The sequence below is a fragment of the Streptomyces sp. SID5643 genome, from assembly GCF_009872555.1.
In the GTDB taxonomy this organism is placed as follows: Bacteria; Actinomycetota; Actinomycetes; order Streptomycetales; family Streptomycetaceae; genus Streptomyces; species Streptomyces iakyrus.
Window position 1 is genome coordinate 113,566 of record NZ_WWIC01000084.1, and the last position, 40,474, is coordinate 154,039.

The 40,474-nt window shown below is 71.9% G+C and carries 35 protein-coding genes and 2 tRNA genes (1 of these 37 cut by a window edge); 15 read left to right on the forward strand and 22 right to left on the reverse strand.

Going from position 1 to position 40,474, the window contains the following annotated elements; translation table 11 throughout:
- Together cydD and GTY56_RS10555 are read left to right on the forward strand one after the other, a co-directional pair.
- Positions 1-2,462 carry the 3' portion of a thiol reductant ABC exporter subunit CydD gene (gene cydD, locus GTY56_RS10550; protein WP_161364727.1) on the forward strand. 1,054 nt of this gene lie to the left of the window's left edge, so 2,462 of the gene's 3,516 nt are visible here — the last part of the coding sequence; the start codon falls outside the window, past its left edge; it ends in the stop codon at positions 2,460-2,462.
- 103 nt (positions 2,463-2,565) lie between these two features.
- On the forward strand, positions 2,566-3,633 hold the full coding sequence (locus GTY56_RS10555) for a M23 family metallopeptidase (RefSeq protein ID WP_161364729.1): 1,068 nt from the start codon (positions 2,566-2,568) through the stop codon (positions 3,631-3,633).
- 20 nt (positions 3,634-3,653) lie between these two features.
- Here GTY56_RS10555 and GTY56_RS10560 read toward each other — a convergent pair whose 3' ends face one another.
- The 4 genes from GTY56_RS10560 to GTY56_RS10575 all read right to left on the reverse strand — a co-directional run bounded on the left by GTY56_RS10560 (position 3,654) and on the right by GTY56_RS10575 (position 8,070).
- The gene (locus GTY56_RS10560; RefSeq protein WP_161364731.1) at positions 3,654-4,523 is read right to left on the reverse strand and encodes a Cof-type HAD-IIB family hydrolase; all 870 of its coding nucleotides are present in this window, start codon (positions 4,521-4,523) and stop codon (positions 3,654-3,656) included.
- Between the two features lie 111 nt (positions 4,524-4,634).
- Positions 4,635-5,537: an LLM class flavin-dependent oxidoreductase gene (locus GTY56_RS10565; RefSeq protein ID WP_161364733.1), complete on the reverse strand. Its 903-nt coding sequence runs from the start codon at positions 5,535-5,537 to the stop codon at positions 4,635-4,637.
- An 83-nt stretch (positions 5,538-5,620) separates the two neighbouring features.
- The gene (locus GTY56_RS10570; RefSeq protein WP_161364735.1) at positions 5,621-6,169 is read right to left on the reverse strand and encodes an RNA 2'-phosphotransferase; all 549 of its coding nucleotides are present in this window, start codon (positions 6,167-6,169) and stop codon (positions 5,621-5,623) included.
- A gap of 143 nt (positions 6,170-6,312) precedes the next feature.
- Positions 6,313-8,070 carry an SDR family oxidoreductase gene (locus GTY56_RS10575; RefSeq protein WP_161364737.1) on the reverse strand — a complete coding sequence of 586 codons (1,758 nt, stop codon included), beginning with the start codon at positions 8,068-8,070 and terminating at the stop codon, positions 6,313-6,315.
- A 168-nt stretch (positions 8,071-8,238) separates the two neighbouring features.
- On the opposite strand from GTY56_RS10575, the gene GTY56_RS10580 reads away from it, so the two are divergent.
- The 6 genes from GTY56_RS10580 to GTY56_RS10605 all read left to right on the forward strand — a co-directional run bounded on the left by GTY56_RS10580 (position 8,239) and on the right by GTY56_RS10605 (position 12,486).
- A complete protein-coding gene (locus tag GTY56_RS10580) occupies positions 8,239-9,207 on the forward strand; it encodes an ATP-binding cassette domain-containing protein (RefSeq protein ID WP_161364804.1) in 969 nt (322 codons plus the stop codon).
- Positions 9,197-10,114, forward strand: a complete 918-nt coding sequence (locus GTY56_RS10585; protein WP_161364739.1) for an ABC transporter permease — start codon at positions 9,197-9,199, stop codon at positions 10,112-10,114. Before GTY56_RS10580 ends, GTY56_RS10585 begins: the two co-directional genes overlap by 11 nt.
- Entirely contained in the window at positions 10,111-11,022 is a 912-nt protein-coding gene (locus GTY56_RS10590) for an ATP-binding cassette domain-containing protein (RefSeq protein ID WP_161364741.1), read from the forward strand. Before GTY56_RS10585 ends, GTY56_RS10590 begins: the two co-directional genes overlap by 4 nt.
- 9 nt (positions 11,023-11,031) lie before the next feature.
- Positions 11,032-11,751: an ABC transporter permease subunit gene (locus tag GTY56_RS10595; RefSeq protein ID WP_161364743.1), complete on the forward strand. Its 720-nt coding sequence runs from the start codon at positions 11,032-11,034 to the stop codon at positions 11,749-11,751.
- A gap of 100 nt (positions 11,752-11,851) precedes the next feature.
- On the forward strand, positions 11,852-12,115 hold the full coding sequence (locus tag GTY56_RS10600) for an SGM_3592 family protein (RefSeq protein WP_161364745.1): 264 nt from the start codon (positions 11,852-11,854) through the stop codon (positions 12,113-12,115).
- 284 nt (positions 12,116-12,399) lie between these two features.
- Positions 12,400-12,486: transfer RNA gene (locus tag GTY56_RS10605), tRNA-Ser, on the forward strand.
- Positions 12,487-12,507: 21 nt separating this feature from the next.
- On the opposite strand, the gene GTY56_RS10610 is transcribed toward GTY56_RS10605, so the two are convergent.
- The 9 genes from GTY56_RS10610 to GTY56_RS10650 all read right to left on the reverse strand — a co-directional run bounded on the left by GTY56_RS10610 (position 12,508) and on the right by GTY56_RS10650 (position 22,294).
- The gene (locus tag GTY56_RS10610) at positions 12,508-13,326 is read right to left on the reverse strand and encodes an HAD-IIB family hydrolase (protein WP_161364747.1); all 819 of its coding nucleotides are present in this window, start codon (positions 13,324-13,326) and stop codon (positions 12,508-12,510) included.
- Complete coding sequence (serS, locus tag GTY56_RS10615; protein ID WP_161364749.1) at positions 13,323-14,600, reverse strand: serine--tRNA ligase; 1,278 nt, start codon at positions 14,598-14,600, stop codon at positions 13,323-13,325. The genes GTY56_RS10610 and serS overlap by 4 nt, the downstream gene beginning before the upstream one ends.
- 517 nt (positions 14,601-15,117) lie before the next feature.
- Positions 15,118-16,050: a prephenate dehydratase gene (pheA, locus tag GTY56_RS10620; RefSeq protein WP_161364751.1), complete on the reverse strand. Its 933-nt coding sequence runs from the start codon at positions 16,048-16,050 to the stop codon at positions 15,118-15,120.
- A 62-nt stretch (positions 16,051-16,112) separates the two neighbouring features.
- Positions 16,113-17,402: an iron uptake transporter deferrochelatase/peroxidase subunit gene (efeB, locus tag GTY56_RS10625; RefSeq protein WP_161364753.1), complete on the reverse strand. Its 1,290-nt coding sequence runs from the start codon at positions 17,400-17,402 to the stop codon at positions 16,113-16,115.
- 6 nt (positions 17,403-17,408) lie between these two features.
- Positions 17,409-19,379, reverse strand: a complete 1,971-nt coding sequence (locus tag GTY56_RS10630) for a copper resistance protein CopC (protein ID WP_161364755.1) — start codon at positions 19,377-19,379, stop codon at positions 17,409-17,411.
- 13 nt (positions 19,380-19,392) lie between these two features.
- The gene (locus GTY56_RS10635) at positions 19,393-19,872 is read right to left on the reverse strand and encodes a copper chaperone PCu(A)C domain-containing protein (RefSeq protein ID WP_161364757.1); all 480 of its coding nucleotides are present in this window, start codon (positions 19,870-19,872) and stop codon (positions 19,393-19,395) included.
- Positions 19,869-20,522 carry an SCO family protein gene (locus GTY56_RS10640; RefSeq protein ID WP_161364759.1) on the reverse strand — a complete coding sequence of 218 codons (654 nt, stop codon included), beginning with the start codon at positions 20,520-20,522 and terminating at the stop codon, positions 19,869-19,871. Before GTY56_RS10640 ends, GTY56_RS10635 begins: the two co-directional genes overlap by 4 nt.
- A 90-nt stretch (positions 20,523-20,612) precedes the next feature.
- Positions 20,613-21,356 (reverse strand): YcnI family copper-binding membrane protein, encoded by a 744-nt coding sequence (locus GTY56_RS10645; protein ID WP_161364761.1) that lies wholly within the window; start codon positions 21,354-21,356, stop codon positions 20,613-20,615.
- Between the two features lie 119 nt (positions 21,357-21,475).
- The gene (locus GTY56_RS10650) at positions 21,476-22,294 is read right to left on the reverse strand and encodes a hypothetical protein (protein WP_161364763.1); all 819 of its coding nucleotides are present in this window, start codon (positions 22,292-22,294) and stop codon (positions 21,476-21,478) included.
- A gap of 244 nt (positions 22,295-22,538) precedes the next feature.
- Between GTY56_RS10650 and GTY56_RS10655 the strand changes: the two genes are divergently transcribed.
- Entirely contained in the window at positions 22,539-23,003 is a 465-nt protein-coding gene (locus tag GTY56_RS10655) for an ATP-binding protein (RefSeq protein ID WP_161364765.1), read from the forward strand.
- Between the two features lie 75 nt (positions 23,004-23,078).
- Here the strand turns inward: GTY56_RS10655 and GTY56_RS10660 are convergent, their stop codons facing one another.
- From GTY56_RS10660 to GTY56_RS10670, 3 genes are all read right to left on the reverse strand, one after another.
- Entirely contained in the window at positions 23,079-26,072 is a 2,994-nt protein-coding gene (locus GTY56_RS10660; RefSeq protein ID WP_161364767.1) for a glycine--tRNA ligase, read from the reverse strand.
- Between the two features lie 235 nt (positions 26,073-26,307).
- Positions 26,308-27,798, reverse strand: a complete 1,491-nt coding sequence (locus GTY56_RS10665) for an aminopeptidase P family protein (RefSeq protein WP_161364769.1) — start codon at positions 27,796-27,798, stop codon at positions 26,308-26,310.
- A 76-nt stretch (positions 27,799-27,874) separates the two neighbouring features.
- Positions 27,875-29,389 carry a PP2C family protein-serine/threonine phosphatase gene (locus tag GTY56_RS10670; RefSeq protein WP_161364771.1) on the reverse strand — a complete coding sequence of 505 codons (1,515 nt, stop codon included), beginning with the start codon at positions 29,387-29,389 and terminating at the stop codon, positions 27,875-27,877.
- 504 nt (positions 29,390-29,893) lie between these two features.
- Here GTY56_RS10670 and GTY56_RS10675 point away from each other — a divergent pair.
- Complete coding sequence (locus GTY56_RS10675) at positions 29,894-30,556, forward strand: bifunctional DNA primase/polymerase (RefSeq protein ID WP_161364773.1); 663 nt, start codon at positions 29,894-29,896, stop codon at positions 30,554-30,556.
- Between the two features lie 55 nt (positions 30,557-30,611).
- Positions 30,612-31,274 carry a TrbL/VirB6 family protein gene (locus GTY56_RS10680; RefSeq protein ID WP_161364774.1) on the forward strand — a complete coding sequence of 221 codons (663 nt, stop codon included), beginning with the start codon at positions 30,612-30,614 and terminating at the stop codon, positions 31,272-31,274.
- Between the two features lie 244 nt (positions 31,275-31,518).
- Here the strand turns inward: GTY56_RS10680 and GTY56_RS10685 are convergent, their stop codons facing one another.
- The 3 genes from GTY56_RS10685 to GTY56_RS10700 form a co-directional block, all read right to left on the reverse strand.
- Positions 31,519-32,508 carry a DUF5926 family protein gene (locus tag GTY56_RS10685; RefSeq protein ID WP_161364776.1) on the reverse strand — a complete coding sequence of 330 codons (990 nt, stop codon included), beginning with the start codon at positions 32,506-32,508 and terminating at the stop codon, positions 31,519-31,521.
- Positions 32,509-32,660: 152 nt separating this feature from the next.
- Entirely contained in the window at positions 32,661-33,299 is a 639-nt protein-coding gene (locus GTY56_RS10690) for an ATP-binding protein (protein WP_202509987.1), read from the reverse strand.
- Between the two features lie 180 nt (positions 33,300-33,479).
- Positions 33,480-34,307: a glycerophosphodiester phosphodiesterase family protein gene (locus GTY56_RS10700; RefSeq protein WP_161364780.1), complete on the reverse strand. Its 828-nt coding sequence runs from the start codon at positions 34,305-34,307 to the stop codon at positions 33,480-33,482.
- Between the two features lie 283 nt (positions 34,308-34,590).
- On the opposite strand from GTY56_RS10700, the gene GTY56_RS10705 reads away from it, so the two are divergent.
- The 3 genes from GTY56_RS10705 (at position 34,591) to GTY56_RS10715 (ending at position 37,554) form a co-directional block, all read left to right on the forward strand.
- Entirely contained in the window at positions 34,591-36,018 is a 1,428-nt protein-coding gene (locus GTY56_RS10705; protein ID WP_161364782.1) for a trypsin-like peptidase domain-containing protein, read from the forward strand.
- Positions 36,019-36,081: 63 nt separating this feature from the next.
- Positions 36,082-36,168 (forward strand) — tRNA-Ser (locus tag GTY56_RS10710).
- Between the two features lie 1,005 nt (positions 36,169-37,173).
- Positions 37,174-37,554 carry a hypothetical protein gene (locus GTY56_RS10715; RefSeq protein WP_161364784.1) on the forward strand — a complete coding sequence of 127 codons (381 nt, stop codon included), beginning with the start codon at positions 37,174-37,176 and terminating at the stop codon, positions 37,552-37,554.
- A 9-nt stretch (positions 37,555-37,563) separates the two neighbouring features.
- Here the strand turns inward: GTY56_RS10715 and GTY56_RS10720 are convergent, their stop codons facing one another.
- From GTY56_RS10720 to GTY56_RS10730, 3 genes are all read right to left on the reverse strand, one after another.
- Positions 37,564-38,316 carry a PIG-L deacetylase family protein gene (locus GTY56_RS10720; protein ID WP_161364786.1) on the reverse strand — a complete coding sequence of 251 codons (753 nt, stop codon included), beginning with the start codon at positions 38,314-38,316 and terminating at the stop codon, positions 37,564-37,566.
- Positions 38,317-38,325: 9 nt separating this feature from the next.
- Complete coding sequence (locus tag GTY56_RS10725; protein ID WP_161364788.1) at positions 38,326-38,559, reverse strand: ferredoxin; 234 nt, start codon at positions 38,557-38,559, stop codon at positions 38,326-38,328.
- Between the two features lie 88 nt (positions 38,560-38,647).
- Positions 38,648-39,115, reverse strand: coding sequence for a hypothetical protein (locus tag GTY56_RS10730; protein ID WP_346345459.1), 468 nt, complete (start codon positions 39,113-39,115; stop codon positions 38,648-38,650).
- Between the two features lie 390 nt (positions 39,116-39,505).
- Between GTY56_RS10730 and GTY56_RS10735 the strand changes: the two genes are divergently transcribed.
- Positions 39,506-40,474 (forward strand): nSTAND1 domain-containing NTPase (locus GTY56_RS10735; RefSeq protein ID WP_524540092.1); only part of this gene is annotated, 969 nt, incomplete at its 3' end.

The following is a 40,474-nucleotide window of genomic DNA, read 5'->3' on the forward strand; positions in this document are numbered from 1 at the left end:
TGACCTTCAGCGTCGCGCCGGGGGAGACGGTCGCGCTGGTCGGGCCGAGCGGCGCCGGCAAGTCGACGCTGCTGAGCGTGCTGCTGGGGTTCGTGCGACCGGACGAGGGCCGGGTGCGGGCCGGGGGAGTCGATCTCGCCGGTGCCGACCTGGAGTCGTGGCGTTCCCGGATCGCGTGGGTACCGCAGCGGCCGCATCTGTACGCCGGGACGATCGCCGAGAACGTACGGCTTGCCCGGCCCGGTGCCGGCGACGACGCCGTACGGCAGGCGCTGCGGGACGCCGGGGCGCTGGAGTTCGTCGAAGCGCTGCCCGAGGGCGTGGACACCCTGCTCGGTGAGGACGGTGCCGGGCTGTCCGCCGGGCAGCGGCAACGGCTCGCGCTGGCCCGGGCGTTCCTCGCCGACCGGCCCGTGCTGCTGCTCGACGAGCCGACAGCGGCGCTGGACGGGGCCACCGAGGCCGAGGTCGTCGCGGCGGTGCGGCGCCTCGCGGCCGGCCGCACGGTGCTGCTGGTGGTGCACCGGCCGGCGTTGCTGGAGGTCGCGGACCGGGTCGTGCGGCTGGCGGAGCCGGAGATCTCCGCCGCCGTGACCGTGGCGTCGGCGGCGGCCCGAGGTGCCGGAACGCGGTCCGTCGAGGACGAGGCGACCGCCCAGGCCGAGCCCGTCGGTCCGCCCGCCCCGGGCGAGGATCTCGGGCAGGCGACTTCGGGCGGCGTCCTCGCCCGTGTCCGTGCCATGTCCGGTGCGCGGCGCGGGCGGCTGGGACTCGCGCTGCTGCTCGGGAGTCTCGCCCTGGGGAGTGCCGTGGGGCTCATGGCCACCTCCGGCTGGCTGATCTCGCGGGCCTCGCAGCAGCCGCCCGTGCTGTATCTGATGATGGCGGTCACCGCGACGCGGGCGTTCGGGATCGGGCGGGCGGTGTTCCGGTACGCCGAGCGGCTGGTGTCGCACGACGCCGTGCTGCGGATGCTGGCGGACACCCGGGTCGCCGTGTTCCGCAGGCTGGAGCGGCTGGCGCCGGCCGGGCTGCGCCGGGTCCGCCGGGGCGACCTGCTCTCCCGGCTGGTCGCGGACGTGGACGCCCTCCAGGACTACTGGCTGCGGTGGCTGCTGCCGGCCGGGGCAGCCGTCGTCGTGTCCGCCGCGTCGGTCGGCTTCACGGCATGGCTGCTGCCCGAGGCCGGTGCGGTGCTCGCGGCCGGGCTCCTGGCGGCGGGGGCCGGCGTGCCACTGATCACCGGCGCGGTGGCACGAAGGGCCGAGCACAGGCTGGCGCCCGCCCGCGGTGTGCTCGCCACGCGGGTGACCGACCTGCTCACCGGCACCGCGGAGCTGACCGTCGCCGGTGCCCTGCCCGCGCGGACCGCCCAGGCCCGCGAGGCCGACCGGGCGCTCACCCGGATCGCCTCACGCGCCGCCACCGCCACGGCCCTCGGCGACGGGCTCACCGCGCTGATCTCCGGTCTGACCGTCACGGCCGCCGCCCTGGCCGGTGCGCAGGCGGCCGCCGCGGGGCGGCTGGACGGCGTGACCATGGCCGTCGTCGTCCTGACCCCGCTCGCCGCCTTCGAGGCCGTGCTCGGGCTGCCGCTCGCCGTGCAGTACCGGCAGCGCGTGCGCCGGAGCGCGGAGCGGGTATACGAGGTGCTGGACGCCCCGGAGCCGGTGAAGGAGCCGGAGCGGCCCCGGCAGGCGCCCGCCACACCGTTCCCGGTCGTGCTCCGAGGGCTCACCGCCCGGTACGCCGGGCAGCAGCGGGACGCGCTCGCCGGGCTCGACCTGACCCTCGACGAGGGCCGCCGCATCGCCGTGGTCGGACCCTCCGGCTCCGGCAAGACCACGCTCGCGCAGGTGCTGCTGCGGTTCCTCGACGCGGAGGCCGGTTCGTACGCGCTGGCGGGCATGGACGCCTGCGCGCTGCACAGTGACGACGTACGGGGGCTCGTCGGACTGTGTGCGCAGGACGCGCATCTCTTCGACAGCTCGCTGCGCGAGAACCTGCTGCTCGCCAGGAAGGACGCCACCGAGGACCAGCTGCGCGCCGCGCTGCGCCGGGCCCGGCTGCTGGACTGGGCCGACAGTCTGCCCGACGGCCTCGACACGCTCGTGGGCGAGCACGGGGCGCGTCTGTCGGGAGGACAGCGGCAGCGTCTGGCGCTGGCGCGGGCGCTCCTGGCCGACTTCCCCGTCCTGGTGCTGGACGAGCCCGCGGAGCACCTCGACCTGCCGACCGCCGACGCGCTCACCGCTGATCTGCTGGCCGCGACCGAGGGCCGGACGACGTTGCTCATCACGCACCGGCTGGCGGGCCTCGAAGCGGTCGACGAGGTGATCGTGCTGGACCGGGGACGGGTGGTCCAGCGCGGCCCCTACGCGGAGCTGCTGGCGATGGACGGCCCGGTGCGGGAGATGGCCGAGCGGGAGGCGGCGGCGGAGTCGGTGGTGGGAGCGCTGTAGCGGCGGGGCGGGTGGTGCGCACTGGGCCGTTCGGCGCAGCCGGTCCCCCAGCCGTACGACATGAACAGGACCGGGCCCGCCGTGCTGGGCGACGATCGCTGACATGCGCTCATATCGCCGCCATCGGCTAGTGGTTCCGGTCCTGCTGTGCGCGCTGGCCGTGCTCGCGGCCCGGCCGACGGCGGCGCCCGGGGAAGCCGGGAGCGGCACCGGAACCGGCGCGGAGGCAGGCCTCAGCGCCGAGGTGGCGCGGCTGTACGAGGAGGCCGCGGTGGCGACACAGCAGTACGAGGCCGGCCGCGAGGAGGCCGGGAGGCAGCGGGCGGAAGCACAGCGGGCGGAGGAACTCCTGGACGCGCAGCGGCGGCACATCGCCGCCCTGCACGAGGGCCTGGGCAGGATCGCCCGGGCCCAGTACCGCACCAGCGGTGGCCTGCCGGTGGCCGCGCACATGATCCTCGCCGACAGCCCCGACGGCCTGATGCGAGGTCAGCACGCGTTCTCGCAGGCGCATCTCGCCGTGAACAACGCGATCTCCAGGAACCAGCGTGCCGAGGCCCGGCTGGCGGCGGACGAGGCCAGGGCCGCGGACCGGTGGCAGGCGCTGGAGAAACGCAACCTCCAACTCGCCGGACTGAAGGCGGATATCGAGCAGAAGCTGGAGACGGCCCGCTCTCGGCTCCAAGGAGAGGCGGACGCCGCGGTCGCGGCCGGGGCGTGCCGCGGAGCCGTCCGGCTCGACCAGCCGGAGACGGGGTTCACCGACGGAGACTGGGTCGCGCCGGTCGAGACGTACGAACTGTCCGCGTCCTACGGCAGCGGCGGTGCGCGGTGGTCCAGCCGGCACACCGGGCAGGACTTCGCGGTGCCGATCGGGACGCCGGTGCGGGCCGTGGGCGCGGGCCGGGTGGTGAAGGTGTCCTGCGGCGGTGCCTTCGGCATGGAGATCGTGCTCGAACACGCGGGCGGCTACTACACGCAGTACGCCCATCTCGCCTCCCTCGCGGTCGACCAGGGGGAGCACGTCAGCCCGGGCCAGTGGATCGGCCAGTCGGGCACCACGGGCAACTCCACCGGGCCGCACCTGCACTTCGAGGCCCGGGTCACTCCGGAGACGGGCTCGGCGGTGAACCCGGTGTCGTGGCTGGCGGCGCGCGGGGTGTCCCTCTGAGACACCCCGGCCCCGGGCGGCTACGGCAGGTCCCTCAGCAACTGCTCGATCACGACCGCCACCCCGTCCTCGTTGTTCGCGACCGTCCGGCCCGAGGCGGCGGCGATCACGTCCGGGTGGGCGTTGCCCATCGCGTACGACCGGCCCGCCCAGGTCAGCATCTCGACGTCGTTCGGCATGTCGCCGAAGGCGACCACCTGCTCGTGCGAGATGCCGCGCTCGGCGCAGCACAGGGCGAGGGTGCTGGCCTTGGACACTCCCGGGCCGCTGATCTCGAGCAGTGCGCTGGGGCTGGACCGGGTGACGTTGGCACGGTCGCCGATGGCGAGGCGGGCCAGGGTCAGGAAGGCGTCGGGGTCGATCTCGGGGTGGTAGGCGAGGATCTTCAGCACCGGCTCCGCGGCGGCCGGGTGGTCCGGGCCCAGCAGTTCCTCGGCCGGGTCGAGGCTGTCCGGTGTCTCCATGTGCAGCTTCGGGTACGCCGGCTCCTGGTAGAAGCCGTACGTCTGCTCCACCGCGTACACGGTGCCCGGCGCCGCGTCGCGCAGCAGCCGTACGGCGTCCAGGGCGTTCTCCCTGGCCAGCTCCCGCACCTTCACGAACCGGTGGGTGCCCGGTCCGCCGTGCAGGTCGACGACGGCGGCGCCGTTGCCGCAGATGGCCAGGCCGTGCCCGTGCACGTGGTCGCTGACGACGTCCATCCAGCGGGCCGGGCGGCCCGTGACGAAGAAGACCTCGATGCCCGCCTCCTCGGCGGCGGCCAGCGCGGCGACCGTACGCGGGGACACCGACTTGTCGTCGCGCAGCAGGGTGCCGTCGAGGTCGGTGGCGATCAGCCGCGGCGGGAGGGTCTCGGCCGCGGTCTCGGGCTGTCGGGTCGCTGAGGTCACCCGGCCATTGTCCCGCACATGCCTGCACGGGCGTGCGGGGCTCCGCACAAGTGAGTGGATACCGCCCTGACGCCGCCCTGACCAGAGGCTCTCCGGCCCGTCCGTCGACGCTCAGCGCAACTGCGCCGGCGCCTCCATCGCGATCTGCTCGAAGATCTTCTCCTCCGCCGCGAACGGCGAGTCGGGGATCGGCCAGTGGATCACGACCTCCGTGAAGCCCAGTTCCGCATGGCGTCCGGCGAAGTCCACGAAGGCGTTCAGGGACTCCAGCGGGCCGTTGCGGTCCGGTGTGAAGCCGGTGAGCAGGACCCGGTCGAGGCCGGTCATGTCCCGGCCGACCTCGGCGCAGATGTCGTCGAGCCTCTCCGCCTGCCCGCGAATGGCCCGAATCGACTGTTCGGGCGTGCCGTTCTCGAACAGTTTGGGGTCGCCGGTGGTCACCCACGCCTGACCGAACCGGGCGGCGAGCCGCATCCCCCGCGGACCGGTGGCCGCCACCGCGAACGGCAGCCGGGGCCGCTGCACACAGCCGGGGATGTTCCGGGCCTCGTGGGCGGAGTAGAAGTCACCCTCGTACGACACGGCGTCCTCGCTGAGCAGCCGGTCGAGCAGCGGGACGAACTCGGCGAAGCGGTCGGCGCGCTCGCGCGGTGTCCAGGGCTCCTGGCCGAGCGCGGTGGCGTCGAAGCCCGAGCCGCCCGCGCCGATGCCCAGGGTGACCCGTCCTCCGGAGATGTCGTCGAGGGAGATCAGCTCCTTGGCGAGCGTCACGGGATGCCGGAAGTTCGGGGAGGTCACCAGGGTGCCCAGCCGCAGCCGGTCGGTGACGCTCGCGGCGGCCGTGAGGGTCGGTACGGCGCCGAACCACGGGCCGTCCCGGAAGGTGCGCCACGACAGGTGGTCGTAGGTGTAGGCGGTGTGGAAGCCGAGCTGCTCCGCGCGCGTCCAGGCCGCGCGGCCGCCTTCGTGCCAGCGGCGGTACGGGAGGATCACGGTGCTCAGGCGCAGAGTCATGAGATCGAGCCTAAGCGAGCCCCGTGGACCACCCGTGTTTCACGTGAAACCAGTCACCCTGAGTGTCTGGTCACACCACCCGATCAGTGCGGTCCGGGAAAGCGCAGGTAGCGCGGCGGTACGGCCCTCGTGAGCCACACCCCGTTGGCGCTGACGTGGAAGACGTGGCCGTCGGCGTGCATGGCGGACGCGTCCACCCCGAGCACGACCGGCCGCCCCCGGCGGGCTCCGACGCGGGTCGCCGTGTCCCGGTCGGGCGAGAGATGCACGGCGTGCCGGTTCATCGGACGGAGTCCCTCGGCCCGGATCGCGTCCAGGGTGCGGGCGACGGTGCCGTGGTAGAGGTGCGCGGGCGGGGTGGCCGGTGCCAGTCCGAGGTCGACGTCCACGCTGTGGCCCTGACTGGCGCGGATCCGGGTGCCCTCGACGGCGAAGCGCCGCTTGTCATTGGTGGCGACGACATGGTCCAGCTCGTCGCGGGTGAACCGGAAGCCGTGCGCAGTGGCTGCGGCGATCAGTGTGTCGATCTCGACCCAGCCGGCCTCGTCGAGCGTGAGCCCGATGCGTTCGGGCTGGTGGCGCAGATGCTTCGCCAGGTACTTCGACACCTTCACGGTGCGTCTTTCGTCCATCCCCCCAGGGTGCGGGAGAGATACGCGTCACGCGATCGAGTTCCATCCCGGAGGTTTGATCCACAGCCAAGTATGGTTATCCACAGGGGAATGCGCGATTCTGTGGACAACTTCCCCTCACCGCAGGGGTTTTGGGCCTCGCTTCACACCGGCGGCTTCAGTCGCGCGATGCCCCGCAGTGCTCCCGGCGCCCACCGTGACACCCAGCGCGCACCCCGCGCCTCCGGTGTCACCGGCACCACAGCCCCGTTGCGCGTCACCGCCCGCAGGATCGCACGGGCCACCTTCTCCGGCGGGTAGTTGCGCAGTCCGTACAGACGGGCGGCTCGCCTCTGCAGCCGTTTCTCCTCCCGGGCGTCGACTCCGGCGAAGTGCGCCGTCGAGGTGATGGCCGTGTTGACGAACCCGGGGCACACCGCCGTCACGCCGATCCCCTGGCCCGCCAGCTCCGCCCGCAGGCATTCACTGAGCATCAGCACGGCCGCTTTGGAGGTGCTGTAAGCGGGCAGCGCCCGGGACGGCTGGTACGCCGCGGCCGAGGCCACGTTGACGATGTGTCCGCCCTGCCCACGCTCGGCCATCCGCCGGCCGAAGAGCCGGCAGCCGTGGATGACGCCCCACAGGTTGACGTCCAGGACCTTCTTCCAGTCCTCCGGCGTGGTGTCGAAGAAGGAACCGGACAGTCCGATCCCGGCGTTGTTCACGAGGACGTCCACCACTCCGTACTCGGTGGTGACCTTCTCGGCGAGCTTCTCCATGGACTGCTCGTCGGAGACGTCGGCCGTCTCCGCCCAGGACTCGGGTGCGCCCAGCAGACGCGCCTTCTCGGCGGTGCCGACCGCCGCCCCGGCATTTCGGTCGACGGCCACCACGCGCGCTCCGGCCTCCGCGAAGGCGAGCGCCGTCGCCCGCCCGATGCCGCTGCCTGCCCCGGTGACCAGCACGAGCTGCCCGCCGAACCGCTCGGCGTGTGCGCCGCTCGCCACCGCCGGGGGCCGTCCGCCCTCGACGGACGTCACGAACTCGTCGATCCAGGAGGCCAGCTGGTCCGGGCGGGTGCGCGGGATCCAGTGCCCCGCCTGGACCGTCCTGCGGGTCAGCTGCGGAACCCACTGATCCAGTTCATCGTGGAGCCGCTCCGAGAGGAACCGGTCCTCCAGGGGCGTGATGACCTGTACGGGCGCGTGGGCGTGCGCGTCCGGGCGGGGGGCGCGCAGCCGGGGCCGGACGTTGTCCCGGTAGAGCCAGGCGCCGTGGGCGGCGTCCGACGGCAGGGACGCGGTGGGGTAGTCGCCCCGGGGCACCTTCTCGACGCGCTCCAGCATCCGCGGCCAGCGCGTGCCGAGCGGGCCGCGCCAGGCGAGCTCGGGCAGCACGGGCGTGTGCAGCAGGTACACGTACCAGGACCGGGCGCCCTGCCCGAGCAGCTGGCCCACCCGGCGCGGGGTGGGCCGCTTCACGCGCCGGCCGATCCAGTGGCCGAAGTGGTCGAGGGACGGCCCGGACATCGAGGTGAAGGAGGCGATGCGGCCCCTGGTGCGCTGCACGGTGGTGAACTCCCAGGCCTGCACCGAGCCCCAGTCGTGCCCCACCAGGTGCACCGGCGCGTCCGGACTCACCGCGTCCACGACGGCCAGGAAGTCGTCCGTCAGCTTCTCCAGGGTGAAACCGCCCCGCAGCGGCCGCGGCGCCGACGACCGGCCGTGGCCGCGGACGTCGTACGCGACCACGTGGAAGCGTCCGGCGAGCCGCCCGGCGACCTCGGACCACACCTCCTTGCTGTCCGGGTAGCCGTGCACCAGGACGACCGTCGGCCGTCCCGGATCACCCATCTCGGCCACGCACAGCTCGACTTCGCCGGTCCGCACCCAGCGCTCCCGCGCGCCCGTCAGCAACGTCATCCGGCGAATCTGGCACTTGTTAGAGAGTTCGTCAATAGAGGCTTCCCGGGCGTGGTGACTCCGGAGGACCGGCTCCCCTAGGGGCCCGTAATACTCAGGGCTGATCCCGATACAGCTCTGCGGAGTGACGACCGCCACGCGCACGGCCCCTACCTTCGAAGGGTGACTGTGATCGTGACCGAAAGCCTGAGCAAGCGGTTCCCCCGGGTGACCGCGCTTGACCGGCTCTCCGTGGACGTCGGACCCGGTGTGACCGGACTCGTCGGAGCCAACGGAGCCGGCAAGTCCACACTGATCAAGATCCTGCTGGGTCTGTCCCCCGCCACCGAGGGCCGCGCCGAAGTGCTCGGTCTCGACGTCGCCACCAAGGGCGCCGCCATCCGTGAGCGGGTCGGCTACATGCCCGAGCACGACTGCCTGCCGCCGGACGTCTCGGCCACCGAGTTCGTCGTCCACATGGCGCGCATGTCCGGCCTGCCGCCCACCGCCGCCCGCGAGCGCACCGCGGACACCCTGCGCCACGTCGGCCTGTACGAGGAGCGCTACCGCCCCATCGGCGGCTACTCGACCGGCATGAAACAGCGCGTCAAGCTGGCGCAGGCCCTCGTCCACGACCCGCAGCTGGTCTTCCTCGACGAGCCGACCAACGGCCTCGACCCGGTCGGCCGTGACGAGATGCTCGGCCTGATCCGTCGCATCCACACCGACTTCGGCATCTCGGTCCTGGTCACCTCCCACCTCCTGGGCGAACTGGAGCGCACCTGCGATCACGTCGTCGTCGTCGACGGCGGCAAGCTCCTGCGCTCCAGCTCCACCACGGACTTCACGCAGACCACCACGACCCTCGCGATCGAGGTCACCGACACCGACGAGCACCCGGACGGCACCCGCGCGGTCCGCGAGGCGCTGCACGCGCGCGGAGTGACCGTCGAGGACGGCAGCGGCCTGCCGGGCGCCGGTCACGTCCTGCTGCTCACCGCGCAGGGCGAGGACACGTTCGACCTGGTGCGGGACGTGATCGCGGACCTCGGACTCGGCCTGGTGCGCATGGAGCAGCGCCGGCACCACATCTCCGAGGTCTTCACCGGCAGCGACGAGCGCGAGCAGCGGAAGGAGGCGGTCGGCCATGGCGGTTGAGCACTCCACGGGGACACCCGCCCCGGCACCGGGCGACCAGACCCGCATCCACAACATCGGCTACCGCAACTACGACGGCCCGCGCCTCGGCCGCGCCTACGCCCGCCGCTCCCTGTACTCGCAGTCCCTGCGCGGCTCCTACGGCCTCGGCCGCTCGGTGAAGTCCAAGGTGCTGCCGATGCTGCTCTTCGTGGTGATGTGCGTGCCCGCGGCCATCATGGTCGCCGTCACGGTCGTCACCAAGGCCAACGCCCTGCCCGTGGACTACACGCGCTACGCCGTCATCATGCAGGCGGTCATCAGCCTGTACGTCGCCTCCCAGGCACCCCAGTCCGTCTCGCGGGACCTGCGCTTCAAGACCGTTCCGCTGTACTTCTCGCGGCCCATCGAGACCGCCGACTACGTCCGCGCCAAGTTCGCCGCGCTGGCCTCGGCGCTGTTCGTCCTCACGGCCGCTCCCCTGCTCGTCCTCTACGCGGGCGCGCTGCTGACCAAGCTGGACTTCGCCGCCCAGACCAAGGGATTCGCACAGGGACTGGTCTCCGTGGCACTGCTCTCCCTGCTCTTCGCCGGAATCGGCCTGGTCATCGCGTCCTTCACCCCGCGCCGCGGCTTCGGCATCGCGGCCGTGATCGCCGTACTGACCATCACCTACGGCGCGGTCTCCACCCTCCAGGCCATCGCCGACGCCCAGGGCAGCGGCGACGCCGTGCCGTGGATCGGGCTGTTCTCGCCGATCACGATCGTCGACGGTGTGCACTCCGCGTTCCTGGGCGCGACGTCCGCCTCCCCCAGCGGGGTGGGCCCGAGCACCGCCGAGGGTGTCGTCTACGTCTTCGTCGCCCTGGGCCTCATCGCGGCGAGCTACGGCCTCCTGATGCGCCGCTACAAGAAGGTGGGACTGTGACCACGCTCAACATCGACCACGTCTCCCGCTGGTTCGGCAACGTGGTCGCCGTCAACGACATCACCATGACCATCGGCCCCGGCGTCACCGGCCTGCTCGGCCCCAACGGCGCCGGGAAGTCCACCCTCATCAACATGATGGGCGGCTTCCTGGCCCCCTCCACCGGCACGGTCACCCTCGACGGCCAGGCCGTATGGCGCAACGAGCAGATCTACCGGCACATCGGCGTCGTCCCCGAGCGGGAGGCGATGTACGACTTCCTCACCGGCAAGGAGTTCGTCCTGGCCAACGCCGAGCTGCACGGGCTCGGTGCCAAGGCGGCCCAGAAGGCACTCGCCACGGTCGAGATGGAGTACGCCCAGGACCGCAAGATCCAGACGTACTCCAAGGGCATGCGCCAGCGCGTGAAGATGGCCAGCGCGCTCGTCCACGAGCCCTCCCTGCTCCTGCTGGACGAGCCGTTCAACGGCATGGACCCGCGCCAGCGCATGCAGCTGATGGACCTGCTGCGCCGCATGGGCGACGAGGGCCGCACGGTCCTGTTCTCGTCCCACATCCTCGAAGAGGTCGAGCAACTCGCCTGGCACATCGAGGTCGTCGTCGCCGGCCGGCACGCCGCCAGCGGGGACTTCCGCAAGATCCGCCGCCTGATGACCGACCGGCCGCACCGCTACCTGGTGCGCTCCAGCGACGACCGCACCCTCGCGGCCGCGCTGATCGCCGACCCGTCGACATCCGGCATCGAGGTCGACGTCACCGAGGGCGCGCTGCGCATCCAGGCTGTCGACTTCGGCCGCTTCACGGCCCTTCTGCCGAAGGTCGCCAGGGACCACGGCATCCGGCTGCTCACGGTCTCGCCGTCCGACGAGTCCCTCGAGTCCGTGTTCTCGTACCTGGTCGCGGCGTAGGAGGCCCTGATGTACGACCCCACAGTCGCCCGGCTCACCTACCGGGCCCTGCTCGGCCGGCGCCGGGCCCTCATCCTGGGCGCTCTGCCCCTGCTGCTGATCGTGATCGCCGTAGCGGTGCGCGGCCTGGCCGGGGCGGACGACCAGACGGCGTCCGACCTGCTGGGCGGACTCGCCCTCGCCACGATGGTGCCGATCATCGGCGTCATCGCCGGAACCGGCGCGATCGGCCCGGAGATCGACGACGGCTCGGTGGTGTACCTGCTGTCCAAGCCGATCAAGCGGCCGACCATCATCTTCACCAAGCTGATCGTCGCGATCGCGGTGACCATGGTGTTCTCCGCCGTGCCGACGCTCATCGCCGGCTTCATCCTGAACGGCAACGGCCAGCAGGTCGCCGTCGCCTACACGGTGGCCGCCCTGGTCGCCTCGATCGCCTACGCGGCCCTTTTCCTGCTGCTCGGCACGGTCTCCCGGCACGCGGTGGTGTTCGGGCTGGTCTACGCCCTGGTCTGGGAGGCCCTGTTCGGCTCCCTGGTGCCGGGCGCGCGCACGCTGAGCGTCCAGCAGTGGTCGCTGGCGGTGGCTCAGAAGGTGTCCGGCGGGGACCTGGTCTCCTCGGACGTGGGACTCACCGCGGCGACGGTGCTGCTGGTGGCCGTCACGGTGCTGGCCACCTGGTTCGCCGGACAGAAGCTGCGCTCCCTGACGCTCGCCGGCGAGGAGTGACGTGCCCCGGCCTTGACGGGGGCTTCATCTCCGTCCGGGCACACTGGTCGAACGGGATGTAGGGGAAGCACCACGGGAGTTGGACGGCTGGGAGGCGGGGATGGCGGGCGAGAGGGCTCAGTACGACGACGGCGGGCAGCCGGGTTCCGGACCTGGTGACAGCGCCCGGGACGACCTCGACGGCGTCGTACTGGACGAGGACTTCATACGCTCCGCCGAAGCCTCCGAGCCGTCCGCCCGAGCGCGGATGCTCGCGGCGAAGTGGCGCCGCGAGGCACCTGAGTCGCAGCCCTGGCGGTCCGACGAGCCGCCCGCGGGCTGGTTCTTCAGCAAGTCCCGGCGGCGCAGACGGCGCAGGAAGTAGCCGGACCGCCACCACGGACCGACCGCCGATTTAATCGGTGGCGCCCCATTCGCCCGGCGGGCAGAGTGGATGTCGTCACGGCCGGGCGAGAAGCCCGGCGCCACGTTCTGGGAGAGGAGCGGGACGATGTCCATGCACGGCAGTACGTCCAGCTCCCTTCAGGGCAGCCCGCGGCGGGATCCGGAGTAGTCACCACCCCTCCGTAGAACCCGCCCCCCACGGGGAGCTGCCCGGGGCGGCCGCTTCGAGCACGCGAATCGCACTTCGCGTGAGGCCGCCCACCCGGAGGATTGGCCGAGTGGTAAGGCACTGGCTTGCTAAGCCATGGTCGGGTCGAAAGGCCCGCGCACGTTCGATCCGTGCATCCTCCGCCGCGCACACGCTACGAAGGCTCAGCCCAGCAACCGCTCCAGTACCACCGCGATGCCGTCCTCGTCGTGGGAGGACGTCACCTCGTCGGCCACCGCCTTCAGTTCCTCATGGGCGTCCGCCATGGCGACGCCGTAGGAGGCCCAGGCGAACATCGGTATGTCGTTGGGCATGTCGCCGAAGGCGATCGTGTCGGCCGCCTTCATCCCGAGCCGACGGGCCGCCAGGGACAGGCCCGTCGCCTTGGACAGACCCAGGGGGAGCAGCTCGACGATGCCGGCGCCGGCCATCGTGACGGTGACGAACCCGCCGGCGGTGCGCGTCGCCACCTCGCACAGCTCGTCGTCCGTCAGCGTCGGGTGCTGGATGTACAGCTTGTTCAGGGGCGCGGTCCACAGGTCGGACGCGTCCGTGAAGGGCGTGGCGGGCAGGGTGCCCTGGACGGCGTAGCCCGGGCCCACCAGTACCTCGCCCTCCAGGCCGTCGCGGCTCGCCGCCAGGTGGAGCGGGCCGACCTCCGCCTCGATCTTGGCCAGCGCCACCCCGGCCAGCTGCCGGTCCAGCGTCACCGACGTCAGCAGGCGGTGCGCGCCGGCGTCGTAGACCTGCGCGCCCTGGCCGCAGACGGCCAGGCCCTGGTAGCCGAGGTCGTCGAGGATGTGCCGGGTCCAGGGGACGGCGCGGCCGGTGACGACGATGTGCGCTGCGCCCGCCGCCGTGGCGGCGGCGAGCGCGTCACGGGTGCGCTGCGACACCGTGTCGTCGGAGCGCAGCAGCGTCCCGTCGAGGTCGGTGGCGACGAGCCGGTACGGGAAGCCTCCCGCGGAAGCCGTGTCGCTCACTTGGCCACCGGCTCCAGGACCTCCCGGCCGCCCAGGTACGGACGCAGCACCTCGGGCACGCGCACCGAACCGTCGGCCTGCTGGTGGTTCTCCAGGATCGCCACGATCGTGCGCGGGACGGCGCACAGCGTGCCGTTGAGCGTGGCCAGCGGGCGGACCTGCTTGCCCTCACGGACGCGGATCGACAGACGGCGGGACTGGAACTCGGTGCAGTCCGACGTCGAGGTCAGCTCGCGGTACTTGCCCTGGGTCGGGATCCACGCCTCGCAGTCGAACTTGCGGGAGGCCGAGGCACCGAGGTCGGCGCTCGCCACGTCGATCACGCGGTACGGCAGCTCCAGCGAGGTGAGCCACTGCTTCTCCCACTCCAGCAGGCGCTGGTGCTCGGCCTGCGAGTCCTCGGGAGCGACGTAGGAGAACATCTCGACCTTGTCGAACTGGTGCACGCGGAAGATGCCCCGGGTGTCCTTGCCGTGCGAGCCGGCCTCGCGGCGGAAGCAGGGCGAGAAGCCCGCGTAGCGCAGGGGCAGCCGGTCGGCGTCGAGGATCTCGTCCATGTGGTACGCGGCGAGCGGCACCTCGGACGTGCCGACCAGGTACAGATCGTCGTCGGCGAGGTGGTAGACGTCCTGGGCCGCCTGGCCGAGGAAGCCCGTGCCCGCCATGGACTGGGGGCGGACCAGCGCCGGGGTCAGCATCGGGGTGAAGCCGGCCGCGGTGGCCTGCGCCATCGCCGCGTTCACCAGGGCCAGCTCCAGGAGTGCGCCCACGCCGGTCAGGAAGTAGAAGCGCGAGCCGGAGACCTTGGCGCCCCGCTCCACGTCGATCGCGCCGAGGATCTGGCCGAGCGCCAGGTGGTCCTTGGGCTCGAAGCCCTCGGCGGCGAAGTCGCGGATCGTGCCGTGCTTCTCGAGGGTGACGAAGTCCTCCTCGCCGCCCACGGGAACGTCCGGGTGGACGAGGTTGCCGAGCTTCTGGAGCAGCTCCTGGGTCTCGCTCGCGGCGGCGTCGCGCTCGGCGTCGGCCGCCTTGACGTCGGCGGCGAGCTGGCCCGCCTTCTTCAGCAGCTCGGACTTCTCGTCACCGGCCGCCTTGGGGATGAGCTTGCCGAGCGCCTTCTGCTCGGCGCGCAGCTCGTCGAAGCGGACGCCGGACGACCTGCGCCGCTCGTCGGCAGACAGGAGGGCGTCGACGAGGGCGACGTCCTCTCCACGGGCGCGCTGCGAAGCGCGCACACGGTCGGGGTCCTCACGGAGCAGGCGAAGGTCAATCACGCGCCCAAGGCTACCGGTGTGGGGTGACCGCCCACGACTCACTATCGCGGGCGTGGCATACGTACCGTTATGGGCGAATTACGTGCAGTGTCAATAAAAAGGTCCCCCGTCCCCGGTGTGAGGCATCCGCGGGGCGTCGCATTGACGCGAATCCCTTGTGCGCAGCGGGACTTGGGTTTGAGTTGTCCACAGGGATCCATGCCCCAGCAGAGTTATCCACAGGCTGTGTGGAAGATCTGTGGACTTCGGAATTGATCACTCCGAAAGGCCCGGTCACCCTTCAGAATCCCCTTCGTAAACCCGCTTTACCCTCACTTTCGAGTGGAAATGGGTCACCCTTAAGAGTTACGCAAGGGGAAACGGTGGACGAAGGATGACCTGCCCCCTGATGGCCGCATCAAGGGCCTGTAGGGCGATTTGTCGACTGACTCACGCTTCGTTGTCGACTTGTCCCCAGGTCGAGAAGCGGACCTGTGGAAAACTTCTGTGGATAACGACAATCAGCAGGTACGACCGCCTAGAAGCGGCCGTCCTGGCATCGCGCGACCCAGTCCGCCGCCGCCATGAACTCATCGTCGGAGGTCCCCAGGCGCGGCGGCTGAACATCTCCCGGACGCACGTCCGCGCGCGGGTAGGAGCCCAGATAGCGCACCTGGAGGCAGATCCGCTTCAGGCCCATCAGGGCGTCGGCCACCCGGCGGTCGGAAATGTGGCCCTCGGCGTCGATGCAGAAGCAGTAGTTCCCGATGCCCGCGCCGGTGGGCCGGGACTGGAGCAGCATCAGGTTGATGCCACGGGTGGCGAACTCGCCCAGCAGGTCGCGCAGACCGCCGGGGTGGTCGTCGCGCTGCCACAGCACGATCGAGGTCTTGTCCGCGCCGGTCGGTGCCGCGGGCCGGGCGGGCCGGCCGACCAGCACGAACCGCGTCTGGGCGTTCTCCGCGTCGTGGATCCCGGTCTCCAGGGCCTCCAGGCCGTAGCGGGCCGCGGCGAACTCACCCGCGAAGGCGGCGTCGTACTGGCCCTCCTGGACCAGGCGGGCGGCGTCCGCGTTCGAGGCGGCCGACTCCCAGTGCGCGTCCGGCAGGTGCTTCCTCAGCCAGTTGCGCACCTGTGGCTGCGCCGCCGGGTGGGCGGAGACGGTCTTGATGTCCGACAGCTTCGTGCCGGGCCTCACCAGCAGCGCGAAGGTGATCGACAGCAGCACCTCGCGGTAGATCATCAGCGGGGCACCGGCGACCAGTTCGTCCAGGGTGGTGGTGATGCCGCCCTCGACGGAGTTCTCGATCGGCACGAACGCGGCCTCGGCCTCGCCTGCGCGTACCGCGTCGAGTGCGGACTGGACGGACACGTACGGGACGAGTTCCCGGGTGGCGGCCTCGGGAAGCGTGCGCAGGGCGACTTCGGTGAAGGTGCCCTCGGGGCCGAGATACGCATAGCTCGCTGGCATGACCTCACCCTAATGGGCTTGCGGAAGCGGTATCCGCCACAAGCCGGTACAGCGCCCGGCTATCACCCCTCCAGCAACTTCTGCCCCACGTACTCGCCTTCCGCGGCCCCGCCCGGCACGGCGAACAGCCCACTCGACTCATGGCGGATGAACGTGGACAGGGCGTCGCCCCGGTCGAGCTTGCGCTGCACCGGTACGAAGCCGCGCAGCGGATCGGCCTGCCAGCAGATGAACAGCAGGCCGGCGTCGGGCACCCCGTCGGCGTCGATGCCGTCGTGGAAGGAGAACGGCCGGCGGAGCATTGCCGCGCCGCCGTTCTGGTCGGGCCGGGTGATGCGGGCGTGGGCGTTGATCGGGACGACGAGGTTGCCCTCGGCGTCCGTCTTCTCCAGGTCCATCGCGGTCGTCTCGGTGCCCCCGGACAGCGCCGCACCGTCGGACTTACGGCGCCCGATCACGTCCTCCTGCGCCCTGACGGAGAGCTTCTCCCAGTCGTCGAGGAGCATGCGGATCCGGCGGACCACGGCGTAGGAGCCGTTCGCCATCCAGGCCGGTTCACCCTTCTCGGGGACGAAGATGCGCTGGTCGAAGTCGGCCTCGCTCGGCTTCGGATTGCGGGTGCCGTCGATCTGGCCCATCAGGTTGCGCGCCGTCATGGGGTGGGAGGTGGCGCCCGGTGAGCGGTTGAAGCCGTTCATCTGCCAGCGCACCTTGGCGGCCCGGCCCGCGTCCTTGTGGATCGCGCGCAGGGCGTGGAAGGCGACCAGGGCGTCATTGGCGCCGATCTGCACCCAGAGATCGCCGTTGCTGCGGTTCTTGTCAAGGTGGTCCGAGGAGAACTCGGGCAGCGGGTCCAGGGCGGTGGGGCGCTGCTTCTCCAGGCCCGTCCGGGCGAAGAAGCTGTGGCCGAATCCGAAGGTGACCGTCAGGGACGAGGGCCCGGCGTCGCGGGCCACGTCCGTGTCGTCGTGGGGGCTCGGCTCGCCCGCCATCAGCCGCCGGGCCGTCTCCGACCAGCGGCGGAGCAGAGCGGCGGCCTCCTTGCGTCCGGCGCCCGCCGCCAGGTCGAAGGCGACGACGTGGCCGCGGGCCTGGAGGCCGTCGGTGATGCCGGGCTGATGTTTCCCGTGAAACATCGCCCGGTCCGTACCGAGCGAGGTGAGGGGAGCCGCGGCTTCGGAGGGAGCGGCGGCGTAACCCACGGCGGCGCCGGCCGTGCCGAGGACGACCCCGGTGGCACCGGCGGTGCCGAGCAGCCGCCGCCGTGAGATGCCCTCGGGGGCGGGGGCCGCTTCCCTCCGGCCCGGGGTGGCCTCGGGGGTACGGGCCTGCGGAAGGGACTGGTCAGGCATGGTCGTTCAGCCGATCTGCGCGTTCTTGGAGACGGTCACCTCGTCGATGTCGGAGGTCCGCACGGTCACGTCGACCTGCCAGTCGCCGGCCATGGGGATCTGCACTCCGTTCGCCGACCAGTGTCCGGTAGCGATGTGGTCGGGGACGACGGGCAGGGGCCCGATGTCCTTGGCTTCGAGGGTGAACTCGACCTTCACCTCGGGGATGTCGAAGGCCCGGCCGTTGGGCCGCTCCACGAAGACGTGCAGCTCGTTGTCACCGACGCGGGCGGGGTCGAGGTCGATCGTGACGATGCCCTTGCCGTCCTCGCCGCCGGTGTCGAACGGCATGTTCAGGGTCAGTGCTCCGGACGCGCCCGTGTCGGCGGAGGCGGACGCGGAGGACGAGGCGGCCGCCTTGGCCTCCTGCTCGGTGCGTCCCGGCTCGGTCTGCGTCAGCACGGTGGTGACGGCGAGGAGCACGACCGCGATGCCGGCCTCGGCCAGCACGGAGCGCCGCAGTCCGGAGCGGTTCGGGTCCGCGTCCCGCATCCGCTTCTGCCGCGCGGTGTCCCGGGCGGCCTGCTGCCGGGCGAGCTGCGCGGCACGCTCGGCGCCGGGGTGCTCGTCGGTGCCGGGGCCGGCCTCGCCCTCGGCAGGGGCGTCGCGGCCGTCGGAGACGGTGGTGGTGTCCACCTCACCGGCGGTCTCGGTCCCCGCGCCGACCCGCTCCTTCTCGCGTACCGCCGCTGCCTCCACCGGCACCGTCTCCGCCAGCCGTCCCGTCCACCGGCGCGAGATCCACGCGACGCCGACCATGACGACGACGAGGCCGATCTTGGCCAGCAGGAGCCGGCCGTAAAGGGTGTCGGTGAAGGCCGACCAGGAGCCGAGCTGGCGCCAGGACTGGTACGTGCCGGTCGCGATCAGCACGAGGACGCTGCCGAAGGCGAGCTGCGAGAAGCGGCGTACGGCCGACCGGTCGACGGGTGTGTCGGCGGGCGCGCGGTACAGGGCGATCAGGAGCGCGCCCAGTCCGCCGAGCCAGGCGGCGACGGCCAGCAGATGGAGCACGTCGGCCGGCATGGCGATGCCGGCCTGGAGGCCGACCGAGGCGTGCTCGGACATCGCCCAGCTCGCCGCGAGCCCGGCCGCCACGACGACGCCGCCGATCGAGAGCCCGAAGGTCAGGTCCCGCTTCTCCTGGGCGTCCTCCCGCTTGTCGTAGGCCCCGAACAGCACGGCGATGAACAGGGCCGCCGCGGCGAGCAGCAGCAGCCGGGACACCAGGGCCGCGCCGGTCTTCGTCTGGAGCACCTGCCCGAGCAGGGACAGGTCGAAGACGTCGGCGATCTTCCCGGAGCCGGTGAAGGAGCCGCGCAGCAGCAGCAGGGCGAGGGTCGCCGCGGTGAGCGCGACCCACCCGGAGACGACGAACCGCTGCACCGGCCGCACCCCGGAACCGCGCCGCCAGCAGGCGAGCACGAAGGCGGCGCCGCCGGCCATCACGATGAACCCGGCGTACGACACATAGCGGCCGAAGCCGTACAGCCAGCCCACGACCCCGTCGTCGGCCGACTGCCCGGAGACCGAAACGGACGTCTTGGAGGGGGCGCCGATGGAGAAGGTCCAGGCGCCGGCGACGGGATGGCTGTCCGCCGAGACGACCTGGTAGGCCACGGTGTAGGTGCCGTCGGGCAGGCCCGAGTGGAGCGGCACGGCGTACGTCGTGCCGCTGACGTTGGAGGGCTTGCCGGTGTCGACGCGCTTGCCCTCGGGGTCGAGCACGCGCAGCGCGTCGTCGGACATCGCGACCTGCTCGGAGAAGGTGAGCGAGATCCGGGCCGGGGCCTTGTCGACCACCGCCCCCTGGCCGGGGTCGCTGCCGGTCACCGCGGCGTGCGCGGAGGCCGGGCCGGCTCCGGCGAGGAGTGCCCAGGCCACGGCCAGGAGCAGCAGCATCAGTGTCCGGACGCGGGGGGCGATGGTCTGCGTCACAGGGGTCCCTCCCTCAGTGTCCGGTCTTCGGGGTGTAGGTCGCCGGCTTCACCGGCATCTCGACCTTCACGGGGTCGGAGTGGGCGAAGCGCAGCTCGACGGAGACCGTCTGGCCTTCCTTCGGCTTGCGCTTGAGCTGTTCGAACATCAGGTGGTCGCCGCCGCTCCGCAGCTCCAGCCGGCCGCCCGCGGGGATCTTCAGGCTCTTGACCTCCTGCATGGCCCCGTCGACGGTCTCGTGCACGGTGACCTGTCCGGCGATGTCGCTGGTGACGGAAGTCAGGTCGTCGGCGGCACCGCCCTTGTTGATGACGGTGAGAAATCCCGCCGCCATGTCGTCGGACACCGGCTGCGGCATGTACGCGGCACCGACGGAGAGTTCCGCCTTCCCGGAGCCGCTGCCGCCGGAGCCGCCCGAGTCCGAGCCGCCGCAGCCCGCCAGGGCCAGTGCCCCGGCTATGACGAGGGCCGCCGGGCCCGCTTGCCGCCTCACGGGTTCTCCCCGTTGACGATCTTGGGGAGATCCTTGGTGTAGTCGTCGACGTCGGCGTCCTCGCCGTAAAGCACATAGCCGCCGTCGGTCTTCGGGGAGAACGCGATGACCTGGGTGCCGTGCTCGGAGACGAGCTTGCCGTTCTTGTCCTTCGTCGTCGGCTCGATGGAGATGCCGAGGGTGCGGGCGCCGGCCTGGATGGTCGCGAAGTCGCCGGTCAGACCGACAAAACTGGGGTCGATGCCCTTGAGCCACTTGCCGAGTTCGGCCGGGGTGTCGCGCTTGGGGTCGGTGGTGACGAACACCACGCGCAGCTCGTCCTGCTCGGTCTTGGGCAGCTGCTTCTTGGCGACGGCGATGTTGTTCATCGTCAGCGGACAGACGTCCGGGCAGTGGGTGTAGCCGAAGTAGATCAGCGTGGGCTTGCCCTTGGTCTCCTTGCGGAGGTCGTACTTCTTGCCCTGCGTGTCGGTGAGGACCAGGTCCGGCTTCTCGAACGGCTTGTCGAGGACGGTGGCGGCCTTGTCGGTTCCGGCCTCCTCCGACACCACGGCGACGGGCTTGTTGCCGTCGTCGCCGCTGCCGCAGGCGGTCAGGGTCAGGGAGGCGGCGGCGAGCAGAGCGGCCGCCGCGAAGGTCTTGGTGCGCATAGAGAAATGTCCCAGATGTCGGTGACCCGGCGCGCACCGGGATGTCCCGCCCGGGAGCGGGATCCGGCGCGCGCCGTCAACGGAAGAGCGTCAGGCGGTGGTGCGCCGGTGCCCGGCGAGCACGCCGTAGGCGACACCGGCCGCGCCGACCACGATGCCGACGATGCCCAGGACGCGGGCGGTGGTGTCGGTGCCGTCGGAGGAGGCGGAGTCGGAGGCGGCCGTCTCGGCGGAGGCCTTCTCGGCCGACTTGGCGTCGGAGTCGTCACCGGCCGCCGAGTCGTGGTGCCCGTCCTCCGAAGCGGCGGACAGCTCCAGCACCGGGGCCGGGTTGTCGGGCTCCTCCTGGCCCTTCTGCGGCACCTCGATCCAGCGGACGACCTCCTTGTTGGAGTACGTCTGCAGGGCCTTGAAGACCAGTTGGTCGGTGTTCTCGGGCAGGGTGCCGATGGAGACCGGGAACTTCTGGAAGAAGCCGGCCTTGATGCCCTCACCGTCGGCGGTCCAGGTGACCTTGGTGACGGCCTCGGAAATCTTCTTGCCGTGCATCTCCAGCGGCTTGTCCAGCGTGGACTTGGTGACCTTGACGTCCCAGCCGGGCACCGGCTCCGGCATCACCGAGGCCAGCGGGTGGTCGGTCGGGAAGTTCACTTCGAGCTTGGTGGTCGAGGCATCGTCGCGCTCGTTGGGGACCTTGAAGTCGACGACCGCGTAGCCGCCCTTGGCGGCCGTGCCCTCGGGCTGCACGGTGACGTGTGCGAAAGCGGGGGCGGACAGGGCGAGAACGGTGATACCGGCGGCGGCACCGGCCGCGACGATACGGGAAGCCTTCATGGAAGGGGCACTCCGCTGTGAGTCGGTCTGAAGGTGGAAGGAGAGAAGCGCGCACACGCGCGTGCCGCACGACGGCGGCCCCTCCTCCGCGGGAGCGGAGTGCTGGTGGTCGCGTCGCGTCAGGCGGCGAGGGCGAGTGCGGCCGAGGAGGCCGTGGCGGCCGGCGGGCCGCGCCGGATCACCGAGTGCTGGAGTGCCAGGGTGCGAGGCATCGGGGGCGCGGGCCGCGTGGCGCACACGGGGCGCGGGCGACCCTCCACGGCTGCCGGGAGCCCGGCGCGCAGAGCGCGGACCAGTGCGAGAGCAGCCCGCAGGGAGCGCATGAGCGCCCCCTCGGCGACTCCCTGCGCCGACAGTTCGGTGAGCCGCAGCAGCGCCAGATCGCCGTTGCGCAGCAGCCAGCCGGCGGCGAGCGCCGCTAGCACGTGACCGAGCAGCATCGGCAGGGACGGCCACAGCGAGGCCGACTCGGGCAGGGTGCCCGCGGGCAGATGGGTGTGCGGGCCCGGAGACGGCTGGACCCGGGCTTCGGTGAGGATCCTGTGGGCCTGCGCCGGGCTGATCGCCGCCGCCGTCGTGCCGCACACGAACCGCGCGGCCTGCTGGACCAGCGCGGCGTCGCTCCCGGCGGCGGGCCCCGAGGACGTGACGGCGGCCGTACCGTGCTGGCCGAGGCCGAACAGCGTGTGCAGCACCGTCTGGCCGACCGCGAGCATCCCGGTGATCCCCGCCAGCGAGCGCACGCGCCCGGCGAGCGGAGCCGCTGCCGCTACCACCCCGAGGAACCCGGCGCCCAGCGTCCACAGCGGAATGCCGTCGCAGGAGGCGAGCGCGTGACCTGCCCCGGCCAGCACGACGCAGACCGCGGCGAACACCGCGGCCCGCAGGATCCGGAGCGTGTGTCCGGAGCGCGTCGCGCGCGCGTGGGGGGCAGTCATGGCGGGCTCATCATCGCACTGGCCCCGCAGGCCCCGTGCGGCAGGTCCGCAAGATGCCCTACGACCGGAACGTCATGCTCTGGCCCTGCACGCCCCCGGATGCGCTGTTCTCTGCCCCCACATACACCGATCAGGACCAGCGCGCATCCGCCGTATGGGCGTCGTCACGTCAACTTCACGCTTACACACGGGCACGGAGGGCAATACGTAACGGTATGTCGAGCCGCAGCCAGGAGGCTGGAGCATGAGCATCTGGTGGTCACTCCATCTGCGGCGCGAAGCTGCGAGCGTGCCGCTCGCCCGCCGTCTGCTGATCGGCACGATGGAGACCGCGGGCGTCGACCCCGACATCTCCTACGACCTCTCCGTCGCCCTCAGCGAGGCGTGCGCGAACGCCGTGGAGCACGGCGGGGACACGGGGCGCGGCCCCGGTTCGGAGGCGTACCGGGTCACCGCGTACCTCGACGGCGAGAAGTGCCGGATCGAGGTCGCCGACGCGGGCCCGGGGTTCCCCTCGACCGCCGCCGGGCGGTCCCGTCCGCCGCTCCGCCCCGCGCACTCCGACGCGGAGAACGGCAGGGGGCTGTGTCTCATCGAGGAACTCGCCGATCACGTCCACATCGGCAACAAGTCGGGCCGGGGCGGGGCCGTGGTGAGCTTCGACAAGGTCCTGAAGTGGCGCTCCGACGCACCGCTGATGGCGGTCTGACCTTCCCGGCGGGGCGGACCTTCCCGGCGGGGCGGTGTTTCACGTGAAACACCGCCCGTGACCGGGTGGGCGTTCCTACAGCGCGCTCCAGTCCAGCGTCGTACGCGCCAGCCCCGCCACCTCCGCCAGCAGCGCCAGCCGCGCCGCCCGGACCGCCGGGTCGGGGTCCATCACCAGGACCTCGTCGAAGAAGACGCCGATCGCGTCGACCAGCGGGGCGGAGACCTCGATCAGCGCGCCGAGATCGTCCTCCCTGCCCTGCAACGCCTGCCGTACGGTCTGTGCGCTCTCGGCGAGACGCAGTTCCGCGGGCGCGGTCAGCAGAGAGCCGTCCGCCGCCTCGACACCGCCCTCGGGCAGGATGCGCACCACCCTCTGGAACGCGGCGGCGAGTGCCTCGAACGCCTCGCTGCCGATGTGCCGCTCCAGCGTCGCCAGCGTGCGATCGCCGTGGGCGGGCCGGTCGGCCCACACCAGCACGGCCTGGACGAGCCGGTGCTCGTGCCCGGCGTCGGTGAGCTGCTGCTCGTAGCGCCGGGTGATGAGCTCGGCGGCCTCGGCGACCCGCTCGGCGGGCACCTCGACGCCCTGCGCGGCATACCGGACGGCTGCCGCGCGCAGCCCCTCGCTCACCCGCACCCCGCCCACGGCGGGCAGGCTGCGCAGCACATTGAGCAGCCCGATCGCGGCCCGGCGCACCCCGTACGGGTCGGAGCTGCCGGTCGGTGCGGCCCCGATCAGGAACATGCCCGTCACCAGGTCGAACCGGTCGGCCAGGGACAGCACGGCACCGGCGTCCCCGGCGGGCAGGGCACCACCGGCGGAGCGGGGCAGCTCCATCTCGGCCAGAGCTCGGGCGACCGCCGGGGACTCGCCGGCCCGGCGGGCGTACTCCTCCGCCATGACCCCGGCCAGCCCGGAGAACTCGATCACCATCTGCGAGGCCAGGTCGAACTTGGCCAGCGCACCGGCCCGCCGTACGACCTCCACCGACTCCTCCGGGAGCCCGGCCCGTCCGGCCAGGTCCTGGGCGAGGGAGGCGAGCCGGACCGCGCGGTCGGCGACCGTGCCGAGGCGGTCCTCGAAGGTCAGCTTGTCCAGCCGCCGCCGGAACTCCTCCGGCGCCACCTTCAGGTCCGCCCGCCAGAAGAACGCGGCATCCTCGTAACGGGCCCGCAGCACCGCCTCGTTGCCCGCCCGCACCACGTCGTCGTCGCACAGGGCGTTGGCGAAGGTCACGAAGTGCGGCATGAGCCGCTCGCCGTCCAGCACCGGCAGATAGCGCTGGTGCTTGCGCATCACGGTGGTCAGGACGCTCGCGGGCAGTTCGAGGTAGCGCTCGTCGAACGAGCCCCGCACGGCGTAGGGGAACTCCAGGATGTCGGTGATCTCGTCGATCAGCCCGGCCTGGCCCTCCACGTCGATGCGCCCGCCCACCTCGGCGGCGGCCTCCAGGGCACCACGCACGACCGCGCCGCGCCGGGCGTCCCGGTCGAGCAGGATGCCGTGCATGTGCAGGAAGTGCGGATAGCCCTCGGCGGAGGTCACCCGGACCTCCGGGTAGGGGGCCTGCCGCTGCACCCGCGTCGTGTCGCTCGCGGAGAGGGAGGAGACCACCACGGGCAGGGGAGTACGGCCCAGCAGCGCGAGCAGCCAGCGCACAGGACGCGAGAACGACAGTCCGGGATCGCTCCAGCGCATGTTGCGCCCGGCCCGCAGCCCGGAGACGACCTCGGCCAGCAGGTCGCTGAGCACCTCGACGGCCGGGCGGCCCTCCTCGTGCCGGGTCAGGGCCACGTACTCGACCCCGTTGACGTCGACGATCCGCACGTCCGTAGGTTCGGCGCCCTGGCTGCGGGCGAAGCCCAGCAACGCGGGGGTGGGGGCGCCGTCCTTGAAGGCGGCGGCGACCTTGGGCCCGCGCACGGTCTTCATGGTGTCCCGCTCGCGCGGCTGCACCCCGTCGACCGTGATCACGATCCGGCGGGGTGTGGCCATCACGGTGATCGCGCCGTGCCCCAGCCGGGTCGCGGCGAGCTTGGCGGTGACGGACTCGCGCACCGCTTCCGTGGTGGCGGGGACGTCGGCGTAGGGCAGTTCCTCCACGCCGATCTCGAACAGCAGCGTCTCGGCGCCGGGCACCTTGGGGAGCATGGCCCGCTCGGCCGGGGCCGGTGCCGCCGCCCGCCCGAGCGGATGCTCCAGCGCGGCCCGCCGCCGCTCCCACAGCTTGGCCGTCTCGTGCGTCAGGCCGCGCATCAGCGAGAAGGCCTTGGCGCGCTCGGTGGTGCTGATCGCGCCGCGTGCGTCGAGCACGTTGAAGGTGTGGCTGCACTTCAGCACGTAGGTGTACGCGGGAACGGGCAGTTCCAGGTCCAGCAGGCGCCGGGCCTCGGCCGCGTACGACTCGAACAGCCGGTGGTTGGTGTCGATGTCCGCGTCGTCGAGGTAGTAGCGGCTCATCTCGTACTCGTTCTGCCCGAACACCTCGCCGTAGGTGATGCCCGGCGCGTACGCGATGTCCTTGAAGTGGGACACGCCCTGAAGGTTCATCAGGATGCGTTCGAGGCCGTACGTGATCTCCACCGACACCGGGTCGAGCGCGACGCCGCCGACCTGCTGGAAGTAGGTGAACTGGGTGATCTCCATGCCGTCCAGCCAGACCTCCCAGCCCAGGCCCCAGGCGCCGAGGGCGGGCGAGGCCCAGTTGTCCTCGACGAACCGCACGTCGTGGGCGTTCAGGTCGACACCGAGGGCCCGGAGGCTGCCCAGGTACAGCTCCTGCGGGTTGCCCGGGTCGGGCTTGAGGATCACCTGGAACTGGGTGTGGGTCTGGAGCCGGTTGGGGTTCTCGCCGTAGCGCGAGTCGTCGGGCCGCACGCTCGGCTCCACGTAGGCGACGCTCCACGGCTCGGGACCGAGCACCCGCAGTGCCGTGGCCGGGTTGGCCGTACCGGCTCCGACCTCGGTGTTCAGCGGCTGCGTGATCATGCAGCCGTTGTCGCTCCAGTACTTCTGCAGGGTGAGGATGGCGTCCTGCATGGTCAGCGCCGTGGATACGTTCTTCATGGTGATCGCGCCCGTTCCCCGAATCGGCCCGGCAAGGTCGGCCATGATCTCATACGTCAACTAGCGCTGACCTGCTGTTTCTTGACCGACCGGTCGGACGTCCGGGCCCACAGCGATCTGCGGTGGTCGGCTCCGGCGCTGCTCCCCGGCCTCGTCACGATGGCCGCCGCGACCCGCGCCGCGTGCAGGGGTGCGGGGAGCTGCGCGACCAGCCCCACGCACCCGCCCCCCGGACTCAGCCCTTGAGGGACGCCATCCAGGCCTCGACCTCGTCCGACCGGCGAGGCAGCGCCGCACTCAGATTCCGGTTGCCGTCCTCCGTCACGAGGATGTCGTCCTCGATCCGCACCCCGATGCCCCGGTACTCCTCCGGCACCGTGAGGTCATCGGCCTGGAAGTACAGCCCGGGCTCCACCGTCAGGCACATCCCCGGCTCCAGGACACCGTCGACGTACGCCTCGACCCGGGCGGCAGCGCAGTCGTGCACGTCCATGCCGAGCATGTGACCGGTCCCGTGCAGCGTCCAGCGCCGCTGCAGCCCGAGCTCCAGCACCCGCTCCACCGGCCCCTCGACGAGCCCCCACTCGACGAGCTTCTCGGCCAGCACCCGCTGGGCGGCGTCGTGGAAGTCGCGGTACTTCGCGCCCGGCTTCACCGCCGCGATCCCGGCCTCCTGGGCCTCGTACACGGCGTCGTAGATCTTGCGCTGGATCTCGTCGAACCGGCCGTTGACCGGCAGCGTGCGCGTCACGTCGGCCGTGTAGTACGTGTGCGTCTCCACACCCGCGTCGAGCAGCAGCAGCTCGCCCGAGCGCACGGCCCCGTCGTTGCGCACCCAGTGGAGCGTGCAGGCGTGCGGCCCGGCGGCGGCGATCGTGCCGTAGCCGACGTCGTTGCCCTCCACGCGCGCGCGGAGGAAGAACGTGCCCTCGATGTACCGCTCGGAGGTTGCCTCGGCCTTGTCGAGGACCTTCACCACGTCCTCGAAGCCGCGCACGGTCGAGTCGACCGCCTTCTGCAGCTCGCCGATCTCGAACGCGTCCTTGACCAGGCGGGCCTCGGAGAGGAAGACCCGCAGCTCCTCGTCGCGCTCGGCGGTGACCTTGTCGGTCAGGGCCGCTTCGATGCCGGCGTCGTAGCCGCGCACGACCCGCACCGGCCCGGTGGCCTCGCGCAGGGCGCCGGCCAGCTCGCGCACGTCGGAGGCGGGGATGCCGTACAGCGTTCCGGCCTCGGTGAGGGAGTGCCGGCGGCCGACCCACAGCTCGCCCTGGCCGTCCAGCCAGAACTCGCCGTTCTCGCGGTCGGAGCGCGGCAGGAGGTAGATCGTCGCTTCGTGGCCCTCGGCCGTGGGCTCCAGGACCAGGACGCCGTCCTCGGTCTGGTTGCCGGTGAGGTACGCGTACTCGACGGAGGCGCGGAAGGCGTACTCGGTGTCGTTGGAGCGGGTCTTCAGGTTGCCCGCGGGGATCACCAGACGCTCGCCCGGGAAACGCGCGGACAGCGCGGCCCGGCGGGCGGCGGTCTCGGCGGCCTGGGGGATGGGATCGAGGTCGCGCAGCTCGGTGTCGGCCCAGCCGCTCTTCATGTTCTCGGCCAGCTCGTCGGACACGCCCGGGTACAGTCCGTTCTTCCGCTGCTTGATCGGCTCTTCGCTCTCGTCCGGGCCCGCTGCGTCAGCAGCACGATCAGGCACTGCGGGTGTGAGCTCCTCAGCCACGGTCATCCTCCTCGGTACGGCACTGGACCACCGTCCACTGTACGGCGGCCCGGAAGCGGCCCCAGGGCGATGACGAGGAGCGTTACTCGAACCGGACCGCCAGCAGGACGACGTCCTCCGTACCCTCCGCGGCGTCCAGCCCGTCCGGCAGCACGCTCCGCAGGACGTGGTCCGCGATCGCGCCGGGTTCGCCGCGCAGGGTCCGGGGCACTCCGGCCGCGGCCGCGTGCAGCCGGGCGAAGGCGCGGTCCGTGGCCTCGCCCGTGCGGTGCAGCAGACCGTCGGTGTAGAGCAGAACCGTCTCTCCGGGCTCGGCGAGGATCTCCACGCTGGGCGCCTCCCAGCAGGCGAGCATGCCGAGCGGGGCCGAGACGGACGTCTCCACGAACTGGGTCCGGCGCTGTCCGATCAGCAGCGGCGGGCTGTGCCCGGCACCGGCCAGCGTGATCTTTCGTGCGGCCGGTTCGCAGTAGCCGAACAGGGCTGTGGCCGAGCGGGCCGGTTCGGTCAGCCGCAGCAGCAGCTCCAGGTCGGACAGGACGGCGACCGGGTCCTCCCCCTCCATCACGGCGTAGGCGCGCAGCGACGCCCGCAGCCGCCCCATCGCCGCGACGGCGCTCGGGCCCGAGCCGGTCACGGAACCGACGGCGAGACCGAGGGCCGCGTCGGGCAACGGCAGCGCGTCGTACCAGTCGCCGCCGCCGCGCGGGCCGGTGCAGTGCCGGGCCGCGAGCTGGACGCCGGGGACCCGGGGCAGCCGGGCGGGCAGCAGCTCGTCCGACATCGTCGCCATGGCCGTGCGGGTGCGTTCCAGTTCCAGGAGGCGGGCCAGGTGCTCGGCGGCATACCGCGTGTAGAGGCCGGCGAGATGGCGCTGCCGTTCGCCCGGTTCGGCGGGCTCGTCGTAGAGCCACACGGCGACGCCGAGGCGGCCCGCGGTGTCGGTGGTCAGGGGGAGGGCGTAGCTGGCGGCGTAACCGAGGCGGGCCGCGACCTCGCGGTGGCGGGGGTCGAGCCCCTCCACGGCGAACAGGTCAGGTTCGGCGATGCCGCCCTCGCCGCCGGCCATCCCGTCGAGGATCCGGCCGTAGGACAGGGCGCTGCGGGGCACGGTCTCGATGTGGCCGAGGTCGGCGCGGGCGAGGCCGAGGCCGATGGTGGTGTCCGGGCCGAGTCCTTCGCCCGGTTCCAGGACGACGAGGCCGCGCCGGGCGCCCACGAGGGCGGCGCCGGCCCGCAGCAGTTCCTGGAGGGCCTCGTCGAGCGCGGCCGTGCGGGCCAGGCGTTCGGTGAGTTCGTGCAGGGTGGTGAGGTCGGAGACCCAGCCGGCGAGGCGGTCCTGGAGCACCGCGGCGGGCGGGGTCGGGGGGTTCGCGGGAGCGGCCGGGGACGCACCCGCCGCGACGGGCGCGACAGTGTGTGCGGGTGCCGGAACCGTTGAATCGATTCCGGCCACTTTCGGAGGGTGCGGAGCGTTCATGGCGTCCGGCCTTCCAACCGGTACGTACTGCTCAAAAGCATCGCAAACCCCCATGTCATTCTGCGTCGCTAGCAGTGTCTCCACATGTACACGCACTCGTGAGGAGATGTCCAGCATTGTCCTGCCAGGATTCCTGGTGTCCGAGAGGGCCGAGAGAACAACTTCCCTTCCCCTTGCGGAAATGCAAAGTTGGCTTAAAACTGCCTCAGGGGACGGCTTATTGCGGTCGACTGGGCTTGCTCGACGGAGCGTCACAACGGTCGTGATGGGTACGTACTCGGTGAAGGCCAGGGGTGGTTGGGAACCACCCGGAACCTGGTGACGGAACCGGGCGTCCTATCCACCGACGACCGTGCCCCATCCTCCCGTGGCGGAGGCGGAGAGAAATACGCGCGACGGCAAACGCCATACTTCGCCACCCCTACGCCACGCCCGTGCTTTCGATGGACGCAGTATGGGCGGGACGGCCGTGGAGGCAGCCCGAAGCTCGACCCATAGGGGTTCCCCTTGCTTTCAGCAGGGGTGTGATGCGCCAACAGGTACGCACAGTGAAGTGATCGACACATGATGTGATGTGGACCACGGTGTTGCCAGGCGTGCAACGGAAAGGAACGAGCGCTCATGCGCGAGATCCTCGGAAGGCGACGCAGGCTCCTGTCCCAGCGCAGCGAGGGGCCTGAACTGATCGGCGCGGCCCTGACCTACGCGACGGAATGGCAGTGGCCCGTACTCCCGGGCGTAGCGGCGGACCCGCAGGGGCACTCCCGCTGCAGCTGCCCCGACCCCGACTGCACGGTGCCCGGCGCCCACCCCTTCGACCCCGGCCTCCTCGCGGCCACCACCGACGAACGCATGGTGCGCTGGTGGTGGGGCAACCGGCCGACGGCGCCGATCGTCCTGGCCACCGGCGGCCACGCGCCCTGCGCGGTGTCGCTGCCGGCCCTGCCTGCTGCCCGCGCCCTCAAGGCGCTCGACGAGATGGGCATGCGGCTCGGACCGGTCGTCGCCTCCCCCGCCCGCTGGGCGATCCTCGTCAAGCCGTACTCCATGGAGCAGCTCGGCGAACTGCTCTACGCCAAGGACTTCGTGCCCGGCTCCCTGCGCTTCCACGGCGAGGGCGGCTACCTGGCCCTGCCCCCGTCCGGGACGGGCCAGGGCGAGATCCGCTGGGAGCGCGCGCCGCTGCCCGGCTCGGCCTCGCCGTGGGTGCCCGACGTCGAGGCCGTGGTGGACGCCGTGGTCGAAGCCCTCACTCGTACGGGTGTGAGCGCGCCCGAGTTGTAGGGCTGTCGGGCGCGCCGAGCCCGGCGCCCGCTCCGGCGCGTTAAGTTCCGGAGCCATGCGGCGTCATGCCCGGGGCCGCTCCCGGGACCCCCGAAAGACCAGACTGTTCGCCCTCGCGGGCGTCGTGGCGACGTGCGCGGCCGCACTGCCACTGGCGGTGGCGTCCGCGGGGCCCGTGGGGTCCCCCGGTTCCAAAGGCTCTGTGGGCGCCACGGGTTCCAAGAGCTCTGTGGGGGCCTCGGTGCCCAAGGGCGCCGTGGGGTCGGTGGGTTCGGTGGGTGCCGATGGCCGTGCGGCCGGTTCCGGTGCCCTGCGTCCCGCTCCGCGCGCCGACACCAAGGCACCCGGGGCCCCCGGCCGCCCCGTGCTCGGCCCGGGTCCGTCGACCGCAGTGCGCTGCGGCCCCGGACTCTCCTCGCCCGACGGCATCGAGGCCCAGACCTGCGTGATGACGCGGGGCGCCGAGACCTGGGCGCGGACCTACTACCGCAACGCGACGGGCGAGGCGCTGGACGCCGTCCTGAGCCTGATGGGTCCTGACGACCGGAGCGTGCGGATGACGTGCGCCGTGAGGGCGGAGGACGAGCCGGGGACGTGTGAGACGCCCCGGGAGCCGACGCGCGGGGATCCGGCGGCGTACACGGCTGTCGCGGAGTTCGCCGAGCGGGGCGGGCGGGGCCCGCTGCTGCTGCGCTCGGGGAGCAACTCGCCCGAGTGAACGGGCAGTTGAGGAGCCGCTGCGTTCCGTGAACGGAAGCGGACATGAAAAAGACCCGGTTGCTGGCGACGGGGGATGCACCAGCAACCGGGCTACAGGAACGGTAACAAGAGATCGGCGGTTCGCAAATTCGAACTCGCCTTTCCGGTCACCGACTGGCTTGTCCGCGACGGGAGTTGTGATCCTCCAGGACGCGACAGCCCGGCCCGCCGGCGAACCGGCCGGCCGGGCGCCGGGACGGGCGTCAGCTGAGCGTGACCTGCCGGTTGGTGAGACCGCCGCGGGCGCGGCGCTCCTCAGCGGTGAGCGGCGCGTCCGTCGCCAGGGCGGCGGCGAGGCGCTCGGCGAACTCCGCCGCGGGCTTCTCCACGTCCTCGGCCGTGACCCCGCTCGGCAGGTCCCAGACCGGCACCGTGAGCCCGTGAGCGCGGAAGGAGCCCACCAGACGGGTGCCCTCGCCCAGGCTGGAGCGGCCCGCGGCGTGCAGCCGCGCGAGGGCGTCCAGAAGCAGCTCCTCGGCGTGCGGCATGACCCACCGCAGATGGTTCTTCTCCGGCGTCTCGCACCAGTACGCGGCGTCCACGCCCTGGAGCTTGACGGTCGGGATGGCCGCGGAGTTGGCCCGCTCCAGGGAGGCGGTCACGTCGGGCGTGGCGTTCTCCGGGTCCGGGACCCAGAACTCGAAGCCGCTGTGCACTTCTGGCTCGAACGCGCCCTCGGGGTCGAGCAGATCCTGCAGCCGCGGGCTGTCGGCCGGGGCGCGGCGGCCCTGGACGGGGGTGCCCGGCTCGGCTTCCAGGGCGCGCTGGAGGGTGTCGGCGAGGTCGCGGCTGATGTCGCCGGAGGAGGTGTCGTTCTGCAGGCCGAGCAGGACCGAGCCGTCGTCGCGGCGCAGGGCGGGCCAGGCCATCGGCAGGACCGTGGCGAGCGTGACCGCGGGGACGCCCTCGGGCAGGCCGTCCTTGAGGGTCAGCTCGACCGTGGCCGCCGGGACCAGCTCGCGCAGGGCCACCCAGTCGCACTCGCCGGGCAGGCCCTCGAAGGGGCGGTGCACCAGCTCGGTCGCGGCGTGCGATGCGGCCCGGCCGTGACAGGCCTTGTAGCGGCGGCCGCTGCCGCAGGGGCAGGGTTCACGGGCGCCGACGACCGGAACGTCTCCATCAGCACCTGCGGTGCGGGCCCCGCCCGTGGTCTGCGGGCGCTTGGCCTTCGTCTGGGGTCGCTTCTTGGCCATCGATGGGTCTCCCGGTTACGGCTCGTCTCGTACGGTCGCGAGCCTAGCCGTTCGTGCGCCGGGTCACCGGGCCCTGTGGACAACACCCTCTCAGCGCGGCGTACGCGCTCAGCCCACGGCGTCGTGCACGTCAGTGCCTGTCGTCGTGCACGTCAGTCCCCGTCGTCGAAGGCGTCCGCGAAACCCAGGCCGGGTATCCGGGAGACCGCGGGGGCGGCGACCCGCGTCGCGAAGTCGTCACGGCGGTGGCCCGCGTCCGGGTCGTGGACGTCCTCGTGGACGATGACCCACACGGTGACCTCGCCGCGGATGTCGTCGCGTACGCCCCAGTCGTCGGCGAGGGCAGTGATGATGTTCAGTCCGCGGCCGCCGTGCGCCGTGACCGACGGGGTCGCGGGGGCGGGGCGGGTCGGACCGCCGCCGTCCGTGACCTCGACGATGAGCCGGCCGGCCGGGTCCACGCGCCAGGCGGCGCGGACGTCTCCGTCACCGGACAGCGCGTCCCCCAGGGGCCTGCCGTGTTTGCACGCGTTGCTCAAGAGTTCGGAAAGGATCAGTACGGCGTCGTCGATGACCGATTCCGCGACTCCGCCTCCGCGCAACTGCGTACGCATCCGGTGTCGCGCTTCCCCCACGCCCGCAGGGCCATGGGGTACGGCCATGCTCGACGACGTGGGCACCTCCTGTGCCACCACCAACGCCACCCCCGAGACCTCCTTCGCCCCACGCCACGGTGTGGATGCCCCATTGGCCTGTACCGGAAACCGGCCAACCCACGTCCCATGACGCATTCACCACGACCGAACACGGATCGAACGCGCCGGAGCACTCCCTGTAATCGCATGGCTGGAAACCGTCGTATTGGCCGAGAAGGGAGGATCCCGTCCGGCGGGGGACGGGGTCAAGAGGTGTGCGTGGGTCTGGTGTGACTTGAGAGGTTGGCGACACCTACGCCGGGTCGATGCCGTGCGTCAGCGGCCGAGCTGGTCCAGCACCGCGCGCGGGCGGTTGGTGATGATGGCGTCGACGCCCAGCCCGACGCAGTGGTCCACGTCCGCGGGCTCGTTCACGGTCCACACGTGCACCCGGTGCCCGGACTGCTTCAGGCGCTCGATGTACAGGGGGTGGTTGCGCACGATCCGGATGGAGGGGCCCGCGATCCGCACGCCCGGGGGCAGCCGTCCGTCGCGCAGCCGGGGTGAGAGGAACTGCGTCAGATAGACCGTCGGGAGGGTCGGTGAGGCGGCACGCACGCGGTGCAGCGAACGGGCCGAGAAGCTCATGACCCGCACCTGTGACTCCTCCGCGGAGGCCGGGGCATCGAGGCCGAACCGCTTCAGCAGGACCAGCAGCCGGTCCTCCACCTGTCCCGCCCAGCGGGTGGGGTGCTTGGTCTCGATGGCCAGTTCCACGCGGCGCCCGGCGTCGGCGACGAGTTCCAGCAGTCGCTCCAGGGTGAGGACGGAGGTCGCCTCGCGGTCCTCCGGACGGTGCTCCCAGTCGGGTTCCTCGTCGCGCCCCTTCCAGGCCTCGCCCCTCTTCCAGGAGCCGAAGTCCAGGGCGGCGAGGTCGGCGAGCTCCAGCGCGGAGACCGCTCCGCGGCCGTTGGACGTACGGTTGATCCGGCGGTCGTGTACGCACACCAGGTGGCCGTCGGCGGTGAGGCGCACATCGCATTCGAGGGCGTCCGCGCCGTCCTCGATCGCCTTGGTGTACGCGGCCAGGGTGTGTTCCGGGGCGTCCTCGGAGGCTCCGCGGTGGGCGACGACTTGAATGACGTGCTGTCGTGCGTGGGTCACCGCGTCATGGTGCCACCGAGTGCGGGTAGGCGTCCGGTCGGACGGACTCGACGGATGTGCAGGTCCGGACGGAGGCACTGGGATTGCATCCTTTTCGCCGGTAATGACCTATATAAAGAATGGCCCCGGACGCACAGCCACCGCTTATGGTGCTCTGACGGCCGGTGGGAAAAGCTGACGGCATACAAAGGGACAAGCACAGCTGCATCGCGCCGGACCCGTCGACCGGCGTGAAACAGCGTGACCCGACCCGGACAACAGCCGTGGATCTAGGAGAGAAGCTGTGAGCACCGAGAACGAGGGCACCGCGGTACCCCCCGCCCCGTCCGCACCCCCCGTGCCGGTGGACGCTCCCGCTGCTCCGGCGCCCCAGGCACAGGCTCCCCAGGGGCCGTACGGGCAGGACGCCCAGGGGCAGGCCCCTCAGGGGCCGGGCGCATCCGGCGGCGAAGGCCACCCCGGCGCCTCCTCCTCCGCCCCCGACCCGTCCTGGCCCCCGCCCCCGCCGCCGACCGCCCCCTACGGCGACGGCGGTTCCGGGTCCGGTCCGGGCGGCTGGGGTTCGTCGTACCAGCAGCCGGCGCCGAAGTCGGGCCGTGGACGCGGTGGTCTGGTCGCCGCGCTCCTGGTGGCCGCGCTGGTCGCGGGCGGCCTGGGCGGTGGGCTCGGCTACGTGCTGGCGAAGGACAACGACGAGAGCACGGGCTCCACCACGGTCTCGGCCTCAGCGAACGGCGGCGACGTCAAGCGCGACCCGGGCACGACCGCGGGCGTCGCCGCGAAGGCGCTGCCCAGCACGGTCACGATCGAGGCCGAGAGCACCAGCGGCGAGGGCGGTACCGGCACGGGCTTCGTCTTCGACAAGCAGGGTCACATCGTCACGAACAACCACGTGGTGGCGGACGCCGTGGACGGCGGCAAGCTCACGGCGACCTTCCCGACCGGCAAGAAGTACGACGCCGAGGTGGTCGGTCACGCGCAGGGCTACGACGTGGCGGTCATCAAGCTCAAGAACGCCCCCTCCGACCTGAAGCCGCTCACCCTCGGCGACTCGGACAAGGTGGCCGTCGGCGACTCGACCATCGCGATCGGCGCCCCGTTCGGCCTGTCCGACACGGTGACGACGGGCATCATCAGCGCCAAGAACCGCCCGGTTGCCTCCAGCGACGGCAGCGGCAGCCAGGCGTCGTACATGAGCGCCCTGCAGACCGACGCCTCGATCAACCCGGGCAACTCCGGCGGGCCGCTGCTGGACGCGCGGGGCAACGTCATCGGCATCAACTCCGCGATCCAGTCCACCGGCAACGGCGGCTTCGGCACGGGGCAGTCGGGCTCGATCGGCCTGGGCTTCGCCATCCCGATCAACCAGGCCAAGTACGTCGCCCAGGAGCTGATCAAGAACGGCAAGCCGGTGTACGCGAAGATCGGCGCGTCCGTCTCCCTGGACGACAGCTCCGACGGCGCGCAGATCACCGACCAGGGCGCGGGCGGCGCGGCACCGGTCGAGCCGGGCGGCCCGGCCGCGAAGGCGGGCCTCAAGCCGGGCGACGTCATCATCAAGCTCGACGACCGGGTCATCGACTCCGGCCCCACCCTGATCGGCGAGATCTGGACCCACCAGCCCGGCGACAAGGTCACGATCACCTACGAGCGCGACGGCAAGCAGCGTACGGCCGAGGTCACCCTGGGATCCCGCGTCGGCGACAACTGACCCCCACCCGCCCGCACCGACCCGTTACCCTTGTCCCCGCGCCGCCGATCACGGCCGGCGCGGGGAGGCGTGCCCGAGCGGCCGAAGGGAACGGTCTTGAAAACCGTCGTGGCAGCGATGTCACCGTGGGTTCAAATCCCACCGCCTCCGCGCTGAGAGCAGTGAGAACGGCCCCTGACCTGGATGATTGGTCGGGGGCCGTTCTCATGCCGGGGCTGCGCGACTGCCCGGTGTTTCCCGTGGCTTACCGCTGTATCGGGCACGGCTGCGGCACGCCCACTGGGCCCCCGTGTCCGACGCTTGTACCGTTCCGAAGTGGCCTGGATATCACTACTTGCAACACTTGCTGGTGGCGTGATTGCTCTGGGATCGGCACTTCTCGTGGAGCACCGAAGAGCGCGGCGAGAATCGGTGTCTGAGTGGGATAGGACACGGCGGGAGCTCTACTCAAGGTTTCTCGCGGCTCATGCTCAAGCTGGCAGCGATCTGCGGAACATTGCTGCCACGCCTGGCCTCGATGCGGGCGAGCGGTACCGGCTGACACGGTCGGCCTACACCCACTGCTACGCCTCACGCCATGAGTTGGAGCTTCTCGCGCCGCCCTCCGTCGTTCGCCCGGCTGAGGAATGCAGTCGGGCCGTGCGAATGATGCGCGACGCCGTGAGCGCGGGGGCGCGCCTTGACAGCGATGAACTTGAGGAACTGACACGCAGGTACCTGGAACTGCGTCTGGAGACCAGAGGTGCCATGCGCTCGGACATCTCGGCCGACAACAATTGACCTGCTTCGGGCTTTCGCCTTCGTTACGACGTTCGGCTTCGCCGAAGCCCGAGCCCACCACTCTCCCCGGCTCCCATCCCGTCTGGTCATCTCGTTGATCTCGACGGGGCGGCCCTCGTCCGCGAATGCGGTGCGGCAGATGCGATGTCACCGTGGGTCCACATCCCACCGCCTCCGCTTGGTGGGCAGTGAGAACGGCCCCTGACCTGTGAGCTGTCGGGGCCGTCGTCGTGTGTTCGTGCCCGTGACCCCCGGCGCGTAGGTCGGCGGAGCGGAAACGGGCAGCCCGCGAGGAGGGGTACCCCCTCCGCACGGGGCAACGGTGACCGGCTCCGTACCGTCTTCAGCCTGGAGACCCCACGACGCAGGAGTGCCATGACGAACACCAAGGCGCGTACGGCCGCCCTCATCACCCCCGTCGGGCGGGAGGCCCAGGACGAGGCCAGGGCGCTGGCCGCGGACGGGCGTACGGGCAAGGCCGTGCGGCGGTTGCGCAGGGGCTCCTGGCTCAAGCGCGGGCCGGCCCGGGAGGCCGTGGAACTGCTCGCCGAGGGGCGGGTGTTGCCCACGAGCAGCGCCGAGGGGCTGGCCGCGCTGCGCCGGCTGGATGCCGGGCTGGTCGCGGAGCTGACCGCTCTGCTCGATGACGACCAGCAGATCGCCGCCGTCAAGCTGCTCCGCGAGCGGACCGGTGTCGACCTGGCCGGCGGCTATCACCTCGTCCTGGAGCTGGGTGGTCCGCCGGGGGACGACTGAGCACCAGGATCACTCCGGCGGTGGAGGCGCCGTCGGAGTCAGGTCGTGGCAGGTGTACCACTCCGTGCCGAGCAGCCGTTCCCGCTCCGGCGCGGAGAGGGCGGCGATCAGGCCCGGCGCGGCTCCCCGTGCCACTTCCGTGCGGTGGGCCAGGACCGCGGCGATCTTCCGGTCCAGCCAGGGGGTGACGTCGACCGTGGCGGAGACGCGTTCGTCGGGGACCGTGCGCATCGCCTTGCCCGTGGGGGCCCAGTCCCCGCCCCACGCCCGCAGGGCCGAGTGCGGGTGGGTGGCCAGGTACAGGGTGCTCGGCTGCCAGGGTTCCCCGGCTTCCGGAAAGAGGCGTTCCAGACCGGCGGCGTGGACCGCGAGCGTGGTCACCCGGTGGGTGTGCACGTGGTCCTCATGGCCGGTCAGGCCGCCGTAGGCGTCGTGGGTGACGACGATCTCCGGGCGGACGTCGCGGAGGTGCGCGACCAGTTCCCCCACCGCCTCGTCCAGCGGGGCGTCGCACCAGCGTGGTCTGCCCGGGGCCGAGCGCGGGACGCGGGAGTCGGCGTAGCCCAGCATGCGGGGCGGGCCGGCGCCCAGGATGCGGAGCGCCTCGGCCAGTTCGGCGGCGCGCGGGGTGTCCGCCGACCAGGTCGGCGTGACGACGGCCGTGCGCGCTCCTGCGCCGGCGTGGCGGGCGAGGATGCCGCCCGCCGACAGCGACTCGTCATCGGGGTGGGCGAAGACCGCGAGGACGCTCGGCGACGGCATCGTCCCGCCCTAACGCGGGTCCGGCAGGTCCGGCACGTCCGGCGGCGCCTGCGCCGAGCCGGTGGTGCCGATCGCCTGGCTCGGGCACTTCTCCACCGCCTCCAGGACCTCCGGGTCCTCGGCCGTCTGTTCGCGGCCCGGGCGGACGACCCCGAAGCCGTCGACGAACTCGAAGACGGCCGGAGCCCGGTGGGCGCACTCGGCCGAGCCGTAGCAGAGATCGCGGTCGACGAAGACCTTCATACCGCTTTGTCCCCCTCCTGACGGCATCGGGAGCCGGTGGCCGTCGGGAGTCTGCCTGCCCAGCGCGCCGTCGGCTGAACCGGCCCGGCTACCGCGTGCCCCCGGCGGTCGTCAGCCAGTGCGCGACCCGGCGTACGGCGGCCTCGTCGAGCCGTTCGGCCAAGGTCTGGACGGTCGTGTCGTCGTCGGGGGAGAGGTCGTGGAGGCCCGCGTTGGTCAGGCCGGCCATGAGGACTTGATGACGGCGGCCGGTCATCCGCTCGGCCAGGGTGGCCGGTTCGCCGGGGGAGGGCCCAGGATCCGGCCGGTGAGGGGCGGTCCGCGGCTGCGGGGCGTCGTACCGGTGCCACGCGCCGTCCTTCGGCCCCCACAGGGCCACCGTCACCTCGTCGCCCCGGGCCCGCACGGCCCGGGTCATCTCGCCGAGGGCGTACAGCACGGGGGAGCGGTGGGGCGACTGCGCTGCCGTACGCCAGGAACCCGCGGCCGGCCGGTAGAACATCGCGACCCAGCGCGGAGCACCCTGCGGCTGTGGGCTCTCGGGACGTGACTCCACTGCGCTCACCCCTGCACATCGCTCCGATGCGGTACGGCAGGGCGACCATAACTGACGGGTCGTCAGTTATCCAGGGTTCGGAGTGCCGGCGGCCGGGAGTGAACCGGACGGCCCGCCGGGGTTGCGGGGTGGGGTCCGCCGGGGAGGATCACCACGTCGTCCGGCACCGGTCCCTCCCCTCGTGGGGACCGGTACCGAACGGTGGGGCTGTCCTCGTCCGGCTCGGACGGCAGCTGACCGGATGAGCCCGCTGGTGCGTCCGGATCCTGCCATTTTCGGCCACCGGGGAGGAGGTTCCGGCGTCCAGCGGACGGTATTACCGCAGGTCAGCCATATAAAGTGAGCTTTCCGGTCCGGACGTCCAGGCGTGGCAAGTAAGGAGCTGAGACCTTGAGTTCCGACTCGGGGGCACGCACCGCCTTCGCGGAACGCCTCGCACTGCTGTACAAGGAAGCCGGCAACCCTCCTCTCAAACGGGTGTCCGAAGCAGTCGTCCGGCTCCAGCGGGTCGACGAACGCGGGCGGCCCGTGCGGGTGTCCGCCCAGCGCATCAGCGACTGGCGGCGGGCCCGGAACGTACCGGCCCAGTTCCCCGCTCTCGCGGCCGTGCTCCAGGTGCTGATTCCCGAGGCGCGGCGCTCGCGGCCCACGCCGGTCTCCCCCGGCCTGTACGACCTCGGTCAGTGGCAGCGGCTCTGGGAACGCGCGGTGGCCGACCCGGTCGGCGAGCGCCCCGCGGCGTCCGCGGCCGAGGAACGGTCCGTGGAGGGGGCCGCGTCCGCGCCCGGCGGAGTGTGCCCGTACCGCGGGCTGGCCTCCTACCGCCGGGAGGACGCCCGGTGGTTCTTCGGCCGGGAGCGGAGCACGGACGCGCTCGTCACCCAGCTCGGGGCCGCCGCGGAGACGGGCGGCCTGGTGATGCTCGTGGGCGCGTCGGGGGCGGGGAAGTCCTCGCTGCTGAACGCCGGTCTGGTGCCGGCCCTGCGGGGCGGTGCGCGGGGCGGTGCGCGGGGCGGGGACGACGGCGACGGCAGCGGTCGGGTGCGGAACGTCGTGCAGCTCGTACCGGGGGGTGATCCGCTCGGGGAACTGTGCCGCCGCATCCCCGAGCTGGCATCCGTCGTGTCGGCCCCGGCCCCGGCCCCGGCCCCGGCCCCGGCCCCGGCTGGGGGAGCCTCGGCCCGGCCGGAGGCGGCCGGATCCGACGGGTCCCCCCGGGGGGTCCCGGAGGCCTCTCCCGGTGGAGTCGCCGGTTCCTCTTCCACGGACGGCCCCGGACCGTCCCCCGCAGAGAACCCCGCCCCTGAGGAGCCCGCCCCTCAGGTACCCGCCCCTCAGGAGCCCGCCCCCCGACCGGCC

Excerpts from the sequence above, each read along its gene's own strand:
- GTY56_RS10555 (WP_161364729.1), top strand. The coding sequence starts at position 2,566 with ATGCGCTCATATCGCCGCCATCGGCTAGTGGTTCCGGTCCTGCTGTGC.
- GTY56_RS10565 (WP_161364733.1), bottom strand. The coding sequence starts at position 5,537 with ATGACTCTGCGCCTGAGCACCGTGATCCTCCCGTACCGCCGCTGGCAC.
- GTY56_RS10570 (WP_161364735.1), bottom strand. The coding sequence starts at position 6,169 with ATGGACGAAAGACGCACCGTGAAGGTGTCGAAGTACCTGGCGAAGCAT.
- GTY56_RS10575 (WP_161364737.1), bottom strand. The coding sequence starts at position 8,070 with ATGACGTTGCTGACGGGCGCGCGGGAGCGCTGGGTGCGGACCGGCGAA.
- GTY56_RS10585 (WP_161364739.1), top strand. The coding sequence starts at position 9,197 with ATGGCGGTTGAGCACTCCACGGGGACACCCGCCCCGGCACCGGGCGAC.
- GTY56_RS10595 (WP_161364743.1), top strand. The coding sequence starts at position 11,032 with ATGTACGACCCCACAGTCGCCCGGCTCACCTACCGGGCCCTGCTCGGC.
- GTY56_RS10600 (WP_161364745.1), top strand. The coding sequence starts at position 11,852 with ATGGCGGGCGAGAGGGCTCAGTACGACGACGGCGGGCAGCCGGGTTCC.
- pheA (WP_161364751.1), bottom strand. The coding sequence starts at position 16,050 with ATGCCAGCGAGCTATGCGTATCTCGGCCCCGAGGGCACCTTCACCGAA.
- efeB (WP_161364753.1), bottom strand. The coding sequence starts at position 17,402 with ATGCCTGACCAGTCCCTTCCGCAGGCCCGTACCCCCGAGGCCACCCCG.
- GTY56_RS10640 (WP_161364759.1), bottom strand. The coding sequence starts at position 20,522 with ATGCGCACCAAGACCTTCGCGGCGGCCGCTCTGCTCGCCGCCGCCTCC.
- GTY56_RS10645 (WP_161364761.1), bottom strand. The coding sequence starts at position 21,356 with ATGAAGGCTTCCCGTATCGTCGCGGCCGGTGCCGCCGCCGGTATCACC.
- GTY56_RS10650 (WP_161364763.1), bottom strand. The coding sequence starts at position 22,294 with ATGACTGCCCCCCACGCGCGCGCGACGCGCTCCGGACACACGCTCCGG.
- GTY56_RS10655 (WP_161364765.1), top strand. The coding sequence starts at position 22,539 with ATGAGCATCTGGTGGTCACTCCATCTGCGGCGCGAAGCTGCGAGCGTG.
- GTY56_RS10660 (WP_161364767.1), bottom strand. The coding sequence starts at position 26,072 with ATGAAGAACGTATCCACGGCGCTGACCATGCAGGACGCCATCCTCACC.
- GTY56_RS10665 (WP_161364769.1), bottom strand. The coding sequence starts at position 27,798 with ATGACCGTGGCTGAGGAGCTCACACCCGCAGTGCCTGATCGTGCTGCT.
- GTY56_RS10670 (WP_161364771.1), bottom strand. The coding sequence starts at position 29,389 with ATGCTGGACATCTCCTCACGAGTGCGTGTACATGTGGAGACACTGCTA.
- GTY56_RS10675 (WP_161364773.1), top strand. The coding sequence starts at position 29,894 with ATGCGCGAGATCCTCGGAAGGCGACGCAGGCTCCTGTCCCAGCGCAGC.
- GTY56_RS10680 (WP_161364774.1), top strand. The coding sequence starts at position 30,612 with ATGCGGCGTCATGCCCGGGGCCGCTCCCGGGACCCCCGAAAGACCAGA.
- GTY56_RS10685 (WP_161364776.1), bottom strand. The coding sequence starts at position 32,508 with ATGGCCAAGAAGCGACCCCAGACGAAGGCCAAGCGCCCGCAGACCACG.
- GTY56_RS10690 (WP_202509987.1), bottom strand. The coding sequence starts at position 33,299 with ATGCGTCATGGGACGTGGGTTGGCCGGTTTCCGGTACAGGCCAATGGG.
- GTY56_RS10715 (WP_161364784.1), top strand. The coding sequence starts at position 37,174 with ATGACGAACACCAAGGCGCGTACGGCCGCCCTCATCACCCCCGTCGGG.
- GTY56_RS10720 (WP_161364786.1), bottom strand. The coding sequence starts at position 38,316 with ATGCCGTCGCCGAGCGTCCTCGCGGTCTTCGCCCACCCCGATGACGAG.
- GTY56_RS10725 (WP_161364788.1), bottom strand. The coding sequence starts at position 38,559 with ATGAAGGTCTTCGTCGACCGCGATCTCTGCTACGGCTCGGCCGAGTGC.